The following is a 57,671-nucleotide window of genomic DNA, read 5'->3' as shown; positions in this document are numbered from 1 at the left end:
ACTTTAGATTGGTTTGGTTCGTTATTTTTATCATTCTTATATCTCCTGAATTTCTGATCAAGAGTTCGTCCTGGAGTTGGAGAGTCCTCGATATACGTCTTAGCTCATATACATAATAATTGATAGTTATAAGTATAGCAAAGAGGAATATAAATAGCAACAGAAATAGAGAAATGTGTTGTCCCTGCCATATGAAACGCCCCGCTGTACGGCATCAGGGCCAATACAGCGGGGCGTGTATTCCAGGGGGCTGACTTCATATAAGATCAGGGATCAGAAGCCGTTCTGCTTCATGCATTCCCAGTTTTACCATTCTGGAAATGGTAAAACGGAACTCATGAATCATGAGTTCTTCCAGCTTTTCTGAAAATTGGACGGAATCCGCTTTTTCCAGGGATTGCATAAAGGTCTTATAACAAGTGATGTAGAAATCCGACGTATCATCGCCTGCTTTCCACAGACTGCGCAGGCCGTATCCCCAGAAGAGCTGCAAAAGGAGTTCTCCATAAATGGTTCGGACCGCCTCATATGGGGCAAAGTTTTTCAGCAGTTCCAAAGCGTCATAGGAGAGAAGATGGTACTGCTGCCGCGCTTCTACGGTGGCCAGCAGCGCCATGCTTTTTTGTATTCCCGCCGCATCAAGCGTCGATACCGTGATCCGGGAAACTGCCTTGCAGGACAGTGTGAGTAACTGCAGACTCTGAGCCATGTCTAAAAGACGTCTGCGTACCGCAGGTTTGGTAAAGTCGCAGTTTTCCGTTGTTTCATGGAATGGAAGAACTCTGGACCCGATCCGTTTTACGGACTTGACAGCGCCGACTCCGTTCAGAAGGGAGAGCGCACGACGTACGGTACTGACAGAGACGTTCTTCTCTTTGGAAAGCTTATTCAGGGAAGGGAGCAGCGTATTAACAGGGTAATGTCCAAGACTGATCTCTACCAGCAGATCCATTGCGAGAGAGTAGCATATCTGTGATACTTTTTTATAGGGACTCCATGTAAAAGAGAGTTTATTCTGTGACGGCAGTGTGATTCGCTCCTGATAGAATTCACACAGGGATACAGACAAATAATCCTGTGACCGGCAGATCAAATCACGGAGGGAATCCCAATCCTGCTTAAGACAGAATTCCAAAGACTGCGGTGCAAATGTATTGAGCGCGAATTCACACCAGGGATTACCGGCAACACACAGAAAAGGGGCTTCCAAAAACATGTAGACCTGCCAGAGCAGCCGGGTAAGAAGGTCATTACCCAGGGATTCATAGGCCTGCATAATATGATTAAATGCAATGAAGGGCTGCAGTCCATGGTTCTCCTTAAGTTCTTTCATGTTATTGTATATTTTTGCAGGAGCGTTTTTAAGTCCGACCCATTGTGCATGACTGAGGAGCGGCCGCAGGGATTTACTCAGATCGATCAGGGCATCTTTTCTAATGGAAAAGAAATGCTGTACATTCTGTTCAATCTCCTGTTCACTGTAATCTTTTATTACTGTAGAGCCTACGTTTTGGGACAGGGTGATATATCCCTCCTGCTCAAGCTGCAGATAAGCACTGCGTATGGTTTCCAAGGATACGAGAAAATTTTCTGTACTGTTTTCCATTGTGGGGAGAGTGTCACCAAAACGATAAGCGCCAAATTCAATGTGCGTTTTCAGGACACCGTATACGACCCGGCACCTTTCCATATCTTTTTTCACAGATTCACCTCATTTTTTGTTCATTTCGATATTGAGACAAGTATATCATGACAACGGCCAGTTTGCCATAAAAAACAAGGGAAAATGTGGTCAAAAGCCAGTGAATATTGGTAAAATATTGCTAAAAGTCTGCCGGAATACCGCCAGGTCAGTTTGTGAGGAGGCTTTCAGCCATGACAGAAGATACAGGAATTTCCATGGACCAGTTAGAGTCCATATTAGATAACTCACCAACCACAATTCTTATCAGTGCCCTGGAAAACCGTGAACTTCTTTATGCAAATAAAGAAGCACGCTCCAGGATGTCCATGGAATGTCCGGGCGGGCAAATAACCTGTTATCAGGCGTTCGGGTATGAAAAAACCTGCCCCACATGTCCGGCCGGCACGATCGGACCGGGGAAATCTTCACTCCGTGAACTGCTCCATCCGGAGAATAGGCATACTTACCGGTACGTGGGAAAAGATATTAACTGGGCAGGCCGTCCCGCGCATATTGAGTATATAACTGATATAACTGATATAAGTGAACAAAAACTCCTGGAACAGGAATTGGACCACCTTGTGAATTCTATCCCGGGAGGGATTGCCAGTTATGAGGTTCGGGACGGCTGTTATATCCCTGTCTATTTCTCGGATGGCGTCATGGCAATCTCAGGATATACCCGGGAGGAACACGATGAGATGATAAAAAATGATGCCCTGGATATTATTTATGAGACAGACCGGGAAAGGGTGAGGTCAGCCGCTGCCAAGGCACTGGAAAGCGGAGAAGTTTTAGATGTCTCTTACCGTATGCGTCATAAAAACGGCCGTCTGATCTGGATTCACTTAAATGGGCGGCGGATAGACGTATCGGCCAACACCGCCATGTTCTATGCTGTCTTCACCGGAATGTCCTCAGAAAGCAGACTGTATCAGAACATCACCAATGAGACGGCTGACAGTATCTATGTCATTGCAAAGGATTCCTTTGATCTGCTTTATATCAATGAGACTGATAATATTATTACACCCAGGCCGGACTGTCTGGGTGAAAAATGTTACACTGTGCTGTATAAAAAAGATGCTCCCTGTGAATCCTGCAGCATTCTGGCCGGAAGGCAGGAAGGAGAGGAGTGTGAAATAACCGAAGACGGAACCGAACGTATCCTATATACACGTTCCCGTGAAACGGACTGGAATGGCATCCCTGCTTATGTAAAGTATATACGTGATGTCACGGAGGAAGTCCGTACCCGCAGGGAAAAAGAACGCCTGGACCTTTATTTCCGAAGCATTGTGGAGCAATTTACAGGAGGCATCTCCATGATGGCGTATCATCAGGACGGCACAATGAAACCGGAATTTATCTCGCCGGGATTTGCCTCCATGCTCCAGCGCACCGTGGAAGAAGCCCGAAGACTGTTTGATGAGGACGTCTTTGCGGGAATTCATCTGGAAGATGTACAGAAGAACTGGATGAAACTTCAGAAATTTTTAAAGAGCGGGGAAGGGCCCTGTGAACTGATCGCCCGTATGCAGCGGAAGGACGGGAGCTATTTCTGGACCAGCAGTACATTGTCCATGCTGCCGTTAACAGATAATATAAGCAGGATATATATTGTTTATACAGATATCAGTAAGACAATAGAGAAGCAGGAACAGCTGCGGCGGCAGTATGAAGAGCAGCTTCTGCAGCATTATCATAAGACAGGGGTCAATGAACTGATTCTGGGGCACGGTAATATATCCCGGAACCGGATCGCCCAGATGAGGGATTCCACAAATTCCGGACTTGTGAAACGGTTTGGTACGCAGAGAGATACATTTTTCAAAGGACTTGCCAAAATGATCACAGATGAAGAGGAGCGGAATACATTTTTAAAAACATTCCTGAATGCCCCCCTGCTGGAGGCATTTGCCCAGAATAAAACAGAGCAGGTGATGCGCTGTTTTATCCGTCTGCCGGAGGAAAAATACGGACGTTTTGTACAGTTCAACGTTAATCTTCTGACCGGACCGGAAGCAGGTGAGGTTTTTGGAATCCTTACGGTTACGGACATTACAGATGAGACTATATCCGAACGTATTTCTCATCAGTTGTCTGTCACCAGCCATGATTTTGTGGTAGATGTAGACCTTCTCCATGATTCCTACCGTGTGTTGGCTTATAATGAAAGTGCCTCCTATCTTCCCCCTCTGCGCGGGAGCCATTCGCGGCAGGTGACGGATATGGCAGAGACCGTTGTACTGCCAAAGGACAGCAGGCAGTTCACATATGCATTGAATCCGGAAGAAATACGCCGGAGCGTAAGAAAGGGTCCTTATACGTTTACTTTTTCTACGGCAAACCGCAGAGATATCCGCATTAAAAACATGACGATCTCCTCTATTGAGCCGGTGCTGGAACGGTATTGTATGGTATGTACGGATATCACGGATTCTATACGGGAGCAGCAGGGGCTGCTGCATATGATGGCATATACCTTTGAACTTATGGGGCTTTTGGATGTCAGCAGCGGCAGTATAACTATGTACAGCAGAAAAATAGTGCTGGAAAACCTGCCGCCTGATATTGCGGAAGATTATACAGAAAGCATCGGCCTGTTTACGGAGCACGCCATTGCGGATGAGTCTTTGGAAACTGCGCAGAAGCAGTTTAATCTGGCATATATCCTCAAGCGGCTGGAGCAGGAACCATCAGGGTATGATTTTGTCGTTGCCTGCCAGTATGAAGACGGCCTTAGGTATAAGCAGTTCAGTGTGCTCTGGGGAAACAGGAACCATAATACAGTCTGCGTTGTCCGGGCGGATGTTACGGATATGATAGCGGAAGAGCGTCGTGTGAAAAAGGAGCTGGAAAAAGCACTGGCTAACGCTGAGGAAGCTAACAGGGCAAAAAGTGATTTTCTGTCTGCCATGAGTCATGATATCCGCACCCCGATGAATGCTATCTCAGGCATGACAACCCTGGCATTCTCCCATATTGCTGCAGGCCAGGGAAAACGGGGTGTTACTGTCCATTGATACAGAGAATATTTTCCATACTGCCTTTTACGGTGATGCTCTGCGGATCAATCAGATTCTGATCAACCTGCTGGGAAATGCGGTTAAATTTACACCTGCCGGCGGGAGCGTAGCGTTTCTGGCAAATGAAACTGCGCCGATAAAGGCACCAGGAAATATACGGTACAGGTTTACAGTCCGGGATACGGGAATCGGAATGAGCGAAGAATTCCTGAAGCATATTTTTGAGCCGTTTACCCGAGAGCAGACCGCAGATCGACTGGAAGGAACCGGCCTGGGACTCAGCATTGCCAAACGGCTGGTTGATTTAATGGATGGAGAAATCTCAGTGGAAAGCAGGCTGCACCAGGGGACCCGGTTTACCGTGGAACTGGAATTTGAGGAGGCAGAAAGCTTGGAGGATGTCCATGGGGAATGCGCAGAAAACGCTGACTTAGAAAAGGCAGATGTATTTGCCGGATGTCGCTTTTTGATTGCTGAGGACAATGAAATCAATGCGGAGATCCTTTGTGAACTGCTGCATATGGAAGGGGCATTTGCGGATATTAGGGAAAATGGACACCAAACCCTGGAGGCATTTAAAGCGGCAGAGCCGGGGACATATGATGCCATACTTATGGATATTCAGATGCCGGGCCTGAACGGCTATGATACAGCACGAATGATCCGACACCTGGAACGTGCCGACGCAAAGACGATCCCTATTATTGCTATGACGGCGAATGCGTTTGCGGAAGATGTCCAGGCGGCACTGGAGGCGGGAATGAATGCACATGTGGCAAAACCCATTGATATGGATATCCTGCGGTCTGCATTGGGCAGGGTTCTGAAGTCAAATCTCTCCGGTACAGGAGAGAGCGGTCCGGGAGACCCTGTGGAGGTACAGTGAACTGTTTCTCACAGGGGGAGTCTCTTGGCAGACAGGGCAGGATGCTTAGTGTTCTTCCAGACATGTTTTGTATAACCGGTGGGAGGCAAAAGTAGCAAACTTGCAGGAGGCCGCGTCACACGATGGTATCCTTTAATGAGGATAATAATTAACAACCATAAACGTCACCTGCATTTCCTGCTGATTGATATACGTGTGGCTGATGGAAGAGTCAAAGACAAAGGCCTCCCCCTCATGCAGCGTATAATCCATAATTTCTGTATGAATCACCAGTTCACCTGAAATGATATAGATATATTCCTGGGCCTTGTCCGTATGTCCGATGGAAGTGTTGGCGCAGCCTCCATCCAGTTCAACATAGAACAGCTCAAAATTTCTCACCGGTGTACTTCTGAAATAGCAGTATACCCGGTAGCCGTCTGTTTCGCCGGTCTGCATAGTGGCCTCTGAACGGCGGACAACCGTGGTTTCCTTTTCGATTCCGTCGATCAGTTTCGTATACGGCACGTTGAGTCCGCCTGCAATTTTCCATATGGTGTTAATGGTTGGATTGCTGTCCCCTTTTTCAATATCTGAAAGCATTGCTTTGCTGATGCCGGACATTTTGGACAACTGTCCCAGTGTCAGGTTGCGTTCTCTTCTGAGTTCTTTCAAATTTACAGCAATTATTTTACCTAATTCCATAAATATTCCTTTCCTGCTTGACAGATATATCGGACGGTCGTAAGATATATATAACGAAATGTTCGGTAAATCTGACGAATGTCAATTATTCTCTTATCCATTATATGAAATAAGAGCAATAAAATCAAGTTGAAAAGGAGCGGCTGTGTTATGAAAAAAAAGGCGTTTCGTGCTGCGCTGCCATACACACTTCCCATCTGTGTTGCATTTCTCTTTCTGGGAATGTCCTATGGATTTCTCATGCGGAGCAAGGGTTTTTCTTTTGTCTATCCAATGTGTATGAGCCTGTTTATCTATGCGGGGTCTATGGAGTTTGTGACAGTGGATCTGCTGCTGTCGGCGTTTCATCCGTTCTCTGCGTTTTTGCTTGCGCTTATGGTGAATGCCCGCTATCTCTTCTACGGGATACCTATGCTGAAAAGGTATAAAAACTGCGGATGGAAGAAAGTGTTTCTGATCTTCGGAATGTGTGATGAAGTGTTTTCCATCAATTGTACGGTCAACCCCCCTGAGGATGTGGACAAAGGCTGGTTTATGCTGTTTGTCACCTGGCTGGGGCAGCTTTACTGGGTTTCAGGGGCAACGCTGGGAGCGCTTCTGGGATATGTGATACACTTTGACACAAAAGGCATTGAGTTTATTATGACCGCGCTTTTCTGGGTCATGTTCCTGAATCAGTGGGAGGATAAGAAGGGACATCTGCCGGCGCTTGTGGGGCTTGGCGGTTCTTTTCTCTGCCTGTTTATCTTTGGCAGCCAGAACTTTATGCTGCCGGCTATGGTACTGATCGTATTGTGTTTTACTGCTCTGAGAGGCAGTATGATTCCGGAGGTGGAGCAATGACAGTTATGCAGAGTATTATCACGATCTTAGCGGTTGCATTGGGGACGATGCTGACCAGGTTTCTGCCCTTTGTGGTATTTCCCGACAGCAAAAACCCACCGCAGTTTATTACATATCTGGGAACGGTTTTTCCCTATGCCGTTATCGGTCTTCTGGTTGCCTACAGCCTGAAAGACTTTGTGGGTACAGGCAGCCACGGGATTCCGGAAATCCTGGCCATCCTGTTTATCACCGCAGTACACAGGTGGAAGAAAAATATGCTTCTGAGTATCAGCGCGGGAACTGTATTGTACATGTTTTTCGTGCAGGCGGTGTTTTAACGCACACCCCTCTTAAAAAAGAGAGAACCGAAAGATGATTTCTTTGGTTCTCTCTCTTTTTTGGGTATAGCGGTTACATAAGCTGTATGGAAGGCAGCAGGCGAAAGGCTTCAAAATCAAATCCGCATCTGCAAAGCGCGTCATCCGCAGCGGAAAATTTCCACACAGCCAGTTGTCCAATCGCATCCGCACATGAGAGAAAATCATTTGTCTTCAGCGTGTGGATGATCATTTCTGCGTATTCCACACATTTTCTTTGTGAATCACTCTCTTTTAACCCGGTCATTATGGGATATCCCCAGAGCATCAGTTCAAATAGTTTAAAATAAATTTCTCTTATCCCCGCGCATGGATGGTATTCTGCAATATATTTAACGATATGCAGAAGAGTAAGCTCACTGCGGTCAAAAATAAGGTCATGCTCCAAAACCTGGAGAAGTGCATTTTTACTCTGCCTGGTAAGTTTTTTCAGAAACGTCTGTGATACATCCCGGCAGGTATACTTAACCAGCTCAAGGGCCTGGATGAAAAAGGCGAGGCTGCGGCGGATGGAAGGGATGCCGCAGTCTATGGGAAGCCAGCTCTCCTCCATGGAAAAAATGCGGGTGCCTTTTCCGTTGATAGACTGCGCGGCGCCTAACTGGCAGAGCAGGCGGATCGTCCGGCGGGCAGTGCTGACAGATACACCGTAAAGTTCTGCCATTTTTTCATAAGAAGGCAGAAAGTGTGTCTCGTGGTAATGACCGAGATAGATCTGGTGCAGGATATGTGACGCCAGACTGTAGCAGATTTCCGGGCGTTCCCGGTATATGTGCCAGACGAAAGGTGTCTGTTCTTCTTTTGGTACCGGGACTGTCTGTTCGGCATAAAATTGAACCAGATGTTTCCTGTTCGTTCTCTGAAAATTCAGGAAACCGCTGTGAACGGCTTGAAAATCCTTTTCTTTACCGGAGCGGATGAGGTTCTTCAGGCTTCTGCGTATTTTATTTAAATCATATAGTTCAGAAGATCTTTTTGCCTTCAGAAAAGGCAGGCCCTGGTAAAGGGAGGACTCCCATAAAAGGTTCATGACCAGGGAATTGTTCAGCTTTTGAAGGGCGAATGAATAGAATCTCATTAAATCATCCGCTGCCAGCCGATCTGCCAATTCCAGAAGGCAGGTAAAATCCTTCTCTTCCATAAGCCGAAAGCTTTCCGTGAGCAGAGAAGAGAAAATCATTTCATTTGCCGGATAAAAGTCAGCAAAACGGTCCATACGTGTGGAGAGAAACCGGACGGCAGAAGCAGGGTCTGCATGCGACGTATTTACTTTTGTGGCTTTTCCTCCGCAGGTTATGATATATCCCTCATCCCGAAGCTGTTTCAGCGCTGTCTTGACGGTTAAGGTTGAGACACGGAAATCCCGGCTGAGTGTTTCAATGGGAGGCAGAGTGTCACCCTCTGTATAATACCCGAATTGTATGCGCATGGAATAGAATTGATAGATCAAATCAGAAAAACTCTGCCCATTGTACAAGTTTCATTCCCCTCTTTTCTTTGGCTTTTTCTCTATTCTACCATCACCACAGACGAAATTCCATAAAATGTTGCGTATTTTATTCCTGTGAACTATAATAAGATTAACATGAACAAGGTATATGTGAACATGGATGACAGGAAACAGGTGTCACATGTAAAGAGATTTTAAGGTGTGAAGTGATAAGGTATATGTCGGAAAATATGGAAAAAGACTATAAGCAGATAGAACGTCAGACAGCAGCGGATTATGAATACAGTACACTGATGCAGCTATTGGAGGTGAGTGTGAGCAAGCATCTGCTGGATGAACATTTTACGCTCATCTGGGCAAATGATTTTTATTACCAGATGATCGGATGGCCAAAGGAAGAATATGAGAAGGTATTCCACAACAGGCCGGATCTGTATTATGAAACAGACCGGGAAGAGTGGGACCGGATCACAGGAGTAGTCATGGAGACTTTAAGACGCGGAGAAAAGGGATATAAACTGGCAACCAGGATGAGGAGAAAGAGCGGGGAGCATATCTGGGTACAGTTCTCTGTCCGGTTCGCGGATGAATATGTGGACGGATATCAGGTGGGATACACAGTGATAACCAATATTGATGACATGATCCAGATGCAGAAGGAGCAGTCCGTCACATACGATAACCTTCCCGGTTTTGTGGCGAAATACAGGATCGATCAGGAACTCAACATGATCCTTCTGGAATCTAATTCCCGCTTTGCAGAATATTTCGGCAGTGAAGCGGAACGCGGGGAAAACAGTGTATATCAGAGGAATATAAGGGACAATAAGGAAGCTATCTGGGGGCAGAGAGAAAACATTCTGGCCGGAAAGCCTCTGCATTTTACCATGTATGTAAAAAACAGGGAGGGGCAGAAGCTCTGGCTGCAGGTAAATGCTGCCTGTGTGGGCTGGCAGAAGGGCTGTCCTGTCTATCTGGTCATCTTTATAGATGTGACGGACATTACGGAGCTGAGGGAAATGCAGAAAAAACTGACGGAACAGACCGTGGCCCTTCAAAACGCTTTAGAGGAGGCTGAGAAGGCAAATATGGCAAAGTCTGACTTCCTTTCAAGAATGAGCCACGATATCCGTACGCCTATGAATGCCATTCTTGGCATGACAACCATCGCCGGATCCCATATCCATGACCCGGAGCGGATTCGGGACTGCCTTGGGAAGATCACAGTCTCCTCTAAGCTGCTGTTAAGCCTCATCAACGAAGTGCTCGATATGTCCAAAATCGAGAGCGGACGCATTGTGCTTGCGGAGGAGGAAGTCAATCTGGCTGAGCTGGTGCACGGTGTGGTGACTATGGTGCAGCCGCAGATCCACAGCAAAGACCTTATCTTCAAAACATATGTCAATAACCTTACCCATGAGATCGTGGTCAGTGATATGCAGCGTCTGCAGCAGCTCGTTCTGAATCTTCTGTCCAATGCGGTCAAATACACGCCGCCCCGTGGCAGCGTATATATGGAGATCAGAGAAACGCCTTCGGATAAGAAGAATATGGCTTTCTATGAATTTGTGGTGTCAGACACGGGAATTGGGATGAAGCCTGAATTTTTATATCGGATCTTCGAGCCCTTTGAGCGGGCGGATGATGAAAAAATCCAGTCCATCCAGGGGACCGGTCTGGGGCTGTCCATCTGTAAGAGCATCGCGGAACTCATGGGAGGTACCATCCATGTGGAAAGTACATATGGGAAAGGCAGCAGATTTGCAGTATCTGTCTGTCTGCAGATCCAGGAAGAGCAGACGGATGAGCGTGTGCTGGAAGGACTGCCCGTGCTGATCGTGGACGATGATGAGTTTATCTGCAGAAATACCTGCGAGCGTCTGGCAGAGTTCGGGCTGAAGACAGACTGGGCTTTAAAGGGCAGGGAGGCGCTTGAGAAGATAGAACAGGCAGGGAAGTCAGGAGAAGACTACTTTGCCGTAATCATAGATTACAAAATGCCTGACATGGACGGCATAGAGACTACCCGGAAAATCCGCAGGCAGGCCGGCCGGCAGCTTCCGATCATCATGATCTCTGCCTACGACCTGTCAGAACAGATGGATGAGGCGAAAGAGGCGGGGGCCAATGGCTTCATCACAAAACCCCTGTTCTGTTCCAGGCTGATCTACAAGCTCAAGCAGTTTGCGGACGGGAACTGTCAGGAGGCGGATTCCGGGCCGGTGATCCGCGGTTCCTATAAAGGGAAAAATGTGCTTCTTGCGGAGGATAATGAACTGAACCGGGAGATCGTAGCAGAGATCCTCACAGACGCAGGCGCTTTCGTGGATACCGCAGAAAACGGAAGAGCTGCTGTTGAGAAGGTGCGTCAGTCAGAGGAAGGCTTCTATGACCTGATCTTCATGGATATGCAGATGCCGGTCATGGATGGATGTACGGCGGCTGTGAAGATCCGTGGGCTTCCGCGGCAGGATGTGGGGGCAATGCCGATCATCGCCATGACTGCCAATGCCTTTGCCGATGACCGTCAGAAAACCAGGGAAGCCGGAATGAACGGGCATCTGGCAAAGCCCCTGGATATGGAACAACTGCAGTTGGTACTGGAAAAATGGCTTTCCTGAAAAAAGCGCTTTCCATTATGAAAGAACAAAGATATAATGGAACGTAGATACAGAAAACGGCCAAGGGGATATCTATATGAAGAAAAATGTACTGCTGCGGACTAATTTTCTTGTTTGTATTGTTATTGTCATAGGTTTTGTGGTGACATCAGCTATCAGCTACAAATCCAATCAGGGAATTTTCCGAAAGGATATTGAAAGTGTATCGAGACTGACATCTGAAGGTATCTACCATCAGATAGACACCATTTTTACAAAGCCTATCAATATTTCACTGACCATGGCTAATGACAGCCTGCTGAAGGATTTTCTGGAAGGGGAAGAAGAGCATTTGGGAGACCGGGATTTCATTGACACCATGCGGGATTATCTGAACACTTACAGGGATAAGTATGGATATGACTCTGTGTTCCTGGCTTCCGTGAAAACAAAAAATTACTATTATTATAACGGGCTGGACCGGGTCCTCCAGGAAGGAGATCCGGAAAATGTATGGTTCTACAGTTTCCTGGAACAGGACACCGATTATGGGATACAGATCGATAATGACCAGGTAGAGGGAGCCGGTAATGAGGTTACGGTCTTCATCAACTGCCGCATCACAGACGGGGACGGAGACGTAATGGGAGTGGTAGGCGTGGGTTTCCGCGTGGATTCGCTCCAGGCTCTGCTTCAGGGGTATGAGAATGATTTTGGTGTCAATGCCTATCTGGTGGATGAGGAGGGGAATGTTGAGATTTCCGGTACTTATACCAGGTTTCAGGGGGACAGCAATCTGTTCGAGGGATGTGCCTTTGCCAAGCTTAAGGACACCATTCTGGGCAGCCGTGAAGGAACCCAGAATCTGTGGTATTCATCAAAGAAAAGCAGTGGGTATGTTGTCAGCCGTTTTATTGAAAATCTGGGCTGGTACCTGATCATAGACCATGATACAACGAAGCTTAATGAGAGACTGTCGCTGCAGCTTTTAAGGGAAATGACGATCGTGGTAATAACCATCTTACTTGTCCTTATAACGATCACCTCCGTTATACGCAGGTATAATAAGAAAATCATAGAGCTGACTGTGAAAGCGGAGAAGGTGCACCAGGCAGTGTTTAAGGAGGCTACGGAACAGCTTTACGAGAATATCTATGAGTTTGACATTACCCATAACCAGGCAGCCAGTGAAGCTACCTCCGCATATTTTGAAAGTCTGGGGGCACCGCCGGACATACCCTTTGACAAGGCCCTGGGCATCATTGCCCAAAAGCAGATCAAGGAGGAATACCGGGAGGGATATATCCGTACCTTCCATCCGGACAACGTGCTGGAAGCCTTTGAGAACGGAAGAGACAATCTGCAGTATGACTTCATGATCACCACAGACGGAGAGACGTATTACTGGATGCGCATCACTGCCCACATTTTCCGCTGGCAGGAAGATAACTCTGTGCGGATGCTGGTGTACCGCCAGAATATTGATGAGCAGAAGCGGCATGAGCTGTACATGATGGAACAGATGCAGAAGGATTCCCTGACGGGCCTGTACAACAAAGTGGCTACACAGGAGCATGTGCGCAGGATGCTGGAACAGGGGCCGGATCAATTGTTTGCCTTTTTTATCCTGGATATTGACTATTTCAAAGAGGTCAATGACCGACTGGGGCATGCGGCGGGAGATAAAGTGCTTGTGGAATTTTCCGGGACTCTTGCAGGACAGTTCGGGAAGGATGCTGTCGTGGGCCGCATCGGAGGAGATGAATTTATTGCGTTTTTGTCCGTCACCGGTGCAGAGATGGCAAAAGAGCATGCCGGGGAACTGATACGGGCACTCAGAAACAGGACAGAGGGAGGTGTCAGCATCACTGCCAGCATCGGCGTGGTCCTGGCAGTGGGTAAGGAAACGGATTTTGAGACACTTTACAAGAAAGCGGACTTTGCGTTATATAAGGCAAAAAGACAGGGCAGAAACAGATATGTGATAGCAGCGGCAGACGATGAGAACAAGTAAAAGGAACAGACAGGGTATGGAAACAAAAAAGAATATATTGATCGTGGAAGATGATCTGAAACTGAATAACGGCATCCGCCTGGCGCTGAAAGGACAGGAGTACCATTGCCTGCAGTGTGATTCTGTCCAGGCGGGAAGAACTGCAGTTGATAAAGAGAAGATAGATTTGATTCTGCTGGATATTAACCTGCCTGACGGTAACGGGCTGGATTGGCTGGTGGAGATTCGGCAAAAAAGCCAGGTGCCGGTCATCCTGATCTCAGCAAATAATATGGAGATGGATATTGTCACAGGCCTGAAGCTGGGCGCCAATGACTATATCACAAAACCATTCAGCCTGATGGTGCTCCGCGCAAGGATAGAAGTCCAGTTGAGGGAGACAGAGACGGAAAACCCGGAGACCTATCAGACAGAGCATTATGCCTTTGACTTCCGAAAGATGGATTTCCGTGTGGACGGCACCTCTGTGGAGCTGAGCCGAACGGAACAGAGGCTTTTAAGAAAACTGGTGGAAAATCCCGGTGTGGTACTGTCCAGGGAGACACTGACAGATGAAATATGGTCCGGTGATTCAGAGTATGTGGAGGAACACGCCCTCACGGTGGTGATCAAACGGCTGCGGGGAAAACTGCGGGAAGCAGAGCATGAAAACGCTTATATCAGGACAGTCTATGGTATCGGCTATGTGTGGGAGCGGCAGGAAAAGGGTAAAAGAGCATGAATACAACTATGATCACAGGAATCTGTGTGTGCATCATCCTCTGTCTTCTGGCAGCGCTTGCTCTCGTCCTTGCAGCGTGCAGGGCACGGGAGAAAAAACTGCTGAAACGTCTGCAGGAAATGTTGGAGGATGCGGCAGCAGGAACCTTTTCAGAGGGAAAGCTGGAGGATACGAAAATGTCAGAGCTGGAGAGCGCCATGTGGCGTTTTCTAAATGACAGCCGGTTATCCTCCGTTTCTCTTGCCGCACAGAAGGAGCGCATACAGTCCCTGATCTCTGACATATCCCATCAGACCGTCACACCTATTGCAAATATAAAAATTTATGGGGAGCTGTTAAAAGAACAGCAGGAAAAGTGGAAAGCCGGAGACCGCTCCGTTCATGAAGATTTTGCAGAGGAGATCGACGCAGTCATAGAGCAGGTGGACAAGCTGGATTTCCTGATCGAGTCCCTGGTGAAATTATCGCGCCTGGAAAACGGTATCCTGGAACTGGAACCACGAAAATGCTGTATCCGGAAGGTCTTGTCTGCTGCAGACAGACAGTTTTCCAAAAAGGCACGGCAAAAAGGAGTCACCCTTATGATTGAGGATTCCACGGAAGAGGCAGTGTTTGACCTGAAGTGGACCATAGAGGCTGTGGGAAATATCATAGACAATGCGGTAAAGTATACGCCAAAGGGCGGCAGTGTATCGGTGCGCGTTCTCCAATATCCCATGTTTCTTCGGCTGGATGTGGCGGATACGGGAATCGGGATCGCGGAGCAGGAACAGGCATCCGTCTTTACACGTTTTTACCGTTCCAGAGCAGTGTCCGGACAGCCGGGCGTGGGGATTGGGCTTTATTTTGCCAGAGAAGTGATCAAAAGAGAAAAGGGATATATCAAAGTTTCCTCAGAACCCGACAAAGGTTCTACATTTTCTGTATTTTTGCACAGGGGATAATGTGTCAGAACTGATATATTTCTGACACCGGCTGGAAATATTCTTATGGTATAGTCTGTATTGTAATGATACAGGCTATTTTTCGTTGTACGGGAAAACCATCGGAGGGAGAACAATATGGTGATTTTACAGGCAAAAAATTTAAGAAAAGTATACGGCAGCGGGGAGTCGGAGGTGGCAGCACTGGACGGTGTGAACCTGTCAGTTGAAAAAGGAGAATTTCTGGCTATCGTCGGGACCTCCGGCAGCGGAAAATCCACACTTCTGAATCTGCTGGGCGGTCTGGATGTGCCCACAAGCGGAAGCGTGGTCATGGACGGAAAACAACTGGAGCTGCTCAGTGACGATGAGCTGACCATTTTCCGCAGAAGAAAGATAGGATTTGTCTTCCAGCAGTTTAATCTGATCCCCATGCTGAATGTGTGGGAGAATATCATTCTGCCCCTGAAGCTGGATAACAAGAGAGTGGATAAAAGGTATATCCGGGATATCATTGATATTCTGGGGCTGGAGAAAAAGTGTGACAGCCTGCCGGGACAACTCTCCGGCGGGCAGCAGCAGCGGGTCTCCATTGCAAGAGCCATGGCGATCAAGCCCTCCGTGATCCTGGCAGATGAACCCACCGGAAACCTTGACTCCAGGACCAGCCAGGACGTGCTTGGCATCCTGAAGGTGACAAGCGAACAGTACCGCCAGACCATGGTTATGATCACTCACAATGCAGAGATCGCGCAGATGGCTGACCGTATTGTCCGCATTGAGGACGGAAAAATCGTGATGTGATGGGAGGGATACCAATGGAAATAAGAGAAAAGACGGACAGCAGAATGTGTCTGCGGCACCGGTTTATGAAGAGTTATAAGAAGAACACGCTGGCATTATTCTCCTGTTTTGTACTGAGCATAATACTTATCACATCCCTTTTGATCCTGGTCCATACGAATCATAAGATGGAAAATATACAGGGGAAAATGCTTTTTACAGATGCAGACTGCAGTATATCTGAGATTGACAGCAGTCAGGTGGAAATGCTGGCGTCCGACCCGGAGCTGGAGTGGTATGCGCTGAGACAGCTGCAGTATCAGGAATATCAGAAGGATTCCCCGGATAATCATCTGGACAGAGGGGATGACCGGTACATCACACTGACAGCAGTTGTGGAAAAAGGGCGTCTGCCGGAGGCGGAAAATGAGATTGTAGCAGAGCGGTGGGCGCTGTTAAATATGGGAATCGAGCCTGTATGCGGGGAAAAAATAGAGATATATGATGAGAAGGCCGGCCGCACGGAGGTATGTAACCTGGTGGGGATACTGTCCGATGTGCCGAGTAATAAAAAATACGGGGTCAAAATGCTCTACGCGCCCATAAAGTCTGAAGGGGAAGACAATTATTCCGTATTTGTCCGCTTCAGGGATGGGATAACTTATGAGAAAAAGGTGGACGCTGTCTGCCGGGAACTGGGTATCGAGAAAAAGCAGGTAAAGAAATGTCCGGGGCGGGAAGATCTGCCGGGATTATGGCTTACGGATCTGAAGTTTATCAGTGTTCTGCTGGTGATCACCATGATCATTTTTTACGGTATCTTTCAGATTACCATGATGTCCAGGAGAAATCCCTACGGCATTCTCAGGGCCATAGGGATGCAGTCCGGGCAGCTAAGAAGGCTTATTTTATCAGAATTGTATGAGATATTCCTCTTCAGTATTCCGATGGGGGGAATCCTGGGAACCGCCGCAGCGCTGCTCATTTCCCAATTGTCAGGAGACAGCAGCCAGGAAATTTATCTGAATAATGAAAAGGTATCCTTTGCACCGGTGATTCCTTTCCTGCAGATTGGAATCTGTCTGGCCGCCATAGCGCTGCTCATCGGTATTGTGGGGTATTTTACAGGAAAGAAGATCGTGCGGGAACCGGTGCCGGATTTGATCGCCAATTATGGCAACAAGGAGAAAGACAGTGTCTTTTCCATGAGGCATTTTCATTGGAAAAAGGACGGGGACAGACACGGAAGGACCTATACGCTGTATTCTCTTGGAAATAAATATATATTGAAAGAGAAGAAGACCTCCGTATTTGTAGTGCTGACTATATGTGCCGGTGTGACATTGTTTACGGGCCTGGCCTACCAGAAGAATATAGCACAGCACTACCGGGAAGATACCGCGGAAATGTATTATTTAAACGGGCAGTATGAGATGGGAACACTCAGCATAGGAAGTGCATATGATGGGGTTTCCAGGGAGACTGCCGGGGAAATCGCGTCCCTGGATGGAATACGCAGTGTAAAAACACAGTCAGGGATTCCGGTCCGGGTGGTTGATGATAAAGAGGTGAAACGGAACGACACATATTATGATGAGATGAACGAGGCGGTTCTTGAAAATCGGCATTATCCCCTAGCCGGAAATGACGGTACGGACCAGATCTATAAATCAGTCCTGTATGGGTATAATAAAAACGCGCTGGCAGAGCTTAAGAAGTATGTCATAGACGGAGAATTTGACGAGAACGGGCTGAAAGACAATGAGGTCATCCTTTCCGTTCTGCATATGGATGACACAAAAAAGAAAAATAAGTACCCCGGCAATTATAAGGAGGGGACTCCGCTTATGCAGTACCGGGCAGGGGATGAGATCCGGATAAAATATCGTCAGGATTTTGATACGAATCATATGGCCTATGAACAGCTGACAGATACGGATGGCAGTTATAGCTATAAGACGTATAAGGTGGCAGCAATCGTTTCTTTTGCGTACATGTATGACTGTAATATCACGGTGTATCCGCTTTTGATCACCAGTGATGACCAGGTGGAAAAACTCTGTCCGGACAGTCATATACAGCGCATGTACATGGACGGGGAAGAGAATCTGACAGAGGATGACCGGGAACAACTGGAGAGACGGCTGATCCGGCTTGGCAGCCGGTTTCAGGGAATCTCCACCCGGAGTATGATGTCAGATATCCGTAAAAACGAGATGCTTTTCAGAAAACAGATGGTATATGTGGTGGGCATTGCGGTAATCTCTTTTATCCTGGTACTGATCAATGTGACCAACAACCTAAACTACCGGATGAAAATCAGAACCCAGGAAATCTGTATGCTCCGCGCCATAGGCATGAGTGTGAAAATGATCCGCCGTATGATGATATTCGAAAATATCATGCTTGGGGTTTTCGGTGTGGCTCTGGCGTATCTGGCTTCTGTTCCGGTACTGAGATACCTCTATGGACAGTCGGATATGAGGGCTTTCGGGCACGGGTACCACTTTGATTATACGGCATTCTTTGGTATTTCCTTCATGGCAGTTCTGCTTTGTATTCTGCTGGCCGGCCGTTTATCAAAGGATTGGAAGACGAAAAAAATCATGGAACAGATGAACAAGGTGGAATAGAAGGAGTCAGGAATGGTTATCTGCAGAATGGGAATGATAACATAGAATATTATTCTCTGGAGGTAGATTATGAATAAAATCAGTACAAACAGCCTTATGTCATTTGAACGGTATCTGACAAAAGAAGAAAAAAGCCGGGCCACGGTTGAAAAGTATCTGCGGGATGTCCGTTCCTTTTTCAGATTTTCAAATACAGGCAGCATCAGCAAAGAACAGATGATTGCCTATAAAGAATATCTGACTGACAGGTATGCACCGGCCAGTGTAAATTCCATGCTGATCTCACTTCATAGTTTTCTGCGCTATATTGGACAGCAGGATTGTTGTGTGAAATTATTGAAAATACAGAGACAGATTTTTGCCAAGGAAGAAAAAGAACTGAGCTGTCAGGAATATCAGCGTCTTGTAAAAGCTGCTGGAAATACACGGCTGTCTTTTGTTCTGCGGACCATATGCGGTACCGGAATCCGTGTCAGTGAACTGGAGTATATTACAGTGGAGGCAGTTCGGGAGGGAAAAGCTGTAGTAAGCTGTAAAAATAAAACGCGTGTTATTTTTATCCCTGCCACAGTACAGAAGATACTGTCAAAGTATATTAAAAAATCCTGTCTCAAGACAGGCAGTGTATTTATTGGAAAAAATGGAAAACCTCTAAATCGTAAAAATATCTGGAGAGATATGAAAGGATTGTGTTCAAGGGCAGGTGTAGCCAGATGTAAGGTGTTTCCGCATAATCTCCGCCATCTATTTGCCCGGACTTTTTATCGGGTTGAAAAGGACATCGTGCGGCTGGCTGATCTGCTTGGACACAGCAGTATCAATACCACCCGGATCTACACGATAGAAAACGGCAGGCTCCACAGGGATTGCCTGGAACGCGTACAGATATGTCTCATGACATAATGTCAATTATGTCTCCGATAATAAAACACCTACATAGATTTATACGGTATTTATTATAACACAGGTAAAATAACAGCTCAACAAAATACAACAAAAACCTGAATCATTCGTCTCAAAAATAAAAAAGAGCACAAAAATAAAGCCGCAGGGATCAAAAAAAACACGGCGTTGTTTCTGTGTCCTTTTTTATAAAGTTCGTGGCTGTAGGTTACGAAAAAAGTTTCTGATAGGAACCGCTTGATGACATAATTGACATTATGTATCCAGGTATAAAATGCCATAAATTTTTTGAAAACCGGACTGCAGATTGTGTACAGCCCGGGCAGTCAGGAGAATCATATGGCGTCTGGTAATTATAAGAAACAAACATGGGATGAGTGGTATGGATGCGCAAAGGCTTATTATGAAGAAAAGGGGAATCTGCTTGTGCCTGGCAGATATAAGACAATGGATGGCTACAGTCTGGGACGTTGGATTGAAAGGCAGCGTGCCCGCTATAACGGACTTCATGACAATATGATCCATACCGATGAGGTGATTGCTTTAGAGAAGATTGGCATGGTATGGAAACTGGAGAACAGACTTTCATGGGAGCAATGGATATATATGGCAGAGAATTATTACCTGCAATATGGAAATCTGGAAGTGCATACTGCCTTTACTGTGGATGGGTATAGGCTGGGTTACTGGGTGAGAGAGCAGAGAAAAAAGCGCAAGGCCGGAAAGCTCACAAAAAAACAGGTACAGGACCTGGAACACTGCGGCATGGTCTGGAGCTGTTATAAAAGAAATGACTGGTTTTACTGGTATACACTGGCAGCGGAATATTACCGGGTACATGGCAGTCTATTGGTTCCATTAAAGTATACGACAGAAAACGGGGATAAACTTGGCAAATGGATATCTGTTCAGAGAGAACGGCGAGCCGGTGTGAAGGGAAGGAAATCTTTGGATATAGGACAGATTCAGGCATTAGACAGGATCTCTATGGTTTGGAGACTATAGTTTCCGGGCATCTGCTTTGCGGCAGAATGCCCGGTTGCTTTTTCTTTATTCGGAGACTGACTGCAGAGAGGCAAGAATGCTCTCTTTTAGTTCCTCCAGCTTTTCCATGGAATCCCCCTTAAGAGCGGATTTGATGGTAACTGCAGGTTCCAGCAGCTTCATCTGTTTCATTTCTTCCAGCAGTGCTCTCATTTGTTTGGTGCTGGTCGGTGCCCAGGTACCGTTTTCTATCAGTCCGATGGTGCGGTTCTGCAGATTCAGTGCCTTCATATCATGGAGCAGATTCAGTGCTGCCGGATAGATGCCGCCGTTGTAAGTAGGCGACGCGATCACCAGATGGCTGCAGCGGAAGGCCTCCGCGATCAATGTGGAGACATGGGTGTTGGAGATGTCATAAACGGCTAGATTTCTGACACCTGCCTCCGCCAGTCCGGCGGCCAGGATATCGGCTGCATTTTCCGTATCTCCATACATGGAAGCGTAGAATACGGCAACCGCCTTTTCCTCCGGCTGATAGCTGCTCCAGTGTGCGTATTTATCCAGAAGATATTCCAGGTTTTCTCTCCAAACAGGACCGTGGAGCGGGCAGATCATACGGATATCAAGACCTGACAGCTTCTTCAGCGCGGATGTGACCTGAACCCCGTATTTTCCCACAATATTACTGTAATACCTGCGCGCGTCAGGCAGCCAGTCTTTGTCAAAGTCCACCTCATCGCTGAACAGATGGCCGTTCAGGGCACCGAAGCTTCCGAAAGCGTCTGCGGAGAAAAGAATCTTCTCGCTCTCCTCGTAAGTTACCATGACTTCAGGCCAGTGAACCATGGGTGCAAAATAAAAACGAAGTGTGTGTGCGCCGAGAGAGATGGAATCATTTTCCTTCACCGTTATGGTCTTTCCCTCCATATCCATATCGTAAAACTGCTTTGCAAATGCCAGAGTTTTTGCATTTCCCACAATTTTCAGGTCAGGGAAACGCAGCAGCAGCTCTTCAATGTTGGCGCAGTGGTCCGGCTCCATATGGTTGATCACCAGATAATCCAGAGGACGTCCGTCCAGAACATAATAAATATTTTCCAGGAACTGATGGGAGATGGAGGCATCCACAGTGTCAATCAAAGCTGTCTTTTCATCTGTGATCAGGTAGGAGTTGTAAGAAACACCCCGCGGTATGGGAAACAGATTTTCAAAAAGTGCCAGCCTGCGGTCATTGCCGCCAACCCAGCTTATTGTGTCGTTCAGTTTTCGCGTGCAGTGCATAAGTGATTGCTCCTTTCGTAGAGAAACAGCCCGCCGCCATAGGTGTGACGGCGGCAGATAAAATATGTATTTTTTTATATGTTAGAATTTTCTAACCTATAAAAGGATATAACATTTTTATGTAAAAATCAATAGAATCAGAGATACAACTTTATTTGTACATTCATATCTCAGACAGAAGTAAAATGTGGTATACTGAAAATAGAAAATACAGGTTTTACAGACTGAGAGTATGGGAACAGAAAGGAAGGGCAGCAAAATGGAGATAATACAGAGAAACATCCTGATCATTGCAGTTATCATTTTGATCGCAGCCCTTCTATGGGCAGCTTACCAGTATATTAAATTTTACAGAACAGAACATCTGGTATGCCCAAAGTGCGGGTATTGCTGGAAGCCTCCTGTGCTAAAGATGATTTTATCCGTCAATGCAGTGGAGGGAAAGATCATCCGGTGTCCGAAATGCGGCTCCAAAGAATATATGGAGCCTGAAAAAGACGTGAAGTAAAAAGAAGGGAGATTCTCTATGGGAATGATTAGCTATGATTCGTATCTGAAACAAATATTCCTGGGAAATATACTGCTCATCGTCTGCTGTGCATTTTATCTGGCGTGGTGGATGCTGGCGTTTCGGCCGGAAAATGCCGTTAAGGGGATGAAATCAGGATGGCTGCTGATACCCGCAGCGGTGTCCGGTATCCTCTCTGTTGTCGTGATATTAAGAGGGATGGGGGTTGAAAACCGCAGCAGGGAACTGTTCTCAGACAGTATTGTGCTGTGGGGCGGAATCGCGGTTTATTTCCTGCTGACGGCAGTTACTTTATTTTTCTTTCAAAGACCGGTGACTACAGAACTGATACTGATCGTAGGCTGGGTCATGCTCACGCTGGCTGAGATCAATGCTCTGTACGCTTACCAGAGCTTCACATGGGGAATTGCGGCTGTTTTTATAGCGGTGACCGGTATCGCGGCAGTCATCAGCCTGATTTGTTATGTGCGCTATTATCATCTGGACAGCAGGGCCGGCTTTTATGACGGGATGGTGCCTCTTTTGATGGCAGCACTGGTCATGCTGGGGCTGACAGTTGTCATGGCTGTCCGCAGATAGGAGGATTTCCTGATATATCCATTTGCTTTCTGAAAAGAAGTCTGTTATACTGGTATGTAGTTAGTGACGACTAACTATACGTGGTATTTCCCGCACATATTTTTTACACAAAGAGATAAAAGCAGCGGGAATGATTTGACACCATGCAGACCATAATAAAACCAGAAAACCACAATATAAAGGAGGCAATATATGTCATTGATCAACAAAGAAATCGGAGATTTTACAGTCCAGGCCTATGTGGACGGAGATTTTAAAACAGTATCCAAGGCGGATGTGCTTGGAAAGTGGAGCGTATTTTTCTTCTATCCTGCGGATTTCACTTTTGTGTGCCCCACAGAGCTGGAAGACCTGGCAAATAAATATGAAGAATTTAAAGGGATCGGATGCGAGATCTACAGTGTATCCTGTGATTCGCATTTTGTGCATAAGGCATGGCATGACGCGTCCAAGACCATCAAGAAAATCAAGTATCCCATGCTGGCAGACCCCACAGGCGCTCTGACAAGAGATTTTGAAGTAATGATCGAAGCGGACGGTATGGCGGAGAGAGGAAGCTTCATTGTGAACCCGGAAGGCAGGATCGTGGCATATGAAGTGATTGCCGGAAATGTGGGAAGAAACGCAGATGAACTGTTCCGCCGTGTCCAGGCGTCCCAGTTTGTAGCCGAACACGGCGACCAGGTTTGCCCGGCGAAATGGCAGCCCGGAGCAGAAACCCTGAAACCAAGCCTTGACCTGGTCGGACTGCTCTGATGAATGCTGTAAAAGCAGAGGAGAATCTATATGATCTGGCGGTTGTGGGCGGCGGTCCTGCCGGCCTTACTGCCGCTCTGTATATGGCACGGGCAAAGTACAGGGTTTTAGTTCTGGAAAAAGCGGAGATCGGAGGCCAGATCACCATAACTGCGGAGATTGTAAATTATCCGGGTGTTGTAAAAACAAGCGGAAAAGAGCTGACAGAGAATATGCGCCGCCAGGCTGAGAATTTCGGTGCAGAGTTCGCCGCGGCTGAAGTGCTTGCCATGGAGCTTACGGGTGATATCAAGATTCTCCGCACCACAAAAGGGGAATACAGAGCCCTTGGTGTGATCCTGGCAACCGGCGCGAATCCGCGCAAGCTGGGATTCAAAGGAGAGCGGGAGTTTCAGGGCAGAGGCGTTGCTTACTGCGCTACCTGTGACGGGGAATTTTTCTCCGGCCTTCATGTCTTTGTGATCGGCGGCGGATTTGCCGCTGTGGAGGAAGGGATTTTCCTGACCAAATATGCGAAAAAAGTTACCATAGTTGTGCGGAAAAATGAATTTTCCTGTGCCAAAATGGTTTCTGACCAGTTGGAAAACTATGGGAATATAGAAGTGCTCTTTGAGACAGAGCTTTTGGAGGTGGGCGGCCAAGATATAGTCACCTACGCCAGATTCAGAAATAACCGGACACAAAAAGAGTGGGTCCATGAAGCGGGGGACGACCCGGGCTTCGGTGTCTTTGTATTTGCCGGGTATGTGCCGAATACAGATTGGATCGGACCGGAAGTAAAAAAGGATGCCCATGGGTATCTGCTCACAGATCATGACCAGAAGACAAATCTGGACGGTGTCTACGCAGCGGGAGACGTGTGCGTTAAGAACCTGCGCCAGGTCGTGACCGCTGTGTCCGATGGGGCAGCCGCCGCTGCCTCCCTGGAAAAAGTGGTATCTGAGCTTCATGCAAAGCTGGGCATCCCGGAATTGGTTTCCGAAAGAAAAGTGCAGCAGCCGGAAAAGGCAGAGCTGTCTGGGAAGGCAGAATCATCTGTAAAGGCAGAGCTGTCTGGGAAGGCAGAATCATCTGTAAAGACAGAGCTGCCTGGGAAAGCAGAAACCGCTGCGAAGACAGAGCTGTTCGGAAAGACAGGATCACCTGCAGCGGCAGAGAATAGCGGCGATGGATTTTTAAGCAGCCAGGTCAGAGAGCAGCTGCAGGGTGTCTTTGCAAAGTTCAGTCAGCCTGTACTTCTAAAAGCCTGGCTGAACGAGGAACCTCTGTCAGGAGAGATCACAGGATTTCTCCGGGAGCTGGAAGGAATGAGCGATAAGCTGACCTGGAAAAAGGCGGAAGCCGGGGAATCGGCAGAAGGCCGAATCCTGCCCTCCATAGAGCTGTGTTATCCGGACGGCAGAAGCAGCGGTATCCAGTTTCACGGTGTGCCGGGGGGCCATGAATTTAATTCCTTTGTCATTGCCCTTTACAATGTTGCCGGACCGGGCCAGGAGATTCAGCAGGAGATCAAAGAGCAGATTGAAAAGCTGGACCGCCCGGTCAATCTAAAGGTGCTGGTCTACCTCTCCTGTACCATGTGCCCGGATACAGTCATGGCCGCCCAGAAAGCGGCGGCTGTATCCGAATATGTGGAAGCGGAGATGTTCGACCTGGCCCATTTCCCGAAACTCAAAGAAAAGTATAAGGTGATGAGTGTGCCCTGTATGATCCTCAATGATGAGAAGGTTTTCTTTGGAAAAAAAGGAATCGGAGATCTTGCGGCGATTCTCAGTGAGAATGGGAACTGAACCGTATGACGGAGAGCAGAAAATGCCGAGAGGACGTTTTCTGCTCTTGTTTTGGTGCACAAAAGACCATAATATTACAGAAAACCACCTGGTAATGCCTTTTAAATTAAGTTATAATATATTTATTAAGGTACACAGGAGGTTGGTATGCCTAATTTGATCAAACAAGAAAAATTTTCAGCCGGTGTTTTTCTGGACCTGCTGTCCGAGACAACGGATGACTACCTGTATATGTGGGATATTCAGCACGGGACCTTTTACATATCGGAAAATGCATATGAAGATTTTCAGATTGACCGCAGTATAGAGGAAGATGTGGTCTCTGTATGGGGGAGCGTCATGGTGGCTGAGGATCTGAAGCTCTGGCTTGAGGACCTTAAGCTTATACAGGACGGTGCCAAGGAATATCACGATATGGAGTACAGGGTCTACAAGAAAACAGGACAGATCATATGGGTGTCGTGCAGGGGCAAGGTGAAGACCGATGAACAGAACAGGCCCCTTTTTATGATGGGCAGGATTTCCAATATCGGAAAACAGAACAAATTCGACAATGTGACAGGCCTTATGAACAGAAACCAGTTTGAACATGATATCTGCCAGATCTTAAAGTGCGGAAAGCATATGCAGGGCGTTATTGTGGTGCTGGATATTGATAACTTTAAAAATATCAATGAGAAGTACAGCTATGCTTTTGGTGACAGGGCGCTGAACCTGATCGCCACCCGTATTTCCGAACTTCTGCCTCCGGGCTGTCAGATGTACCGCCTGGACGGGGATGAGTTCGCTTTTCTGATGGAAGGCGGGACGAGGGAGGGCATCCGGGAGATTTACGAGAATATCCAGATGTTTGTGGCAAACCATTTCACGGTGGACGGGCAGACGCTGCTCATATCCATCTCCGCGGGAGCCTGTATGATTCCGGGAGACGGAAGAACCTACCAGAAATTGTTCCGGCACGCGGAAAACGCAGTGGAGATTGCGAAAATGAACGGAAAGAACCAGCTTGTGTTCTTCTCCCGGGAAATGTATGACAGGAAGCGTAAGATCATGGAGCTGCAGGAGAGCCTGCACGCCTGTGTCAATCATGGATGCAATGAATTTGAGCTGTATTACCAGCCTCAGGTTGACACAGAAGACCAGAGGGTTGTGGGGGCGGAAGCCCTGCTGCGCTGGCACTCCCCGAAGCATGGGGAGGTTTCACCTATGGAATTCATCCCTCTTCTGGAGGAGAACCACCTGATCATCCAGGTAGGAAAATGGGTCCTGGAGGAGGGCGCAAAGCAGTGCCGGGAGTGGCAGAAATATGACCCGGATTTCACCATGAGCATCAATGTGTCTTATATCCAGCTCAAAGAAAATGCGCTGCTGGAATATCTGAAAAATGAGCATGTTCCCAAAGTATCCGCAAAGAATCTGATTCTGGAGCTGACAGAGAGCTGCTGGGTGCCCAATCTGCATTTTCTGAATCAGGAGTTTAAGGATATGCATGACATGGGGTACGGAATCGCCATAGATGATTTTGGGACCGGATACTCCTCCCTGAGCCATTTGAAAGAGCTTCCGGCAAATGTTATCAAGATAGACCGCAGCTTTATCAGAGGACTGAATAAGGGCAGCTATGAATACATATTTCTGGAATACATTGTAAAACTGGCACATATCATCCACCTGAAAGTCTGTGTGGAGGGTGTGGAGACGAAGGAAGAATATGATACGGTCATGCAGGCTTCACCTGACTATATACAGGGATATCTGTTCGGAAGGCCTGTATGTGCCCGTGAATTTGAAAGCCTCTATTTTGCCAGGTCTCAGGAGGGGAGGAGGCTTTTGTGAACGAAAGCACACTGCGTTTCAGACAGGCTGCGGAGGATCTGGAAGTTCTCACCAATAACGTGCCGGGAGGTATCTTCCGATGCCTTTATGATGAGAAGCTTACACTTCTGCAGGTAAGTGACGGATTTGTATCCATGTTCGGATATACCAGGGAGGAGATAAAGGAGTGGTTCCATGACCATTTCTGGGAGATGGTTGACGAGAGAGACCGGGTTCCCACTGCCCTTGAGGTAAAGCGCCAGATGGCTCTGGGAAAGACAAAAAATATAGAGTACCGTGTACGGCACAAAAACGGTAATATCATATGGGTACTGGACAAGGGACAGCTCATCGAGGATCCATGCGGCGGATGTCCTTCCTTTTACTGTATCATCATTGATATCACCCAGGAGAGGGAGGCCCAGGAGGAGCTGCGCCTGACTCTGGAGCGCTATGATATTATCATGAACCAGACGAATGACATTATCTTTGAGTGGGATATTGTGAAGGACCAGTTAAAATATTCCAGGGACATGGAAAAGCTTTTTAATTGGAATATTCCCAGGAATGGGGTCATGGCGCTGTTCAGGGAAAAGACACGGAGCATTCTCTGTGAGGAAGATTTTGATAAGCTGAAGAGGATTTATTTAAGTATTCTGAAGGGAGAATCCTATGTGGAGGAGGAACTGCGTATCCTGAACAGGGAACACCGTTACCAATGGTGGAAACTGCGTCTCACGGTGCAGTTTGACCAGAACAGAAGCCCCATCCGCGTAATCGGGATCATCCTGGATATCGACCAGGAGAAACAACAGTCCCAGTCCCTTCTAAACCGGGCGGAGCGGGATGCGCTGACCGGCCTGTATAACAAAATGACGGTCCAGTCCCAGATCAGGAGATATCTGGACACGATGCCTTCGGATGAGCTGTGTGCTGTGATGATTCTGGATATCGACAATTTTAAGGAGATCAATGACGGTATGGGTCATCTGTTCGGGGATGCCATACTCAGCGATGCAGCCAGAAGAATGAAGCATGTATTCCGTCATACGGATATTCTGGGGCGTATCGGCGGGGATGAATTCATTGTATTCCTGAAAGATATGCATGATCTCACCAATGTGGAAAAAGGTGCCTGGAAGATGATCCGGGAGATGTATGAGATTCAGGCCGGTCATGACGGAAAGGCGGCAGTCTCCTGCAGCATCGGTATCTCTCTGGCGCCCCGGGACGGCAGGGATTTCACCACTCTGTTCCAGAAAGCTGACCGGGCATTATATCAGGCGAAAAATGAGGGAAAGAACAGGTACTTCATATATGATGAGAATACAGCAGGAGCGTATCCAAGAAATGCAAGACCGCGCTCCGTCGTCAGCGAAACCATCGATTCCAACACCGGCGGTACCACGCAGAACACTCGTCTGGCTGAATATGTATTCCACATTCTCTACGACTCCGGCGAAATCAAAAATGCCGTGTCCTCCATATTGGAAATTGTGGGACAGCAGTATGATGTGAGCCGTGTCTATATATTTGAAAATACGGAAAATGACAGATGCTGTGCCAACACCTATGAGTGGTGCAATGAGGGAGTCGAACCACAGAAGGATAAACTGAGCTGCGTGTCCTATGAGGATAAACTGAGCGGGAATTATCTGGATAATTTTAATGAGGAGGGGATATTCTATTGTCCTGATATCCGTACACTGCCAAAATACTATTATGATATCCTGGCGTCACAGGGGATAAAATCTCTGCTTCAGTGTGCCATCCGTGACAATGGTGTAATAAAAGGATATGTGGGATTTGACGAATGCCGGCAGAATCGTTACTGGACCAGGGAGCAGATAGACGCCCTAGTGTTCATCTCTGAGATCCTGAGTATTTTTTTGCTGAAGGACCGGGTAAAAGATGCGCTGAAGCAGGAATCGGAGGGACTTTTAAACCTCCTGAACAACCAGAGTGCCTGGATCTATGTCATAGACCCGGGGACACACAGACTGCTGTTCATCAACAAAAGGACAAAGGAATTTTGTGAGAATGCAGATATCGGCCTGCCGTGCTATGAGGTTTTCATGCGCCGGGACAGACCCTGTCCATCCTGTCCCATGCGGGAACTCAGTAAAACCTGTGTCAATAAGAAGCTGGAGATTTACAACCCCCGGTTTCAGATCTGGACTGCTGCGGAGGCCTGCCTGGTTGCCTGGAAGGGGGAGGAGGCCGTAATGGTGAGCTGCCATGACATCACTGCTTACAAAAATGCGGAACAGGATTAAGATTGCACAATACGCACTCTTGTGCTAAAATGAAATACATGTGAACAGAGTTACACCGTATAGGAAGCAAAGGAGTGCAGAATAAAATGAAGAGAAGAATGCAGGCACGGTTCCCGGCAGCAGCTTTGGCCGGAGTTTTTCTGCTTGGCGGATGCGGCGAAAAGAACATGCTTACAAATTATGAGGATCTGCCCGAAAATATGACGTCCATAACCTTTTTCGGGAACAAATATGAGCCTGAAAACGTTACGGTGATTGAAGAGATCATATCCGGGTTCATGGATGAGAATCCGGATATCCGTGTGTCATATGAGAGTCTGAAGGGAAGTGAATATTTTGAGGCTCTGAAAAAGAGAATGGATGCCGGCAAAGGGGATGATGTGTTTATGGTGAACCATGATGCCGTGCTGGAGCTGAAGAAGGAAGGGAAACTGGCGGATCTGTCCGCTCTGGATGCTGTGTCCGGCTATACGGATATCATGCGGAGCCAGATGGAAGATGAAGAGGGTATTTTCTGGCTGCCCACCACGGTTTCTGCCTTTGGGCTGTACTGTAATCTGACTCTTTTAAAGGACCATGAGCAGGAAGTCCCTGAAAATCTTGAGGAGTGGGAACAGGTCTGTGATGCATTTGTCAAAGAGGGTATCACACCTGTGATCGCCAACAATGACATCTCTTTAAAGACACTGGCCATCGGAGAAGTATTTTATTCTGCATACCGGGACGGCAGCCAGGCGGAGGTGTTTGGTGAACTCAATCAGGGAAAGGCAATGCTCAGCGAATATCTTTCATCCGGTTTTTCCCTGGCAGAGACGTTTCTCAAAAAAGGGTATATTGACGGGGCAAGTGCTCTGGAGACAAACAAGACCTCAGACGATCTGACGGAGTTTGTCAGAGGAGAAGCCCCGTTTATGCTGACCGGAGCCTGGGCTGCCACAAGGGTGAAGAACAGAAAGCCGGAATTTGACTTTGAAGTGCATCCCTATCCGGTGCTTGAGGATGGTTCCCTTCTGGTCATCAATGCGGATACCAGGCTGAGTGTGAACGCGGACAGTGAGCATATGGAGGCCGCATTAAAATTCGTGGATTATTTTACAAGGCCGGACAATATCCAGAAATTCGCGGACCAGCAATCCTCCTTCAGTCCTCTGAAAGAGGGAAGCCCCTCATCTGTCCAGGAAATCCAGCCCCTGATCCCCTGTTACCAGTCAGGAAGGACGGTATTGGGAACAGACGGTATGCTGGAACTTCCCATATGGGAGTGGACGAAAGAGGTTTCAGTCAAACTGCTTTCAGGGGAGACGCTTTCTGAGACCATGGAGTGGCTGGATGAACAGAACAGAGAGGAAAGGGGATTGCAGTGAAGCAGAAGAATGAAACTTCCGGCATCAGAAAAAAGACAGCACTGGCTGCATTCGTTGTGGGCGCGGCCCTTTTGCTCCTTACCTTTCTCTTTGTGCAGGGGGTCAAAAAGCAGCTCTGGGAACAGTCCATCAACACGATCATGGAGAGTACACAGCAGGGATGCGGCACACTGAAAGTTCAGCTGGAGAAAAATTATGAGTCCATGGACACCATAGCCGGTTACCTGAAAGAATACAAAAGGGAGCAGACAAAAGAACTGGCTGAAGTTATAGGGAATTACAGTGAGATAGAAGACGGGGTACAACTGTATCTGTCTGACGGCACCTGCCTCCCTGAAGGGTCGGGGAAGGATGAGAGCGTGGAGACAGAGCTTAAGGACACGGATATGGCTTCCGGAATTCTGGACCCTCATATCAGCAGTGTTACCGGTGTCAATGTCTTTGAACTGTTTGTCCGGGTAAGCCTTCAGGATGGCACCACGGGATATCTTGTAAAGCAGTATGAGGTGGAGAGTATCATAGACAGCTTCAGTCTGTCCTTCTACAACAACGCCGGTTTTTCTTATATTGTCAATACACAGGGGGATGTGCTCATACGATCTCCTCACCCGAACAGCAACAAGACCGTGCAGAATCTGTTTGACATGCTCCCTGTGTCCAAAAATGAGGAGGACAGTATTGCCAAGTTCAGGCAGTCTCTGGGGGAACGCCGCACCGGATGGGCGGTATTTTACTATCAGGGGGAGGACACGGTTTTCAGCTATACACCTCTGAAACTGAATACAGACTGGTATCTGATCTCCATTATACCAAAGCATGTGGTGGACGCCCAGACCAATGTTATCCTGATGCGCTCCATGGTGCTGATCATAAGCATACTGGCCGGGATTTTCCTTTTGGTGGCATTTTATCTGCGGCATCTGAACAAGGCAAACAAAAGGCTGAGAAGCCAGGCCAATTACATCGGACATCTGTACAATGCCATTCCCGAGGGTGTTGCGCTTATGACCGTGGAGAAGCCCTATCACCTGATGTCCCTTAACCGGGAAGGGCTGCGGCTTTTGGCTTACCCTGACAATGCGCCCAATAATGCACCGAAAGGTATCAGCCTTCGGGAGATCATCCATCCGGATGAGTATGAGCAGGTCATCATGCCCGCAGAAGAATCTGAGGGCAGAGACAACAAGCATATCTTTGAAAACAGAGTGCTGAAAAAGGACGGCAGCTACTTCTGGGCCGGTGGAATCGTGGAGAGAACCCTGGATGAAAATGAAAATCCCATTCTGATCGCAACGTTTCACGATGTAACGGATGAAAAGCTGAGGGCAGAGGCGGAGGAGAGGGAAAAACTTCAGGAACGCCTGACTCTTGTGGGTGCAATCTCCAATGCCTATCCTGTGATCATCCGGATCAATCTTACCCGGGACACGCTTGGTTTTGTGTATATAGACCCGGCGCTGAAGCTAAATATCGGAAAACAGAAAACATACAGTGAGCTTTTTGAAGATATGCTGCCCACCATACATGAGGAGAGTCTGAACGATTATATCAAGCGGTTTGCCCTTAAGAACTTAAGAGGGATACTGGAGGAGAAAAAGGAGATATTCTTAGAAGCCAGGCAGAGGCTTACGGATGAGGTCTACCACTGGACATCCACACAGATCATCCATGTGGATAATCCCTATTCGGAGGATAAGCTGGCAATCCTCATCTCCCGCCGGATCGACGAGCAGCGTCATGAGGAGGAACAGCAGCGCCAGGCACTGCAGAGCGCCCTTGACAATGCCATGGCTGCCAGCAGGGCAAAAAGTCAGTTTCTGTCCAATATGAGCCATGATATCCGGACGCCTATGAACGCCATTGTAGGTATGGCCGCCATCGCTGCAGCCCATCTAAATGACAGGGACCGGGTTGCGGAGTGTCTGAAAAAAATAGGATTGTCCAGCAAGCATCTGCTCAGTCTGATCAATGACGTGCTGGATATGTCAAAGATAGAGAGCGGAAAGCTTTCTCTGAGATATGAGCCTTTTGACTTTGCTGAGCTTTTATCAGAACTGACAGAGCTTTTAAAACCCCAGGCGGATGCCGGCCGGCTGACCATGGAAGTAAGCCTTACGAAGCTGAAAAATGAGAAGGTCATCGGGGATCCCCTGCGGGTCCAGCAGGTATGTATCAATATTCTCTCCAATGCCATAAAATATACGCCTGCAGGAGGAAGTATCCATGTAACCGTGACACAGAAGGCCGGGGCCCGCAAGGGGTATCTGAATTATGTGTTCTGCTGTTCCGATACAGGAATCGGCATGAAGGAGGAGTTCATAGAACGACTTTTCCAGCCTTTTGAGCGTGCCCAGGATTCCACAAGCAGCAAGGTTACGGGAACCGGGCTTGGAATGGCGATTACAAAGAACGTGGTGGATCTCATGAACGGCAGCATCCGGGTTGAGAGTACACCGGGGAAAGGCTCCGTATTTACGGTGACACTTCCCTTAAAACTCCAGGAGGACGGGGAGGAGGAAGTACCCCGGGAATGGATCGGCGTGCGCTGCCTTATGGTGGATGACGACAGGATGATCTGTGAAAACGCGGCGGAACTTCTGGATGACATGGGACTTCGTGCTGAATTTGTCACGGACGGGCACACTGCGGTGCACTATGTGCTGCAGGCGGAGAAGTCGGCAGATCCCTATGGCCTGGTGATCGTGGACTGGAAGATGCCGGATATGGACGGCGTTGAGGTTACCCGTCGTATCCGGAAAGTCATAGGGGCAGACACACCGGTGATCGTGCTCACCGCCTATGACTGGTCTGAGATAGAGCGCGAGGCCAGAGAGGCCGGTGTCACGGCATTCCTGGCAAAACCCTTTTACCATGCAAAGCTGTGCGGCCTTCTCGGAGAACTGAGCGGGGAAAAACCGCAGCAGGAGATCAGGCGTCCCGCGCTTTCCGTGGATTACGCAGATAAGAGGATTCTGCTTGTGGAGGACAATGAGATCAACAGGGAGATTGCCCGCGAACTGATCGGGGAATCAGGAGCTGTCATAGAGGAGGCGTGTGACGGTGAGGAAGCGGTGCAGATGGTGGCCGATTCCAAGGAAGGGTATTATGACATGATACTGATGGATATCCAGATGCCGCGGATGGACGGCTATGAGGCCACAAAGGCCATACGCAGGATGAACCGTGCGGATGCCATAAAGATACCCATCATAGCCATGACAGCCAATGCCTTTGCCGAAGACGCACAGGCTGCTGCCCAGGCAGGTATGAATGCCCATTTTGCAAAGCCCATAGATATTGAGGCACTGGATAAGCTGCTGTATCAGTATCTGGGGGAGGAAGACTGAAAACCGGATGTACAGTCTGCAGGGGTGCATGCCTGTTTACGCACTGTATGAAAAAAGGAGAGCCTGCTGTCCGTGGTACGGAAGAAGGGATTCTCCTTTTTTCATTGCAGCTCAAAGTTACGGTCTTTCCGGCATTTTAAAATCCGCAAGGGCGGTGTTCAGAAAACGATTGAAGGGCTGCATCTGTGTAAACACCCGGGCTGCCAGTTCTGTAAACTTCTCTCCGGAGCACAGAAGCGCGTCGCTGATTGGATATTCCAGATACCAGCTTTTGTATTTCAGGTATTGGGCCTGGGGATGTGTCTTGTCGTAACCGGCCGGTACATTTTTCAGTGAAGTGCCGAGGACGGTGAAGGATTCTGCAAAGGCGGGAGCCGTGATCACAGCCTCCCACTGGTCAGGGTGTTCTGCTATGTAATCTCTTACCAAGGCAGTGGCGTCCTTGAACATGTCAGCGAACAGTCCGCCGCCTAAAAAAGACCTTCCGCCGGGTTTTATCATAAGGTAATATCCCACCGGAACCGGCAGTTTGCCCATAGGGCCTATATGGGCCCGGAAGGCAGTATTATAAGGGGATTTGTCATGGCTGAAGCGGGTATCCCTGGTAAGCCTGAACGTCAGGTCCTTCGGTTCAAGGTGCAGAATGCTGCTGTCAGTCTCGCCAAGCCGGAAAATGAGTTCCCGGATCAGTGCCTCGAACCCGGCACTTGCGGTTTTGTATTCCTCCTTGTGGGCGTGGTACCATTCACGGCTGTTATTTTGTTCCAGATGTGTGAGATAATCAAGAATACAGGTGATGTCCATCTATGCTTCCTCCCTTTCACTGTTATTGACTATGGATATCTGTGTGGATCTGAGAAAATCCCGGATGAAGCGCTTTGCATGGTCCGGCGATCTGTAAGCCTTGCAGAAGCGGAACCTGTCCGCCAGGCCGTCGATGTCCTCCATGGCATTTTTTACATCCACAAGTGTCTCCTGCGGGATTTCCTCGGAGGAGGTATATTCGGTCCTGGAGGGATTGAGGCGGTGGTTTTGAATGGCATAGCTGACCCTGTCTTTGCAGCGGCATGTTCCATGTCCGTATTCTCCGCAGTATTCTTCCAGAAAATCAGCCATTTTCCGGCGTACCCGTCTGAGCCTCTGCCGGTAAGCCTCAGGGGTGATGCCCAGAATCTCCCCCGCAATACGGCTGTCCGCTTTGAACATGGTGCCCAGGATAAAGATACAGCGGCTTTCCGTGTCAAGGCACTGCAGCATGACATTGGTACAGGACATTTTCAGTTCCTCAGCCAGCACGGCTTTTTCCATGTCCTGGGTCAGGTCGGGGATATCCCGGGCGCTGCCGTTTTCAATATCATAGCCGTAGAACTCAAAGCTTAAAGGGTGGCGGGCAAATATGCTATTTTTATAGTTTTTCAAATGATTGGACGCAATAGAAAAGACCCATGTGGTGAAGGAACTCTCTTTCCGGAAGGAGGAGAGATGGGTGATGACCTTCAGCAGTATTTCCTGGGCGGCATCCTCGGCGTCGGGAAAGCTTCCCAGCATCCTGAGGGAAAGGTTGAATACCAGGTCCTGTACGCTTAACAGAATGGTTTCCAGGGATTTCTCATCACCGGCGGTTGCTTTCTCGATCAGCAGTGGCAGTTCTTCGTTATTTTTTATGTTCATATTTTTTACCTCCTATATAGTTAGACAGGGGACGGAAGGTTTTGTGACAGGGAAAGTGAAAAAAATTATACTTCATGATCATTTACCATGATAGGGGATGCCATGAAAAAAAGCAATAAGAGACTGTGCGTGCGCAGCGCTTGAAATGCAGAGTTTACAATGATTTGGATAAGTGTTAAGATAAAGCCAACAGGCAAAAGAGACAAACAGCAGGAGGACTGCTGTAATGAGAGGATTGGATAAATGGGAAAGAAAATAGATGCAGCTCAGACAGTAAAAGAATTCTGTAATGCCTGGTTTGCGCTGGGGGAGCCTTTAAGGGCGGCGGAATTTTTGGACAGTGACGTGCGCTTTGTGGGAGCCGGTGACAGAGAATATGCTCACGGAAAACAGGAAATGCTGGATTATATCCGCAGAGATACCGGGAAAGCAGAGCATGCTTTTTATCCGGCAGTTACTGTCATATATGAGCAGCCCTTGAGTGATGTGCTCTTAAGCCTTTTCTGCAGGCTGGAGCTGAAAAGTGAAGTATATGCCTGGCAGATGGGAGGATATTTTACACTGGAACGTAAGGAGGAACAGTGGAAGATTCGGAATATCTGCCTCTCAGATACAGGAGGAAGCCATGAGGAACTTCTGCACATCTATAATAATATTCCGGGTGCGGTGTTCCGCTGCAGGTTTGACGAATTCTTTTCCGTCATTGAAGCGAATGACGGTCTTTTTGAGTTCCTGGGCTATACCAGGCAGGAATTTGCCGCTATGGGCAACAGGATGTCTTCTGTTATTTATCCCGATGATCTGGAAATTATGGCCGGAAAGCTGAGAGAACAGTTGAAGTACGGCAGTACCATACATAATGAAAACCGTCTGATCTGTAAGGACGGTTCTGTCAAATGGATTTCCATTAAGGCCCAGCTCATCACTGAAAAGTCAGGGGAGCAGTATTTTTACTGTGTATTTGTGGACATCACAGAGGAAAAGCAGAACCAGGAAAGGTCCAGGGAATTGTTTGAAAAGGAGATGGCTTATTTTGCAGAGTTGTCATCCTCCGAGAAGAATTTCCGCGGCCGGATGAATGTGACAAAAAACTGTGTGGAGAGTTATGTGTCGGCCCTGGATGATGCCATCACCCATGTGGGAGCCACCTTTGAGGAGACCGTGCAGAATATGGCCCAGTCTGCCGTGGACTGGCAGTACGGCGAAAAGATCAGCAGTGCCCTTGACAGAGAGAAAGTGCTGGCTGACTACAGTGCGGGAAAGGTGGATTACAAATTTGAATTTCTGAGGAGAAGAAAAGACGGAAGCGTGTTCTGGAGCAATACCAGCTTCCGCTCCTACCTGAATCCCCAGTCCGGTGATATCATTGTCTTTTTTTATACGTTTGACGTGACAGAGCAGAAGATGCAGGAACAGCTTCTGAAAAAGATAACAGATCTCGGCTTTGAACTCATCGCGGACATTGATCTGCGCCGTGACCGGTATCATCTGATCTCCTTTGATGAACGGGCATACGGAATACTTCCCAGGAGCGGGCATTTTCAGGCGGAAGTAAAGGAAATGGCAGAGCAGGTGATGGAGGAGGAAGTCAGCAGATATTATCTGGAGCATTTGGAATACAGCTATATGGAGGAGCAGCTTGAGGAGAACGAATCCTACTCCTTTATTGTGGAGATGAAAAATGAAGCCGGGGAACAGCGGGTCAAGCGCTGTGAGGTCTTCTATATAGACAGGGAACTGGGGCGGGCGTGTCTGGCCAGAACAGATGTGACAGACGTGGTGCGCCAGGAGCAGCGGCAGAAGGAGGAGATGGCGGCAGCCCTGGTTGCCGCGGAGCAGGCAAATGCGGCCAAGTCGGATTTCCTCTCCCGTATGAGCCACGAGATCCGCACACCCATGAATGCCATCATCGGCATGAGCACCATTGCGGCCCAGTCCATAGGGGATGATGAGCAGGTGGCAGACTGCATTGCCAAGATCGGCATATCGTCCCGGTTCCTTCTGTCCCTGATCAATGATATTCTGGATATGAGCCGGATCGAGAGCGGCAAGATGCTGCTGAAAAATGAGAAGATACCCACAGAGGAATTTCTAAACGGGATCAACTCCATCTGCCATGCCCAGGCAGCCGCCAAGGGCGTGGATTACGAGTGTATTGTGGACCCGGTGCTGGACGACTATTACATGGGAGATGCCATGAAGCTGCAGCAGGTGCTCATCAATATCCTTTCCAATGCCATTAAATTTACCGGAGAGGGCGGAAAAGTGACCTTTTCGGCGGCCCAGATGCGCAGGACGAAAAACGATGCGGTCCTCCGCTTTGTCATCAATGACACCGGAGTGGGGATGAATGAGGAATTTATTCCCCATATATTTGAACCATTTTCCCAGGAGAGTACAGGCACGACTGCCCTTTACGGAGGGACAGGGCTTGGGCTTGCCATATCCAAAAACATTGTGGATATGATGGACGGGCGTATCATAATCCGTTCCATCAAAGGAATCGGCTCTGAATTTACAGTGGATGTGAAACTCGGAATCACAGAGGAGGAGAAACTGCATCACAACCAGAGGAAGCAGAACTACAATTTCTCCCACCTCAAAACTCTGGTTGTGGATGACGACGTGGCAGTCTGTGAGAGCGCCATGGTCACCCTGAAGGAAATGGGAATATCTGCGGAGTGGGCGGACAGCGGCTTAAAGGCAGTGAACCGGGTAAAGAACCTGTGGAATGACGGAAAATATTTTGACATGATACTCATAGACTGGAAAATGCCGGAGATGGACGGGATTGAGACAGCCCGGCGTATCCGCAGCATTGTAGGGCCTGAGGTGACAATCATCATTATGACGGCATATGACTGGAGTTCCATTGAACATGAGGCAAAGATGGCCGGTGTGAATCTGCTCATCAGCAAGCCCATGTTCAAATCCTCCCTGATCTCTGCGTTCTCCAGGGCACTGGGGAAAAAGGATGAGGAGAAGGAAGAGAAAAAAGAAGCGGACATGGACTATGATTTCACAGGGAAGCGTGTACTTCTGGCAGAGGACCATCCTCTGAACACAGAGATTGCGGTTATGCTGCTGGAGGGGAAGGGCTTTACTGTGGACACTGCGGAGAATGGGCTGCGTGCTCTGGAGTTGTTCAGCAAATCCGAAAAAGGGTATTATGATGCCATTTTGATGGATATCCGGATGCCCCTCATGGACGGCCTGACGACAGCTACCAATATCCGCCATCTCAGCAATACGGATGCCAGGACCATTCCGATCATTGCCATGACAGCCAATGCCTTTGACGATGATATTGAGAAGAGCAAGGCTGCCGGCATGAATGCCCATCTGGCAAAACCCATAGACCCGGCAAGGCTTTTTCAGACCTTGTATGACTTTATCTTCAGAAAGGAAGAATAGGGGGCACATGTTCACACACCACTGTCCCGGAGGTGTTTTTAAGTCTGTCCCGCCTGTTTGCAGACGGCAGGGATTTATGGTAGAATAGTCCATTGAGGTGAAGAATTATGTTGCTTGAAAGTGGAATTTACAGACTGGTTTATGAATATTATGAAGCCAGGATCCTTTTTGGATATTATAGATACGGGGAGAGCCTGCCGTCCATCAACAGAATCTGTGATGTTTTCCAGATGGCTCCCGCGACGGTGAGAAACGCGCTCACTTTGCTTGAGAAGAAGGGATTGATCCGGGTAGATGCCAGAAGAACGGCGAAAGTCATTTACAGGACCACCCCGGAGGAGCTTAGGAAAAATGCGGTGAAGTATTTCGCTCCAAGGGAGGCAGGTATCCAGGAGCTGTGTGAATCAGGGAAACTCCTGTTAGAGCCTCTCTGGCAGGAGGGTGTCCGCAAATGCGGCGAAAAGGAGTGGCAGTGGTTTATGGATGCGCTTTCATCCCCCTTAAGCGGCGCGGTGTCCATGCCGGTGAAATTTTATTATCTGGTGCTTCACGGCATGGGCAATGGGATGGCCCTGAATTTCTACTGGGAGATCATTGGCTATGTACGATTCCCCTATCTGGTGAACCGGGAAGAAAAAGAAGCGGTGCGCTATACCGGTACGGAGAATAACAGGGAACAGGTGGTGACCTGGCTGCATGAACAGTACGCTGCGTTTTATTTTGACGCGGTGAAGGATATCAAGGCGTTTCTGCGGCAGCATGAAAAGGCGGTATTTCCGGAAGGGGCAGAGCAGGTCCCTTTTTATTGCAGTATCTACAGACAGCGGCCGCAGCTCTGCTATACCATGGTGTCTCTGGTGATCAGGGATATCAACCGGGGTGTGTATACTGCGGGGGATTATCTGCCGTCTCTGCCTAAGATGGCGGAGATATACGACGTATCTGTCAGCACGGTGCGCCGTACTTTAAGCCTTCTGAACAGTCTGGGACTGACAAAATCCTATCAGGGAAAAGGAACACAGATCTGCAAAATCGTGCGGTCCATGGACTTTTCCAGACCGGAGATCAGGGAAAGTATGCGTCTGTATCTGGAAAGCCTGCAGATACTGGCTCTCACCATACGCCGAATCTCTTATTATACGCTGCAGCATACCAGCGAGAAGGACAGACGCTGGCTGGAGGAGGCGTTTGTCAAGATGCAGAGGAAGGGAAAGAGCTTTTATTCCTTTGAAACATGCCTGTTTTTCATTGAGGAAAAGTGTCCTCTCTCCATTGTGCGGGAGTGTTACGGGAAAATGAGAGAGATGCTTGCCTGGGGATATCCCTTCACCATGCTGAGGCTGCAGGAGCGTTCCCTGCATGAGGAATATGAAGAACGGATCCAGAGGGCTGCCGAAGAACTGGTCAGAAAGGATTATGAAGCGTTTTCCCTGGAATGGGAATCCCTTTTAAAGCATGAGGAGGAAATTATGCGTTCCAGGCTGGAAAGACACCTGACGGCAGAAAAAGAGGAATGATCCGGAATGGAAAGCAGAGGGCAGATGAAAGTTTTCATCAGCCCTCTGCTTTTGTATACAAAGATTCGGGAGCTTATGGTTCCGGCTGACAGATCAAAGTCTTAAGCAAAGTGCGGATATTCTGAAAGGAATCTTTTTTTACTTTTACGGAGATGGTGGCTTCTTTGATCAGTCTTGCCCTGGCAAGCAGTTCTTTTACTGCCGTATCCGTTGTCTGGTCAAGGCCGGCATTTTGATTGGCTTTGATAAAAGCCTCCGTATCACTGAGTTCTACGGGAGATTCAGCCACGGCGCCTGCAAACAGCCGTGTATCCCTTGTCTCCGGATGAAAGGCGCCCGCAAAATGGACAGTAGGAAAATCAACAGAGCCTCTTATGCTTATCTTTTCAAAGCTGCTTCGGTATCCCTTCCGGGGGAAGGGGAGAAAGAAACCTTCAAGAAGAAAATCCGGCCTTTCCGTGGTTCCGTTTCTGACGATATGGTCGTGAAGGAAAGTCTCTATGGGAACCTGCTGTTTTTCCCCATTTTTAATCATCCGGGCCTGAGCCTCATAGAGGAGCAGAACAGGAGCCAGGTCCGAGTAATAAAGGGCGCGGCACACAGGCGAGTTGGGAATCTGGTGGCACAGGGTTCCCCCTGTCTTAAAGCATTTTTCTATGCTGCTTCTCCAGCAGGCAGACTGGTTAAAATAAAGACAGCGCCTGTCCTGAAGGATATTTCCCCCTATGGTTCCCATATTTCTTATCTGCGGGGATGCCGTGACGCTGAGAGCCCGGGCAAGAGCGGGATAGGTACCGCAGAGGGCAGCGTTTTCCAAAAGCCCGCTTATGGTGACGGCAGCACCCAGAAACCAGCCCTCGGATGTCTTCTGCACGGCACAGAGGTCCGGAATGTGGGTGATATCCATATAGCTTCCGGAGGGCTTTAAGTCATTTTTTACAAGCGGCATAAGATCGGTTCCGCCGGCAAGGATGACAGGGGATTCTGAAGAGAGGCAGGACAGCGCATCTTTCAATGTCTTCGGTTTATAATACATGGTCATCGCTCCTTACTTTTTGTTTGGTTTTATGAAAAAAAATTCAGACAGTGGTATTTTATTGATCTCTCTGCCGGATGCCTGGGATACGGCATCTGCGATGGCAGGTGCTACGGGTACGGTGGTCAGCTCGCCTACACTTTTGGCGCCGAGAGGGCCGGTGGGTTCAAAATTTTCTATATATTCTCCGTGGATTTCAGGCATATCGCATATGAGGGGGACCCGGTATGTCAATAGGTCTGAAGAGATCACCTTGCCTGCATGGCGGCTGTGTTCCAAAGCCTCTGTCAGAGCGTAGCCCACACCCTGTGCCACACCGCCCTCAATCTGGCCGATGACTGTGAGGGGATTAATGGGGGTGCCCACATCCACCACCTCGATCACGTGCCGCAGGATAATGCTGTTGGTCTTCTTTTCGTATTCCGCTTTTACCATACAGACAGCAAAGGGATTGGGACTTTCTTTTGCTTTATAGCTGGAGTTTCCGATGATCACGGCTCCTTTTATACCGAATACTACCTGATGGGCAGCCTCCTCTAAGGTCAGACACAGATTTTCGGAAGGAATATGGAATTTTTTATCCTCCCCGAACGTAATATCTGCGCTGTCATAACAGTCTGATAAAGCATCCGCCAGTTTTTGGATCACATCCTGACAGGCCAGCACTACAGCATTTCCGCTTACATACGTCTGGGAACTGCCGAAGGTTCCTGTATCGTAAGGGGTAATGCCTGTATCAGCCGCTGTGATCTTAACATGGGAAAGGGGAATGCCCAGACACTCCGCGGCAATCTGGGAGAGCATGGTTTCACTGCCCTGTCCGATATCGGCAGAACCGGTTATCAGGCGGATGCCGCCGTCATCGCTTACCAGTATGACGGCAGAGCTCATACCCTCCTTGGAGGAGGGGCCGGAGCCATGGCAGGCAAAGGATACGCCCCATGCCTGCCGGATATCCTCATTATCTGCCAGACCTTCTTTTTCGTCGATCTCCCGCCGGATCTCCTGGCAGCGGCGGGCACATTTTTCAATGCCGCAGCTTGTGACAGCGGAGGCAGCGGCGGGGAACTTCTCACCGGTTTTGACGTGGTTGCGCAGCCGGAAATCCACAGGATCCAGGTGCAGCCTTCTGGCGATCCGGCTCATCATCAGCTCCCGCCCGAAGGTGAGCTGTGAATTGCCATACCCCCTAAAGGCGCCTGCAGTGGGGCCGTTGGTAGCTACAGTGTACCCGTTAAAGAGGTAGTTGGGAATCCTGTACTGGAATTTTCTGCTGGCTGCAGCCACAATAGTGGGAGTGTGGGTGGTGTAAGGGCCTGCGTTCAGATAAAACTCTGTCTGGAAAGCAGTCAAAATCCCTTGTTTTGTCACACCGAATTTTAAATGTGTCTGCATCTCGTGGCGGACAACAGAGGCGTACATCTCTTCCTCCCTGGTGTTAATGAGTTTTACCGGCCTTCGTATCTTTTTTGACAGCAGGGCAGCGGCTGGCTGGTTATGGAGCTGCTGCCTGGCGCCGAAGCCTCCGCCCATAACAGGCTTCACAATACGGATGTCATTTTCTTCCATCTGAAACAGTTCTGCCAGGATCCTGCGTTCCTGGTAAGGGGTCTGGGAGTTGCTCCAGATATTTAATGTCCTGCCGTCGGAAAAATCACAGATACAGGAGGTAGGTTCCATAGCCACATGCTGTGTGGCCGGAGTGTGGAAGTCATCCTCAAAAATATAGTCAGCCTCTTCAAAGCCTTTTTGGGTATCGCCCATACAGGCTTCTCTTACGGCCAGGATATTGTTTTTGGAGATATGAGGCTGGATGGGGGCAGCATCCTTCCTTAAAGCGTCCTTTATGGTATGTACGGAAGGCAGAATGGTGTAGCTGATCTGCACAGCTTTCGCTGCTTTTAAAAGCGCTTGGGGCGTACGGGCTGCAATCGCCAGGATACGGTCTCCTACACAGAGGGGATGCGTGGTGAGTACCTTCTCATCCTTCATAAGCAGCGGGGACGGAGGAGTTCCGGAGCAGTTATAAAAGGTATCGGGAACCTCCCACGGAAGAAGGGCCCCTATGTATCCTTCGGTTTTTTCCGCTTCCGTCAGATCAATGTGTGTTACCTGTGCGTGGGCGTGAGGGCTTCGGATGATCATGCCGTAAACCATTTTGGGCAGGGAAAGATCATCGGTATAAAGAGCTTTTCCGGTAACTTTTGCGGCAGATTCGTGTCTTGGGATTTTGTGTGCTGCGATTTTATATGGATTCATGGGATACCTCCTCTAATTTCCGGGCTGCATTTTTTACGGCTGCCTCAATTTTGGTATAGCCGGTGCATCTGCATATATTTCCGGAGAGCGCACTCCGAATCTGGGAAGTATCAGGGTTTGGAACCTGATCCAAAAGCGCTTTTGTGGACATGATCATGCCCGGTGTGCAGAATCCGCACTGTACAGCACCTTCCTCTATGTAAGCCTGCTGAATGGGATGAAGTTTTTCCGGTGATTCCAGGCCCTCAATGGTTTCAATTACCCCATTGTCTGCCTGCAGCGCCAGTATACAGCAGGAATTTACAGCCTTGTGGTTTAAAAGCACGGTACAGGCTCCGCACTGTTCGCAGCCGCATCCCTGTTTGGTGCCCGTAAGCCCTGCTTTTTCACGGATGACATCGAGAAGCGTGTCTTCCTCCGTGACGGAAAAAACCATGGTTTCCCGGTTGATGGTGAGAGTAATAGTAAAATAATTCATAGAACGGATACCTCCTGCTTTTTTATTTCTATTATGGAATATATTTGTTGAAGTTTTGTTAAAAAAGTGTTGTTGACTAATCGCCTCTGTCTGCCTATGATAAATAAAAGAAGTGTGCAAAACAAAAAGGGAGAGGATGGCATGGAGAAAGTAGAAGTTTTTCTTTTAGGACCCCCCAGAGTTTATATAAATAAGAAAAGATATTTGTTTCCTTATGGAAGAGCTGAGGGCATGTTTTATTATCTGGTCACCAAAGGGTATGAAAATAAGCAGATTTTGGAAGACATCTTTTGGGGAGACAAATATGACGAAGAAAAGGCCAACAGAAACTACAGAAATGCCCTTTATCATATCAGAAAAGCCTTTGGGAAGGATTTTCTGATCACAGACGGAAGGCAGCAGCTTAAGATCAACCCGGAGGCGGATCTGTGGATCGATCTGGAAGAGATGAAAGGGAATCTTGAAATCCTTTCCGGTAAGGAAAATTTCTGGTATTTGGATCATTTTGAAGTAAAAGAGAGCAGCCAGTTTGAAAGTTTTATACGTCAGAAAAGAGTTGAGACTGCAGAGAAAATTTATTCCCTGGCAGAAGAGGAATTGGGCGGAGAGAAATGCAGATTGGATTTGTGTGAGGAGATATGCAAAAATCTCATTTCCATGGATGAGTTCTGCGAAAAATACTATCAGCTTCTCATGAGATTATACGAAAAAGAAGGCCAGGAAAACCGTGCGGAAATGGTTTACCGGGAGCTTAAGTATATATTGGAACAGGAGCTGGATGAGGTGCCCGGAGAGGAGATAACAAGGCTGTGGCAGAAAATCAGCAGCGCAAAAGAGAGGAAAAGTGTACCCGAGGGAGAAAAGCCCAGGTTATACAAGCAGGAAATCCAGTCAGAAATATGTGAAACCCTGCTTAAATGGATATCCATGTTCTGTGACAGGGCGGAATACAGAAAATTAAAATATTTTTCCAATATTGAGGAAGACCTGTTTGTGGAGGGAATCGAATCTCTTGTCCGCCGGGGTATCATTCAGGAGGAGGAGGAGTCCGGCAGAATTTATTATTCCTTTCCGCTTGAGGAGGAGAGGAAAAGGGTATATGAAAGCCTCAGCCTGACAAAGAGAAAGAGTCTCCACAGACTCATGGCGAAGAGGTTTGAAAAGCAGTTTTTTCTGGGGAAAAATGAGGATATTCTGCCTAAGATCAGCTACCACTATTTTAAGAGCCAGGACAGAGAAAAATCAGATTTTTACCTGAAAGAATATCTGAGCAGATATCTGACGATCGCCCACCAGTATTTTCCGGTGCTGCACAATTATGATGTGATGTATAATACGGAAACCTACCTCAATAATAAAAAGCAGATTGCATTCATCTATGAACAGATGGAAAAATATGTGGAAGCATATAAAGAGTCTGTCAACCCGGAGAGCTTTGAAAAGGACCGGCTGGAGCTTTATCTGACCATGTTGGTGCAGTCTTACGTGAAGATACCGGACTACGAAAGATCCTGGGAATACATCAGGCTGCTGGAGGAGCTGCAGGGCATAACAGAAGAGATTCTGAAGCAGAAGGCATTTATCTGTATGGATACTTACCAGGCAGACGAACTGCTTTGTCTGAGTCGTGAGGGTGTGAATCGGGCGGCTGATACATCTGCGGAACAGGGATTCTGGAAGCGGCTTTTGGGAATTGGCTATATCCTTAAAGGGGAAATGGAAAAAGGCCGTCAGGAGCTGCTTCAGGCAGCAGAGATATTCCTGAGTAAAGAGTGGGCAGAGGAATGGGGGGCCAATGCTGCGGTGGCATACAGCTGGCTTGGGGAGATCGGCAGGCTTACAAAGGATTATGACAGTGCCATGGAATACTATAGAAAATCTCTGGATATCAACGCCAATGTCCATAATATCAGCGGCAAGACCCTGCTCTACCTTCATATGGGGAAAGGACTGTTTGATACAGGAAATGACAAGATGGCGGAGCGGTATATAAAAGCCGCTGTGCAGAGCTTTGAACATCTCCACGTAATGTTTAAAAGAAGCAGTGCCTATTCCTATGAAGCGGTTCTGTTATTCAGAAAGGGAGACTTTGAGGGCGGGGCAGTGTACCTGGAAAAAGCCGGGCAGTCTGCTGTATACAGCAGGGACCCCTTTGAACGATGTCTCTACATCAGGATCATCAGTCTGATCACCAAGAGCAGCGCCTGTCCCTGCAGGTGCAGGAAGAGGCTGGAAGAAAACAGACAGGCATTTAGTGAAAAAGAAGAACAGGCAAAAATCCCATCCCTATGGGAAAGAAAATATCTTGACCAATTCTGCATTTTTTAAACAAAATTTAGATGAAAATATCTTATATTTTCAGAAAAACAGCACGGCAGTGCTGGCAGAATGGGAGAGAACACGATGGAGAAAATTATTTTGGATGGAAACAGCCTTACCTTGGACCAGATTTATGAGGTGGTATATGACGGGGCCTGTGTGGAAATCTCAGAGGAGGCTTTGAAACGGGCGGAAAAGGCAAAGCATGTCCTATACCGGATGGTGGACTCGGAAACGCCTGTTTACGGGACAAACAGAGGGGTAGGATGGAACAAGGACAGGAAAGTCTACAATGAGTATTTTGACCAGTATAATAAAAACCTTCTGCGTTCCCATTCTCTTTGCGTACCTCCGTATTGTACGGAGGAGGAAATACGGGCTGTCATGCTGATCCGCCTGAACACAGCTCTGTATGGCTGTGCAGGGCTTTCCACGGAGGTGCTGAAGCGCTACAGGGATTTCCTGAATAAGAGGATACATCCCCTGGTTCCCAGAAGGAGTTCTGTGGGGGAAGCTGACCTGGCGGTCAATGCCATGATCGGCATGTCCATGATCGGAGAAAATGATGTGCTCTATAAAGGCCGGCCCACAGACAGCCTGAAAGCCATGGAAACGGAGGGACTGAAGCCGCTGGTCCTCGGCCCGAAGGACGGTCTCGGAATCGTGTCCTCCAACTCTCAGGCGGCGGCCATGACAGCCCTTCTTCTGAAGGAGGTAAAAGAGCTGACAGCCAACTCCAATCTTATTTACTGTATTGGCCTGGAGGGATTGAACGGACAGATTCAGCAGCTTGACAAAAGTGTGACAGAGGCAAAGGGATTTCCGGAACAGACGGAATGCGCCCGGGAATGTCTGGCTATGCTGGAGGGCAGCTATCTCTTTGACGGCACAGAGGGCAAGGCTCTCCAGGACCCCTTAAGTTTCAGGGATTCCGCTTTTATAAACGGGTCCATACTGGAATGCATCAGACTGCTGGAGATGAGCCTTGAGCAGCATCTGAACCACTCGGATGACAATCCCTGTGTCCTTCCTGATGAGGGGCGGGTATCCGTGAGCTGTAATTTTGAGCCTCTGAATCTGGTGCTGAAGGCAGAGATGCTGAATATAGCCCTGAACCATATGTCAAAGGGTGCGTGCCACAGGATATTGAAGCTGGCTGACCCTGATTTTACAGGGCTTCCCCGGTTTTTATCTCCTGACGGGGGCAAGACGGTCATCGGATATTCCACGATCCAGAAGACGTTTACCTCTCTGGACACAGAGAACCGGTCTCTGGCAAATCCTTCTTCCATGGATTTCCTGGCATTGTCCGGGTATATTGAGGACCATGCTTCCAACGCGGTTCTGGCATTGGAAAAGTCCTTTCAGATCGTGGATAATCTGAGATATATTCTGGGAATGGAGCTGATGCACGCTGCCCAGGCGGTAGATCTCAGGAGAAATTATAAGCTGGGGAAATGTTCCGGAAAGGCATTCAGGGAGTACCGGAAGATCGTTCCGTTTCTGGATCGGGACAGGAAGCTGTCCGTGGATATTCAGAATTCTTACGAGGCGGTAAAAAATAATACACTGCTGAAGGCAGGAGGATGGCTATAGTCCTGTGAAGCGGCAGGGAAAACAGGAGGCAGGTGATGGATTCACCTGCCTCCTGCCTGTCTTAGATAACGTTGTATTCTTTCAGCAGATCTTCGATCACAGTGCCGGAGATCTTCCGCAGGGCTTTCTTTTCCACCAGCTTCATGATCCAGGGCACTTTCATCTCGATAGCTTTCTTACCGTCCAGCATTTTTGAAGTGGCATCCAGAAGCGCGCGGATGTCATAGCAGGAGGCGTAGACTTCCGGAACACCCCGGTCCACATCCAGAAGAGTGTAGACCGCCTCCATGGCTGTCCGCACAGAGTATTCTGTGGTGAATACCGTATCTCTTACTGTATCCGCGAACTGGCCGATAAATGCGAAGTTCACACATCCTTCCGGTACTACCTTGGGTCTGTCACCTGCTGTTCTGGGCATGAAGAAGGCTGTGATATAGGGCATCATGCAGGGGATGCAGCGGGCGGAGTTAGCTGCCATATCCGGTATCTCCTCCACGGGAACGCCCAGATGGTACAGCCATTCCTCCGTGATCTCTCTTCCGGTACATTCCCGCATGGGCTTTTTCACATAATCCCCGGGAACATCCGTGAACAGGCCGTAGACCCAGACTACAAGCTGGTCTTTTGGCTGTTCTTTAAAATGGGGCTGGCGGTTCAGGGTATAGCTCATGAGCCAGGAGGAGTCCTTACAGGTCACAATGCCTCCGGTCACCACTTTGCCGCTGAAAGGGTCACGTTTGCAGACTTTTTGGATATAGGGCGGGATCCTGTCATCCAGTGTGGTGACTGTGGCGGATTCCCAGGTGGTTTTGTCTGTCTCACTGCAGAACTTGTCGGGATTGCCGAAGGAGAGGTCCTGGGCCGCTATGTTCTTCCACAGTTCCCAGCATCCGCCGGGAGTGTCGTTTAACACAGGGGCATGGTCATCATCTCCCAGGCTGGAGTTCTCCGTGCAGCTTCCGTTGGTGACGAAGACCAGGTCGTCGTCCAGCAGGTCAATGCACTCCTCCTGCCCATTATGGATCATCAGAATTTTCCGGGCAGCCTTTTTCTCCGGAGTGATGTCAAAGATCACATTGGTCACTCTGGTGTCATATTGGAAGTGGACCCCGTGGGCTTCCAGATATTTTACCATGGGGAGGATCAGGGATTCATACTGGTTATACTTGGTAAACTTCAGGGCGGACAGGTCGGGAAGGCCGCCGATGTGATGGATGAAACGCTGGATATACAGCTTCATCTCCAGGGCGCTGTGCCAGTCCTCAAAGGCAAACATGGTTCTCCAGTAGAGCCAGAAGTTGGACTTGAAGAACTCCTCTGTAAAGACATCATTTATCTTTTTGTCGTACAGGTCTTCATCCTTTGTGAAGAAGAGCTGCATGATCTCCATGGCGGCTTTGTCACTGAGGGCGAATTTATTGTCTGTGTGGGCATCCTCACCTCTGTTCTCGGTGACACGCATGAGAGAGTAGTTTGGATCCTTTTTATTCAGCCAGTAGAATTCATCCAGAACGGACGCATCCTCTGTTTCCAGGGAAGGGATGGAGCGGAACAGGTCCCAGAGGCACTCAAAATGGTTTTCCATCTCACGGCCGCCCCGGATGATAAAACCTTTCTGGGCATCATGAATGCCGTCACAGGCGCCGCCAGGCAGGGACAACTCCTCCAGAATGTGGATGTGTTCCCCTTTCATCTGCCCGTCCCTCACCAGAAAGCAGGCGGCTGCCAGGGAAGCCAGTCCGGAACCGACCAGATATGCGGATTTGCGGTCAACGCCCTCAGGCTTTACCGGGTGTGCGAATGCTTCATAATTTCCATTGCTGTAATACATATGAATACCTCCTTGTTTGATAGGAATCATTATTTGTTTTTTTATCTGTCTTTACTATAAACGGAGAGAGAAAAGAATGCTATAAACAGAAAATGCGCAGTGTCAAAAGTTTTGACACTGCGCATAAAGTGTATAAAAGATTAATGTTTTTTATCTGTCCGGAACCGTTCCAACGCCCCGGTGATGGTGCCGTGGACTAAGAGGCTTAAGCGGTCAGTCATGGCCTCCGGTTTTTCCTTCATGCCGTTCTCGATCCATTCACAGACCAGACCCACAAAGGCGTATTTGTAAAAGTCCGCAATGAACTGTTTGTCCGCGTCCCGGACAGCCATATCCTCTGCTTTTTCCTCGATAACGCCCAGCAGGAGGCGGTACATCTGCTGAAAGAGAAAATGTTCCAGGTATTCCCGGCTGACAGAATGATATGTGTTCCTGACAAAATTCCGGTTGTTCAGTATATAGGAGAGGATTTGAAGAAAGCCTTCCTGCCAGGTGTCATATGTGGTCTTTTCCCCCAGCCGTTTTTCTGCCTCATTGATGTAGATCCATTCGATCAGGTCATAGATATCCTGAAAGTGGTAGTAAAAGGTCTGGCGGTTCACACCGCAGTCTTCCGAAATGTCCACTACGGTTATCTTTTCCAGGGGTTTTTGTTCCATCAGATGTTTCAGGGACTGGGCAAGGGCCCGCTTGGTAGTCTGCGACATATTCCGCTCCTTTCCTGCGTGTGTTTATCTTTCCAGAAGATCTCTGTAAAATCCCGGGTAGGAGATATCCACACAGTCTGCCTGCAGGATCTCTGTCTCGCCCTTTGCCGCTATGCCGGCCACGGCAAAGGACATGGCGATCCGGTGGTCCAGATGGCTTTCAAGCACAGCTCCGTGAAGCGGCCGCCCTCCCCGGATGATCATTCCGTCCTCTGTTCCTGTGACGTCAGCGCCCATTGCGCTTAGATGGTGTACCAGAATATCCAGACGGTTGGATTCCTTGACTTTCAGTTCCTGCGCGTCCCGGATGACGGTGCGGCCTTCCGCGAAGGCGGCCAGCACGGCAAGAACGGGAAGTTCATCGATAAGTGTGGGAATCTCAGCCCCCTCAATGACAGTTCCTTTTAACGCGCTGTGTCTGACCAGCAGATCTGCCACCGGCTCCCTGCCGTGTTCCCTCTTGTTCAGGATGGCAATGTCAGCGCCCATACGGCGGCATACGCCGAGGATGCCGTCTCTTGTGGGATTGATGCCCACATTTTTGATCAGCAGCTCGGAACCCGGCACCAAAAGGGCGGCAGCGATGAAATAAGCGGCGGAGGAGATGTCTCCCGGCACGGCAACGTCCTGTCCTGTAAGCTTCGGCTCCGGCTGTATGGTCACGGTGCAGTTCTCTGTTTTTATGTCCGCGCCGAAGCTTGCCAGCATACGTTCGGAATGGTCTCTGGAGATATAGGGTTCCGTGACGCTTGTCTCCTTATCCGCATACAGCCCTGCCAGAAGAACACAGGATTTTACCTGAGCGGAGGCCACAGGGGATTCGTAATGGATGCCCTGCAGCCGGCTGCCACGGATCGCAAGGGGAGCACAGCCGTTTTCCCGAAGACTTTTAACATCCGCGCCCATCATGGAGAGGGGAGTGATGATCCGTTTCATGGGGCGCCTGCAGATGGAGGCGTCTCCGGTCAGTGTGCTCTCAAAGGACTGTCCGGCCAGTATGCCGGAGATGAGTCTTGCCGTGGTTCCGCTGTTGCCCACGTCCAGGATATCTGCCGGTGCATGGAGGCCGTGGAGACCGTTTCCGTGCACCAGGATCTCTTCCGGGAATTCTTCAATGGAGATGCCCATTTTCCGGAAGCAGGCAATGGTGGAGAGGCAGTCCGCCCCTCTTAAAAAATTGGTGATCCTTGTGGTTCCCCGGGAGATGGCTCCCAGCATAACTGCGCGGTGGGAGATGGATTTATCTCCGGGTATGGTAACTTCGCCTTTTAAGGCTTCTGTCTTTCTGAATTTCATGGATGGCTCCTAACGTTCATATATGATGTAGTTCCGTTTTCCAAGCTGTTCTGCAGCTCCTTTCTGGGCGTCCTGATCATAGAAGTCGATCTTTAATACACCCTCGTCGAATTCACGGTTATGGATAATGCCGATATTTTTAATACTGATATTATTCATAGACAGGATGGTAGCGATGGTGGCAATGGCACCTGTCTCATCAATGATATCACAGTAGAGGGCATACTCTTTCTTGATCGGACCGCTGGAGGTGTCGCTTATGGAATCCCTGTACTCCCTGGAATCCTGAAACATCTGATACAGGCCTTCCCCGTCCCGCTGGTCCACCAGATATTTTGCCTGTACGATCAGGCGGATGAACTCATCCAGGACCTGGGAAATGTTATCCGGGTTTTCCATGCAGATCTGCTGCCACATATGGGGGGAGGAGGAAGCAATCCTGGTAATGTCCTTAAATCCCCCCGCGGCAATGGACTTCATATGTTCGGATGGGGAATCCAGTTTATTCACCAGATTCACAAGGGCAGCTGCCACCACATGAGGGAGATGGCTGACCGCGGCGGTAATGTAGTCATGCTCCTCCCAGGTCAGTATCATAGGCAGGGCGCCGATGGAAGTCACAAGCTCTGTGTAGACACCTATCTTATCAAGCCCTACCTCCTCGGAAGGAGTAAGGATATAGTAAGCATTTTCAATCAGATGGTCTGTGGAGTGCTCATAGCCGGTCTTCTCGCTTCCCGCCATGGGGTGTCCGCCGATAAAATTGGGGGCCATGGAGAGCGCGGTGATCTCCTTATGTATCTCACCTTTCACACTTCCCACATCAGTCAGAATGCAGCCCGGCCTTATGATCTGCTTCAGCCAGGGGAGACATTCTATATTATAGTCCACGGTGGCGCATAGGAAAATGATATCACAGAGGGCGAATTTGGAATCATGCTCATCACAGGCAATATCCACAATACCGTCAAAGACGGCGTCCTCCAAAGTGTCCCTGGTCCGGTTGTAGGCCAGAATCTGGTATTCCGGATGAAATTTCCGGATGGCTTTGGCTATGGAACCGCCGATCAAACCGAGACCAATAAAGCCAATCGTAGTTGTTTCCATTGAAATATGCTCCTTCTTCTTATTGTGACAACAGAAAACCTGCAGCGAAGCTTCTGTCGTTAATAAACAGCGGGTTTTTATGTCCGCCAAACAGTATTATTTTATGACAAGGAGCGCCAATTGTCAACGATTTTGCGCTTTAAAGCGTTGCACTGTAATTTTGACCAATAAAAGAGAAAAATTTCTTGTCTAATTTGAATAAAATACTTGAATTGTTGCTATCTTTTTAGTAAAATATATACATATCAAAAATTGGGAGGTATTACATATGGACGTTTTCAGAAGCGACAGAATAAGAAATGTGGTCCTGCTCGGTCATGGCGGTGCCGGAAAGACAAGTCTGGTGGAGGCAATGGCTTACTTGTCAGGTATTACGAACCGCTTGGGAAAGGTAACAGATGGTAACACGGTAAGTGATTATGATAAAGAGGAGATTAAAAGAAAATTCTCAATTTCGACATCTGTGGTTCCGATTCAATGGGGGAAAGTAAAAATTAATGTACTGGACACCCCGGGCTATTTCGACTTTGTAGGGGAAGTGGAGGAAGCAGTTGCAGCAGCCGATGCGGCGATCATTGTGGTTTCAGGTAAAGCAGGCGTACAGGTAGGGACACAGAAAGCCTGGGAGATGTGTGAAAAATACAATCTTCCCCGCATGTTCTTTGTAACAGAGATGGATGTGGACAATGTAAGCTACAGAAAAGTAGTGGAAAGCCTGACAGAACTGTACGGAAAGAAAATCGCGCCGATCCATATGCCGATCCGTGAGAATGAAGAATTCGTAGGCTATGTAAACATCGTGAAACAGGCCGGAAGAAGATACATCGACAGAGGTCAGAAAAAAGAATGTCCGGTTCCTGAGTATCTGCAGGATTATCTGGAGCAGTATCATGACACATTGATGGAATCCGTAGCGGAGATCAGTGAGGAATTCATGGACCGCTACTTTGCAGGGGAAGAATTCTCCGTGGCAGAGGTTTCCGCAGCCCTGAAGATGAATATTTCAGACGGCAGCATCATCCCGGTATGTATGGGCTCCACGGTGAACGTGCAGGGCGTTGCCAACCTGCTGGATGATATCTGCGGCTATTTCCCAAGTCCGGATCAGAAGACATGCGCAGGCATGAATGCCAAGACAAATGAGATTTACCAGGCGAACTATGACTTTGCAAAAGCAAAATCCGCATACGTGTTCAAGACCATTGTGGATCCGTTCCTGGGTAAATATTCCCTGGTCAAGGTCTGCTCCGGTGTTATCAAAGGCGATGACACCTTATACAATGTGACCAAGGATTCCGAAGAGAAATTAAATAAACTGTACGTGCTGGAAGGCTCCAAACCCATTGAGGTGCCGGAACTCCACGCAGGCGATATCGGTGCCATTGCCAAACTGAACACCGTAGCCACAGGAGATACCCTTTCCACAAAGAGCACACCCATCGTATTCGGCAAGACCGAGATTTCCGTTCCGTATACATACAAACGCTATAATACGGTGAACAAGGGCGATGATGACAAGGTTTCCCAGGCCCTCTCCAAGATGATGCAGGAAGATCTGACTCTGCGTGTGGAGAATGATTCCGCCAACCGCCAGACACTGATCTACGGGATCGGTGAGCAGCACCTTGACATTGTGGTGAGCAAACTGAAAGAGCGTTATAAAGTGGACATTGAACTTTCCAAACCGAGAGTTCCGTTCCGCGAGACAATCCGCAAAAAAGCCGATGTGGAAGCAAAATATAAGAAACAGTCCGGCGGACATGGTCAGTACGGTCACGTTAAGATGACATTCGAGCCTTCCGGAGATCTGGAGAAGCCTTATGTATTTGAGCAGATCGTAGTGGGCGGCGCAGTTCCCAAGAACTACTTCCCGGCAGTGGAGAAGGGTGTACAGGACTCTGTGATAAAAGGACCTCTGGCTGCCTATCCGGTAGTGGGTGTGAAGGCTGTGCTCTATGATGGTTCCTATCATCCGGTAGACTCCTCTGAGATGGCGTTCAAGACAGCCGCTGTCCAGGCATTTAAGAAGGGCTTCATGGAAGCCTCACCGGTTCTGCTGGAGCCGATCGTATCCATGAAGGTAACCGTTCCGGATAAATACACCGGTGATGTTATGGGAGATCTGAACAAACGCCGCGGCCGTGTGCTGGGCATGAATCCTGATCCGGACCATAAGGGATGCACCGTGGTGGAGGCAGATGTGCCTATGCTTTCCATCTATGGATACTCCACAGACCTGCGCTCCATGACAGGCGGAAGCGGTAACTTCGCTTTTGAATTCTCACGCTATGAGCAGGCTCCTTCTGATATCCAGGAGAAAGAGATCGCAGCCCGCGCAAGTGCGGAAGAGAACGAATAATCTGATATTTTTGCCCCGGAAACTGAAAGATTCGGTTTTCCGGGGCTTTTTCATGAAAAAAACTTGTAACCCGCCTTTTCTCATGGTAAACTGTTCCCTAAGCTAAAGAAAGGATTTGATAAAAGTATGAAGAAAAAAATTGCGGCGGGTCTTGCTGTGGTAGTTCTGGCATTCCTCTATTACTATTTTACTCTGCCGGCCATCAACATTCACGAGAGTGGATTCTGGTTCTTCCTGGTCGCCATTGTAGTGGTGATACTGGCAGTATACGGAATCAGGAAACGCTTCCACAGTGTGGGGGACGTAAAAAAGAACAAGGTGATGAAGGGCGGACTGCTGGTGATCGGAGCGATCATTGTTGTGTACGCCATCGGAAGCCTGCTGTCATCCCCCATTATCAATGCCAACAAGTATCAGAAGATTGTTATCCCCGAAGAAAGAGATTTTACAGAAGATATTGAGGAAATCAGCTACAACCAGATTCCTCTTCTCGATAAAGATTCCGCAGGACTTCTGGGAAACAGAAAGATGGGAAGCATGGTGGATATGGTCTCCCAGTTTGAGGTCAGTGATATCTACTCACAGATCAATTACCAGGGACAGCCTTACCGGGTGACCCCTCTTGTCTACGCCAGCCCCATCAAATGGCTGACGAACCAGAAAGAGGGCATTCCGGCCTATATCCGAATCGATATGGCAACCCAGAATACAGAGCTTGTGAAACTGGATGAGGGTATCAAATATTCCGAGTCCGAATATTTCAACAGAAATATTTACAGGCATCTGCGGTTCAATTATCCCACATATATGTTTGACCAGCTCAGCTTTGAGATCAACGATGAGGGAGTTCCTTATTGGATCTGTCCGGTAAAGAAATTCAACATTGGCCTTTTCGGCGGACAGACCATCGGCAAGGTGGTCCTCTGTAATGCCATCACCGGAGAGACAACAGAATATAACATAAAAGACTGTCCCCAGTGGGTGGACCGTGCCTATCCGGCAGATCTTCTGATCCAGCTCTATAACTATCACGGAATGCTGAAAAACGGATTTTTCAACAGCGTTCTGGGACAGAAAGGCTGTCTCAAAACAACAGACGGCTATAATTATCTGGCGCTGGAGGACGACGTGTGGGTATACACAGGCATTACCTCTGTCAGCGGCGACCGCTCCAATGTGGGATTTGTGCTGATGAACCAGCGTACCATGGAGACCAGGTATTATTCCTGTGCCGGCGCGGAGGAGTATTCCGCTATGGAGTCCGCGGAAGGTCAGGTACAGAACTTAAAATATACGGCAGCCTTCCCGCTGCTTCTGAATATTTCCGGGGAGCCCACATATTTTATGGCTCTGAAAGACGGCGGAGGTCTGGTTAAGAAGTACGCAATGGTCAATATCCAGAAATACCAGAATGTAGCCATCGGAGATACCGTGGCAGAATGTGAGAAAGCCTATGTGAAGCTGCTGGCTGCCAACGGGATTTCCTCCGGCACCGAGACACTCACTTCCCAGACCGTATCCGGTAAGATCAAGCGGGTGGCCCAGGCCGTCATGGATGGAAATTCCCACTTCTATGTGGTGCTGGAGAACAAGGATCTGGTGTTTGATTTTCCGGTTACAGAATATCCTGAAATTATAAAATATGACGTGGGAGATACCCTTACCATTGAATACACGGAAGGGGAGCCGGCCTGTACGGTGCTCTCACTGGAAGAATAGGATTTTTTTGGTTACTGTTCAGAGGTATGCATAAGTCATTGTAAAAAATGACGAAATTTATTTTTTTATTTTGTGGATAACCATTCGCGGCAGGAAAAACTGTGTTTATAGTTTTTCCTGCTGTTCTTT

General features: G+C 48.4%; 40 protein-coding genes (1 of these 40 running past the window's edge). 26 read left to right on the top strand and 14 right to left on the bottom strand.

Translation table 11 applies throughout. From position 1 onward, the window contains the following. Both MUB35_RS26960 and MUB35_RS26955 read right to left on the bottom strand, forming a co-directional pair. A protein-coding gene (locus tag MUB35_RS26960) for a diguanylate cyclase domain-containing protein (RefSeq protein WP_244807136.1) crosses the window boundary here: on the bottom strand, positions 1-34 show its 5' portion. It extends 3,524 nt beyond the left edge of the window; the window shows 34 of its 3,558 coding nt (coding positions 1-34); it begins with the start codon at positions 32-34; its stop codon lies off the left edge, out of view. 222 nt (positions 35-256) lie between these two features. Further along, positions 257-1,702, bottom strand: a complete 1,446-nt coding sequence (locus tag MUB35_RS26955) for a GntR family transcriptional regulator (protein WP_244807135.1) — start codon at positions 1,700-1,702, stop codon at positions 257-259. A 173-nt stretch (positions 1,703-1,875) separates the two neighbouring features. Here MUB35_RS26955 and MUB35_RS26950 point away from each other — a divergent pair, with 173 nt between their 5' ends. Together MUB35_RS26950 and MUB35_RS26945 are read left to right on the top strand one after the other, a co-directional pair. Further along, on the top strand, positions 1,876-4,710 hold the full coding sequence (locus MUB35_RS26950; protein ID WP_244807134.1) for a PAS domain-containing protein: 2,835 nt from the start codon (positions 1,876-1,878) through the stop codon (positions 4,708-4,710). Next, on the top strand, positions 4,694-5,599 hold the full coding sequence (locus tag MUB35_RS26945) for an ATP-binding protein (RefSeq protein ID WP_052099215.1): 906 nt from the start codon (positions 4,694-4,696) through the stop codon (positions 5,597-5,599). The genes MUB35_RS26950 and MUB35_RS26945 overlap by 17 nt, the downstream gene beginning before the upstream one ends. 132 nt (positions 5,600-5,731) lie before the next feature. Here MUB35_RS26945 and MUB35_RS26940 read toward each other — a convergent pair whose 3' ends face one another. Then, positions 5,732-6,283, bottom strand: coding sequence for a helix-turn-helix domain-containing protein (locus MUB35_RS26940; protein ID WP_054351190.1), 552 nt, complete (start codon positions 6,281-6,283; stop codon positions 5,732-5,734). Positions 6,284-6,433: 150 nt separating this feature from the next. Here MUB35_RS26940 and MUB35_RS26935 point away from each other — a divergent pair, with 150 nt between their 5' ends. Beyond that, positions 6,434-7,126 (top strand): AzlC family ABC transporter permease, encoded by a 693-nt coding sequence (locus tag MUB35_RS26935; protein WP_033140372.1) that lies wholly within the window; start codon positions 6,434-6,436, stop codon positions 7,124-7,126. Further along, complete coding sequence (locus tag MUB35_RS26930; RefSeq protein ID WP_054351191.1) at positions 7,123-7,446, top strand: branched-chain amino acid transporter permease; 324 nt, start codon at positions 7,123-7,125, stop codon at positions 7,444-7,446. Before MUB35_RS26935 ends, MUB35_RS26930 begins: the two co-directional genes overlap by 4 nt. 73 nt (positions 7,447-7,519) lie before the next feature. Here MUB35_RS26930 and MUB35_RS26925 read toward each other — a convergent pair whose 3' ends face one another. Further along, positions 7,520-8,962, bottom strand: coding sequence for a GntR family transcriptional regulator (locus MUB35_RS26925; protein WP_244807133.1), 1,443 nt, complete (start codon positions 8,960-8,962; stop codon positions 7,520-7,522). A 191-nt stretch (positions 8,963-9,153) separates the two neighbouring features. Here MUB35_RS26925 and MUB35_RS26920 point away from each other — a divergent pair, with 191 nt between their 5' ends. The 8 genes from MUB35_RS26920 to MUB35_RS26885 all read left to right on the top strand — a co-directional run bounded on the left by MUB35_RS26920 (position 9,154) and on the right by MUB35_RS26885 (position 20,517). Continuing rightward, positions 9,154-11,556, top strand: a complete 2,403-nt coding sequence (locus MUB35_RS26920; RefSeq protein WP_244807132.1) for a PAS domain-containing hybrid sensor histidine kinase/response regulator — start codon at positions 9,154-9,156, stop codon at positions 11,554-11,556. A gap of 76 nt (positions 11,557-11,632) precedes the next feature. Next, positions 11,633-13,549: a sensor domain-containing diguanylate cyclase gene (locus MUB35_RS26915; RefSeq protein WP_033140369.1), complete on the top strand. Its 1,917-nt coding sequence runs from the start codon at positions 11,633-11,635 to the stop codon at positions 13,547-13,549. 16 nt (positions 13,550-13,565) lie between these two features. Further along, positions 13,566-14,270 carry a response regulator transcription factor gene (locus MUB35_RS26910; RefSeq protein ID WP_054351239.1) on the top strand — a complete coding sequence of 235 codons (705 nt, stop codon included), beginning with the start codon at positions 13,566-13,568 and terminating at the stop codon, positions 14,268-14,270. Next, positions 14,267-15,214 carry a sensor histidine kinase gene (locus MUB35_RS26905; RefSeq protein ID WP_244807131.1) on the top strand — a complete coding sequence of 316 codons (948 nt, stop codon included), beginning with the start codon at positions 14,267-14,269 and terminating at the stop codon, positions 15,212-15,214. The genes MUB35_RS26910 and MUB35_RS26905 overlap by 4 nt, the downstream gene beginning before the upstream one ends. 117 nt (positions 15,215-15,331) lie before the next feature. Continuing rightward, positions 15,332-15,997: an ABC transporter ATP-binding protein gene (locus tag MUB35_RS26900; protein ID WP_244807130.1), complete on the top strand. Its 666-nt coding sequence runs from the start codon at positions 15,332-15,334 to the stop codon at positions 15,995-15,997. A 14-nt stretch (positions 15,998-16,011) separates the two neighbouring features. After that, complete coding sequence (locus MUB35_RS26895) at positions 16,012-18,609, top strand: ABC transporter permease (protein WP_244807129.1); 2,598 nt, start codon at positions 16,012-16,014, stop codon at positions 18,607-18,609. A gap of 69 nt (positions 18,610-18,678) precedes the next feature. Next, positions 18,679-19,512: a tyrosine-type recombinase/integrase gene (locus MUB35_RS26890; RefSeq protein WP_033140365.1), complete on the top strand. Its 834-nt coding sequence runs from the start codon at positions 18,679-18,681 to the stop codon at positions 19,510-19,512. Between the two features lie 339 nt (positions 19,513-19,851). After that, the gene (locus tag MUB35_RS26885; RefSeq protein ID WP_033140364.1) at positions 19,852-20,517 is read left to right on the top strand and encodes a helicase associated domain-containing protein; all 666 of its coding nucleotides are present in this window, start codon (positions 19,852-19,854) and stop codon (positions 20,515-20,517) included. Positions 20,518-20,562: 45 nt separating this feature from the next. Here the strand turns inward: MUB35_RS26885 and MUB35_RS26880 are convergent, their stop codons facing one another. Further along, positions 20,563-21,777 (bottom strand): FprA family A-type flavoprotein, encoded by a 1,215-nt coding sequence (locus tag MUB35_RS26880; RefSeq protein WP_033140363.1) that lies wholly within the window; start codon positions 21,775-21,777, stop codon positions 20,563-20,565. Between the two features lie 259 nt (positions 21,778-22,036). On the opposite strand from MUB35_RS26880, the gene MUB35_RS26875 reads away from it, so the two are divergent. From MUB35_RS26875 to MUB35_RS26840, 8 genes are all read left to right on the top strand, one after another. Then, entirely contained in the window at positions 22,037-22,285 is a 249-nt protein-coding gene (locus MUB35_RS26875) for a hypothetical protein (protein ID WP_148391491.1), read from the top strand. An 18-nt stretch (positions 22,286-22,303) separates the two neighbouring features. Next, positions 22,304-22,885 (top strand): hypothetical protein, encoded by a 582-nt coding sequence (locus tag MUB35_RS26870; protein WP_227243256.1) that lies wholly within the window; start codon positions 22,304-22,306, stop codon positions 22,883-22,885. Between the two features lie 192 nt (positions 22,886-23,077). Beyond that, positions 23,078-23,641, top strand: coding sequence for an alkyl hydroperoxide reductase subunit C (ahpC, locus tag MUB35_RS26865; RefSeq protein WP_033140360.1), 564 nt, complete (start codon positions 23,078-23,080; stop codon positions 23,639-23,641). Continuing rightward, positions 23,641-25,431, top strand: a complete 1,791-nt coding sequence (locus MUB35_RS26860; protein ID WP_244807128.1) for an FAD-dependent oxidoreductase — start codon at positions 23,641-23,643, stop codon at positions 25,429-25,431. Before ahpC ends, MUB35_RS26860 begins: the two co-directional genes overlap by 1 nt. 147 nt (positions 25,432-25,578) lie before the next feature. Further along, positions 25,579-27,267 carry a bifunctional diguanylate cyclase/phosphodiesterase gene (locus MUB35_RS26855; protein WP_244807127.1) on the top strand — a complete coding sequence of 563 codons (1,689 nt, stop codon included), beginning with the start codon at positions 25,579-25,581 and terminating at the stop codon, positions 27,265-27,267. Beyond that, positions 27,264-29,522 (top strand): diguanylate cyclase domain-containing protein, encoded by a 2,259-nt coding sequence (locus tag MUB35_RS26850; RefSeq protein ID WP_244807126.1) that lies wholly within the window; start codon positions 27,264-27,266, stop codon positions 29,520-29,522. Before MUB35_RS26855 ends, MUB35_RS26850 begins: the two co-directional genes overlap by 4 nt. An 86-nt stretch (positions 29,523-29,608) precedes the next feature. After that, positions 29,609-30,886, top strand: a complete 1,278-nt coding sequence (locus MUB35_RS26845; RefSeq protein ID WP_103731649.1) for an ABC transporter substrate-binding protein — start codon at positions 29,609-29,611, stop codon at positions 30,884-30,886. After that, on the top strand, positions 30,883-34,233 hold the full coding sequence (locus MUB35_RS26840) for a response regulator (RefSeq protein ID WP_148391485.1): 3,351 nt from the start codon (positions 30,883-30,885) through the stop codon (positions 34,231-34,233). Before MUB35_RS26845 ends, MUB35_RS26840 begins: the two co-directional genes overlap by 4 nt. A 117-nt stretch (positions 34,234-34,350) precedes the next feature. On the opposite strand, the gene MUB35_RS26835 is transcribed toward MUB35_RS26840, so the two are convergent. Together MUB35_RS26835 and MUB35_RS26830 are read right to left on the bottom strand one after the other, a co-directional pair. After that, positions 34,351-35,037: a DUF2461 domain-containing protein gene (locus MUB35_RS26835; RefSeq protein ID WP_244807125.1), complete on the bottom strand. Its 687-nt coding sequence runs from the start codon at positions 35,035-35,037 to the stop codon at positions 34,351-34,353. After that, positions 35,038-35,904: an RNA polymerase sigma factor gene (locus MUB35_RS26830; protein ID WP_244807124.1), complete on the bottom strand. Its 867-nt coding sequence runs from the start codon at positions 35,902-35,904 to the stop codon at positions 35,038-35,040. It lies immediately after the preceding gene. 243 nt (positions 35,905-36,147) lie between these two features. On the opposite strand from MUB35_RS26830, the gene MUB35_RS26825 reads away from it, so the two are divergent. Both MUB35_RS26825 and MUB35_RS26820 read left to right on the top strand, forming a co-directional pair. Then, a complete protein-coding gene (locus MUB35_RS26825) occupies positions 36,148-39,318 on the top strand; it encodes a response regulator (protein ID WP_244807123.1) in 3,171 nt (1,056 codons plus the stop codon). Positions 39,319-39,425: 107 nt separating this feature from the next. Beyond that, on the top strand, positions 39,426-40,835 hold the full coding sequence (locus MUB35_RS26820; RefSeq protein WP_244807122.1) for a GntR family transcriptional regulator: 1,410 nt from the start codon (positions 39,426-39,428) through the stop codon (positions 40,833-40,835). A gap of 73 nt (positions 40,836-40,908) precedes the next feature. Here the strand turns inward: MUB35_RS26820 and MUB35_RS26815 are convergent, their stop codons facing one another. Genes MUB35_RS26815 through MUB35_RS26805 form a run of 3 tightly spaced genes read right to left on the bottom strand, consistent with a single transcriptional unit; the run spans position 40,909 to position 44,608 of the window. Beyond that, entirely contained in the window at positions 40,909-41,871 is a 963-nt protein-coding gene (locus MUB35_RS26815) for an FAD binding domain-containing protein (RefSeq protein WP_244807121.1), read from the bottom strand. A 12-nt stretch (positions 41,872-41,883) separates the two neighbouring features. Beyond that, on the bottom strand, positions 41,884-44,130 hold the full coding sequence (locus tag MUB35_RS26810) for a xanthine dehydrogenase family protein molybdopterin-binding subunit (RefSeq protein WP_244807120.1): 2,247 nt from the start codon (positions 44,128-44,130) through the stop codon (positions 41,884-41,886). Beyond that, a complete protein-coding gene (locus MUB35_RS26805) occupies positions 44,117-44,608 on the bottom strand; it encodes a (2Fe-2S)-binding protein (protein ID WP_103732039.1) in 492 nt (163 codons plus the stop codon). Before MUB35_RS26805 ends, MUB35_RS26810 begins: the two co-directional genes overlap by 14 nt. Before the next feature lie 141 nt (positions 44,609-44,749). Between MUB35_RS26805 and MUB35_RS26800 the strand changes: the two genes are divergently transcribed. Together MUB35_RS26800 and MUB35_RS26795 are read left to right on the top strand one after the other, a co-directional pair. Beyond that, entirely contained in the window at positions 44,750-46,936 is a 2,187-nt protein-coding gene (locus tag MUB35_RS26800) for a BTAD domain-containing putative transcriptional regulator (RefSeq protein ID WP_187370515.1), read from the top strand. Between the two features lie 75 nt (positions 46,937-47,011). After that, a complete protein-coding gene (locus MUB35_RS26795) occupies positions 47,012-48,523 on the top strand; it encodes an HAL/PAL/TAL family ammonia-lyase (RefSeq protein WP_103732037.1) in 1,512 nt (503 codons plus the stop codon). Between the two features lie 61 nt (positions 48,524-48,584). On the opposite strand, the gene MUB35_RS26790 is transcribed toward MUB35_RS26795, so the two are convergent. The 4 genes from MUB35_RS26790 to MUB35_RS26775 form a co-directional block, all read right to left on the bottom strand. Further along, a complete protein-coding gene (locus tag MUB35_RS26790; protein WP_103732036.1) occupies positions 48,585-50,354 on the bottom strand; it encodes an oleate hydratase in 1,770 nt (589 codons plus the stop codon). 140 nt (positions 50,355-50,494) lie between these two features. Then, positions 50,495-51,061 carry a TetR/AcrR family transcriptional regulator gene (locus MUB35_RS26785; RefSeq protein ID WP_033140346.1) on the bottom strand — a complete coding sequence of 189 codons (567 nt, stop codon included), beginning with the start codon at positions 51,059-51,061 and terminating at the stop codon, positions 50,495-50,497. 24 nt (positions 51,062-51,085) lie between these two features. Continuing rightward, positions 51,086-52,357: a 3-phosphoshikimate 1-carboxyvinyltransferase gene (gene aroA, locus MUB35_RS26780; RefSeq protein WP_244807119.1), complete on the bottom strand. Its 1,272-nt coding sequence runs from the start codon at positions 52,355-52,357 to the stop codon at positions 51,086-51,088. 9 nt (positions 52,358-52,366) lie between these two features. Next, a complete protein-coding gene (locus MUB35_RS26775) occupies positions 52,367-53,464 on the bottom strand; it encodes a prephenate dehydrogenase (protein WP_244807118.1) in 1,098 nt (365 codons plus the stop codon). A 268-nt stretch (positions 53,465-53,732) separates the two neighbouring features. Between MUB35_RS26775 and MUB35_RS26770 the strand changes: the two genes are divergently transcribed. Together MUB35_RS26770 and MUB35_RS26765 are read left to right on the top strand one after the other, a co-directional pair. Beyond that, entirely contained in the window at positions 53,733-55,823 is a 2,091-nt protein-coding gene (locus MUB35_RS26770; RefSeq protein WP_244807117.1) for an elongation factor G, read from the top strand. Between the two features lie 126 nt (positions 55,824-55,949). Next, positions 55,950-57,542, top strand: a complete 1,593-nt coding sequence (locus MUB35_RS26765; RefSeq protein WP_033140342.1) for a hypothetical protein — start codon at positions 55,950-55,952, stop codon at positions 57,540-57,542. Positions 57,543-57,671: the final 129 nt, after the last annotated feature.

The organism is Blautia sp. NSJ-175, assembly GCF_022867815.1.
Classification (GTDB): domain Bacteria; phylum Bacillota; class Clostridia; order Lachnospirales; family Lachnospiraceae; genus Blautia; species Blautia celeris.
The sequence above is the reverse complement of the archived record's forward strand: the minus strand, read 5'-3'. Positions and strand labels throughout refer to the sequence as shown.

What these genes read in the sequence shown, in the direction of transcription:
- MUB35_RS26950 (WP_244807134.1), top strand. Translation starts at nt 1,876, where the DNA reads ATGACAGAAGATACAGGAATTTCCATGGACCAGTTAGAGTCCATATTA.
- MUB35_RS26940 (WP_054351190.1), bottom strand. Translation starts at nt 6,283, where the DNA reads ATGGAATTAGGTAAAATAATTGCTGTAAATTTGAAAGAACTCAGAAGA.
- MUB35_RS26935 (WP_033140372.1), top strand. Translation starts at nt 6,434, where the DNA reads ATGAAAAAAAAGGCGTTTCGTGCTGCGCTGCCATACACACTTCCCATC.
- MUB35_RS26930 (WP_054351191.1), top strand. Translation starts at nt 7,123, where the DNA reads ATGACAGTTATGCAGAGTATTATCACGATCTTAGCGGTTGCATTGGGG.
- MUB35_RS26920 (WP_244807132.1), top strand. Translation starts at nt 9,154, where the DNA reads ATGTCGGAAAATATGGAAAAAGACTATAAGCAGATAGAACGTCAGACA.
- MUB35_RS26915 (WP_033140369.1), top strand. Translation starts at nt 11,633, where the DNA reads ATGAAGAAAAATGTACTGCTGCGGACTAATTTTCTTGTTTGTATTGTT.
- MUB35_RS26910 (WP_054351239.1), top strand. Translation starts at nt 13,566, where the DNA reads ATGGAAACAAAAAAGAATATATTGATCGTGGAAGATGATCTGAAACTG.
- MUB35_RS26905 (WP_244807131.1), top strand. Translation starts at nt 14,267, where the DNA reads ATGAATACAACTATGATCACAGGAATCTGTGTGTGCATCATCCTCTGT.
- MUB35_RS26900 (WP_244807130.1), top strand. Translation starts at nt 15,332, where the DNA reads ATGGTGATTTTACAGGCAAAAAATTTAAGAAAAGTATACGGCAGCGGG.
- MUB35_RS26895 (WP_244807129.1), top strand. Translation starts at nt 16,012, where the DNA reads ATGGAAATAAGAGAAAAGACGGACAGCAGAATGTGTCTGCGGCACCGG.
- MUB35_RS26890 (WP_033140365.1), top strand. Translation starts at nt 18,679, where the DNA reads ATGAATAAAATCAGTACAAACAGCCTTATGTCATTTGAACGGTATCTG.
- MUB35_RS26885 (WP_033140364.1), top strand. Translation starts at nt 19,852, where the DNA reads ATGGCGTCTGGTAATTATAAGAAACAAACATGGGATGAGTGGTATGGA.
- MUB35_RS26880 (WP_033140363.1), bottom strand. Translation starts at nt 21,777, where the DNA reads ATGCACTGCACGCGAAAACTGAACGACACAATAAGCTGGGTTGGCGGC.
- MUB35_RS26875 (WP_148391491.1), top strand. Translation starts at nt 22,037, where the DNA reads ATGGAGATAATACAGAGAAACATCCTGATCATTGCAGTTATCATTTTG.
- MUB35_RS26870 (WP_227243256.1), top strand. Translation starts at nt 22,304, where the DNA reads ATGGGAATGATTAGCTATGATTCGTATCTGAAACAAATATTCCTGGGA.
- ahpC (WP_033140360.1), top strand. Translation starts at nt 23,078, where the DNA reads ATGTCATTGATCAACAAAGAAATCGGAGATTTTACAGTCCAGGCCTAT.
- MUB35_RS26860 (WP_244807128.1), top strand. Translation starts at nt 23,641, where the DNA reads ATGAATGCTGTAAAAGCAGAGGAGAATCTATATGATCTGGCGGTTGTG.
- MUB35_RS26855 (WP_244807127.1), top strand. Translation starts at nt 25,579, where the DNA reads ATGCCTAATTTGATCAAACAAGAAAAATTTTCAGCCGGTGTTTTTCTG.
- MUB35_RS26845 (WP_103731649.1), top strand. Translation starts at nt 29,609, where the DNA reads ATGAAGAGAAGAATGCAGGCACGGTTCCCGGCAGCAGCTTTGGCCGGA.
- MUB35_RS26835 (WP_244807125.1), bottom strand. Translation starts at nt 35,037, where the DNA reads ATGGACATCACCTGTATTCTTGATTATCTCACACATCTGGAACAAAAT.
- MUB35_RS26830 (WP_244807124.1), bottom strand. Translation starts at nt 35,904, where the DNA reads ATGAACATAAAAAATAACGAAGAACTGCCACTGCTGATCGAGAAAGCA.
- MUB35_RS26825 (WP_244807123.1), top strand. Translation starts at nt 36,148, where the DNA reads ATGGGAAAGAAAATAGATGCAGCTCAGACAGTAAAAGAATTCTGTAAT.
- MUB35_RS26820 (WP_244807122.1), top strand. Translation starts at nt 39,426, where the DNA reads ATGTTGCTTGAAAGTGGAATTTACAGACTGGTTTATGAATATTATGAA.
- MUB35_RS26815 (WP_244807121.1), bottom strand. Translation starts at nt 41,871, where the DNA reads ATGTATTATAAACCGAAGACATTGAAAGATGCGCTGTCCTGCCTCTCT.
- MUB35_RS26810 (WP_244807120.1), bottom strand. Translation starts at nt 44,130, where the DNA reads ATGAATCCATATAAAATCGCAGCACACAAAATCCCAAGACACGAATCT.
- MUB35_RS26805 (WP_103732039.1), bottom strand. Translation starts at nt 44,608, where the DNA reads ATGAATTATTTTACTATTACTCTCACCATCAACCGGGAAACCATGGTT.
- MUB35_RS26800 (WP_187370515.1), top strand. Translation starts at nt 44,750, where the DNA reads ATGGAGAAAGTAGAAGTTTTTCTTTTAGGACCCCCCAGAGTTTATATA.
- MUB35_RS26795 (WP_103732037.1), top strand. Translation starts at nt 47,012, where the DNA reads ATGGAGAAAATTATTTTGGATGGAAACAGCCTTACCTTGGACCAGATT.
- MUB35_RS26790 (WP_103732036.1), bottom strand. Translation starts at nt 50,354, where the DNA reads ATGTATTACAGCAATGGAAATTATGAAGCATTCGCACACCCGGTAAAG.
- MUB35_RS26785 (WP_033140346.1), bottom strand. Translation starts at nt 51,061, where the DNA reads ATGTCGCAGACTACCAAGCGGGCCCTTGCCCAGTCCCTGAAACATCTG.
- aroA (WP_244807119.1), bottom strand. Translation starts at nt 52,357, where the DNA reads ATGAAATTCAGAAAGACAGAAGCCTTAAAAGGCGAAGTTACCATACCC.
- MUB35_RS26775 (WP_244807118.1), bottom strand. Translation starts at nt 53,464, where the DNA reads ATGGAAACAACTACGATTGGCTTTATTGGTCTCGGTTTGATCGGCGGT.
- MUB35_RS26770 (WP_244807117.1), top strand. Translation starts at nt 53,733, where the DNA reads ATGGACGTTTTCAGAAGCGACAGAATAAGAAATGTGGTCCTGCTCGGT.
- MUB35_RS26765 (WP_033140342.1), top strand. Translation starts at nt 55,950, where the DNA reads ATGAAGAAAAAAATTGCGGCGGGTCTTGCTGTGGTAGTTCTGGCATTC.